The following is a 57,671-nucleotide window of genomic DNA, read 5'->3' on the forward strand; positions in this document are numbered from 1 at the left end:
GCAGCCGAACCGCCATAAATCAGGTTATCGCCGCCTCCAGCATCAATTATATTTTCCCCTTCATTGGCATAAATCGTATCATTGCCATCTCCAGCCGTAATCCAATCAGCAGCCGAACCGCCGTAAATTTGATTATTGCCACCTCCAGCATCAATTATATTTTCCCCTTCATTGGCATAAATCGTGTCATTGCCATCTCCAGCCGTAATCCAATCAGCAGCCGAACCGCCATAAATCAGGTTATCGCCATCTCTCGCTATAATCCTATTGGTTCCTTCACCTCCATAAATGACATCATCACTGGATGTGCCTTCTAGCCAATCATCACCAACTGTGCCAAAAATGTAATTCATCGACTTGCTCCAAATATGATTGTTTGATATTGGGTTACCTCTTGGATATCTTGGCTAATAAGGCAACATCCCACTGACCTATTAATTCTTGCGGAAATTAAATCGCGTTAACCCTCTTTCTAAAAACAATATGAATAAGATATTTTTTAGACAGAGTAAAATTTAATTCAACTTTATTTTATAAACTTTTGTCTTGCTTTTTGTAAAGTTTTCATAAAGAAATTATCAGAACTTTATGAAGTTTTGGTCAAGACACCACCTAACTTATGGGCATCCCAATGCCAGCAATGTCTTGACGCCTAAATGCTGCTGTACTATCCAGTTCATCTTAAGTCGGGCTGGCTGAATCAGTGTGGTGGTGAGGGTAGGGAACGGGGAACAGTTAGATAGATAACGTATCCCAGAATACAAAGAATGAGTGAATACTCAACTTACGCATCAGCCCAATACTGTTTGGTTAAGGGAAATAGGGGGAGCTTGTAGAGAGGTTTGAACCTCCAGAAAACATTCAACTAGAGCTTATCTGAGCAGTATGGCGAATCAGCTAAGCTTCTATCTGCCAAAATCTCAAGGGATCATCCGATAGATGTATTCCTCTATACATAAACTATAAGGTTAGGTTAAGAGATTCTCGAAAATTCATAATCTTTTTTTCAGATAAAAAATTATAGATAGGGTGTATGCTTAGATATGGAGGTTAACCTGTTCTTAACCAGAGAAACTCCACACTACTGTTACGAGGGTCAATGCCAATGGTTGGTGTGGTTTCACCTCGCCCAGAGCGGGAGGTCGAAATTTTACATGTTGTTCCGGGTCGTCTAAGACTCCGAGTCTTAGGAGAGGAGCCGGGAACCGTATTGAGATCCGTTACACCCCACCTGCGAAAGCGGGACGGCGTGCGAGAGATACGAACCAATGAGCAAATCGGAAGTTTACTCATTACCTTTGATACGAATCAGTTATCTCTAGCTCAACTCTTTGAGATCCTGCGGGATTTAGGAATTGCCGAAATTAAACAGCCACCGAGTCAGGAACCCTTAGACTCAGAGGCTTGGAAAAAAGCGGGAACTCAGCTTCAATCGTTCATTCCCTTATTAATTGGACTATTGACCACAAGGCAACTGGGACTTCAAGGATGGCGGTCAATTGCAGTTTATCTACTGACAGCCAATGTCGTCCGTCAGATAATGCAGAACTTGAATTTGGCAGAAGGGAAGACAGAAGAAAAAGAGACAAAAGAAAAAGTAGAGGACACAAGGCAGAAGGCAGAAGGAAATAATGCCGATTTAGATGGGCATGATATTACCAATGCAACACCTTATGAACTCAATGACAAGCATCCAATAGTCGCACTCAATACCAATTCAACGGTTGTCTATAGCCTGGTTCACGCGGTTCCTGGACGGATGCGTTTTCGTGTCCCTAAAGTTGCCGAAGATCCAGCTTATCTGCGGCGATTGGAATTGTTAGTTAAAAAAGATGACTGGATTACCCAGATGCGCTGCAACAGCACCGTCGCATCTGTGGTGATGACATACAACCCAATCGAGGTTTCCGAAGCTGAAGCTGGGTTACATTTCATTAGTCTGATTCAAATCGCCGCTAATCCTGATTCCAGGGATGTAGAGACGTGCCATGGTACGCCTCCAGGCACGTCTGGGAACCCGGTGGTAGGGGCGGGTTTTACCGATAACATTCAGGAGACAAAAGATAACTTGACTAAACCCGCCCTTCCAGATGAACCAGAGGAAGGATCTGAGGAAATTGCAGCAGAGCCGGATTTGCCGCCACCGGAGACAAGTTTAGCTCCTCCTGTGCAGGTAGAGGAAGAGGATCACAGGAGCGAGGGATGTAGAGAGAGTTCTGTTGATCAGGATTTACTACCACCGAGCACTGATGATTCTGTTGCTGATAAGCCAGAACTAACGCCAGATTCTCAGCCCGCGATCGCAACTTCCGTGAGTCCTTGGTTGGAACTTAAGTCAGCCGCGCTTTTAACCCTGCTCAAATTGATGGCAAAAACGCCAATCGTAGGCGTTTGATCCGGGTTTTGAGCCAAAAAGGGTAGGTTTCACAAGACATATTGCTCAACCGAAAGTTTGAGTTGCAATTTTCATCCTAGGGAGAGTGTTAACTCCCTTTATTGCTCGCCAAAATAAATTGTATCGACAAAAAAAAGAGGGTGGTGATAATGAAGCAAGTGGTTTTGAAATCTGGCAATGTTTCCCAGAAACAGATAGCCCCTGTGGAACCTAAACCTCCAACTGTTGTAGAGCGGACGAAGCCAAAAACACGGCAGTTTCAGGTAACCTATCGAGTGGTTCACTCAACACCCGGACGAGTGCGGTTTCGGATTCCCCGCATTGCTCATGATTCTAACTATGCTCAACGGCTGCAAAGGCTTTTAGCCGCAGAACCCCAGGTAACGTCTGTGCGGTTAAAACCAGCCGCTGCATCGGTGGTGATTCGGTATCTTCCCGGTGAACCTGATAGCCAGATGCGCTCCCGTTTAGGGAAAGTGATTCAGCTTGCTACCAATGCGGCGCTAACGATTCCAGGAAATATTACATCGACTCAGCCAGAAAACTCTGCAAAACCCGGAGATTGGTCTAGATTAAAATTACCGACGTTAGCCACACTAATTTCTCTAGTTAGTGGTCCATTGGGGTTATCCTTCCATCCTTTAATTTTGGGTGGTACAATCGCACTAGCCACAATCCCAGTCGCTCGACGGGCGCTGGAAAGTATTACTCAGGAACGCCGCCTCAATGTGGATTTTCTTGATCTAGCCGCGATTACAATTATTACCGCTCAGCGTCACTTCCTCACCTCCTGTAGTATGTTAGGGCTAATTGAACTGGGTGAGGCAATTCGAGAACGTACAGCGCGTTCGTCTCACAATCAAACCTTAGACTTACTCAGTTCCTTGGCGCAGTTTGTTTGGGTGGAACGCAATGGCGAAAAACAACAAATTCCGATTGAACAGGTACAGCCAGAGGATACGGTAATTGTTTATCCGGGGAATCAGATTCCCGTCGATGGGCAGATTCTTCAAGGCAAAGCCCTGATTGATGAGCAAAGACTCACGGGTGAAGCTATGCCGGTGGTGCGAAGTGAGGGCGATAGCGTTTATGCGTCTACGTTGGTACGGGAAGGACAACTTTATATTTTAGCTGAACGCATCGGTGCGGATACTTTGGCAGGGCGGACATTAAAGTTACTACAAGATGCACCTGTTCATGATACTCGTGTAGAAAACTATGCGGCGAAAATTGCCGATCGCATGGTAGTACCCACATTATTATTAGGTGGGGTTATTTTTGCTCTGACTCGGAATGCAGCGAGGGCGGCGTCGATTTTAACCATTGATTTTGCTACGGGGATTCGGGTATCAGTACCCACAACGGTGATGGCGGCGATGTTAAGTGCAGCACGTCAGGGGATTCTATTGCGGAGTGGGCGGGCGTTAGAACAATTGGCGCGAGTTGACGCGATCGTTTTTGATAAGACGGGGACATTGACACAAGGCGATGTGGCAATAATTGGGATTACAACCGCTGATCCTGCTATTTCTGAATTGGAGGTGCTGCGACTTGCAGCAGCAGCAGAACAACGGATTACCCACCCCGTTGCGGAAGCGGTGATGCGTTACGCCAATTATCAGGAGGTGATTGTACCCCAGCGTGGTGAGTGGGATTACCAAGTCGGTTTAGGGATTCAGGCGCAAATTGAAGGACAGACGGTTTTAGTCGGGAGCGAACGCTTCTTGGTGAAAGAGGGAATTGACTTAGAGTCATTCTATACCGCCCATCCTGAGGTGAAGACAACTGGATATCCGACAATTTATGTGGCAAGTAATGGCAGATTGCTGGGTATATTGCAATATACCGATCCCTTGCGCCCAGAAAGTGCCGAAGTGATTGCCATGTTGCGAGATGAGATTGGGGCAGAAATTCATATACTAACCGGGGATAATTGTCAACGGGCGGCGGTGGTAGCGGCTCAATTGAATATTCCTCCCAGTCATACCCACGCTGAAGCCTTCCCCCAACGCAAAGCGGAAGTGGTACAACAGTTACATGAAGCTGGGAAAACAGTGGCGTTTGTTGGCGATGGACTGAATGATTCAGCGGCGTTAGCCTATGCTGATGTATCGGTATCCTTCCGGGATGGTTCAGATATTGCCCGTGAAACCGCTGATGTGGTGCTGATGCAGAATAATTTGCGGGGTTTAGTGGAAGCTATTGCGATCGCACGCAATGCTAAACAGATTATCCGCCAGAATACCAATATTGTCGCTGTACCTAATTTATCCGGTTTAGCGATCGCGGCTACGGTGGGATTAAACCCAATGACGGCAACATTAATTAACAATGGCTCTAGTGTCATTGCTGGGGTCAACGGATTACGCCCTGCACTCAAAGGAGATAAAGCCACGATTGATGTTGAAGTTACTAGGGACTAATTAGAGTTTTTCCGACTGTAGGGGCGGGTTTCACTATTATCTGATATTGTCACCCGGATGTGACTAAACCCGCCCCCATCTCCCCTGATTCCGTAGAAGGGCGGGTTTAGTTAAGTTAGAGACACGACAGAACGTTATCGGTAAAACCCGCCCCTACAACCAGATTCCCCTGCTCCCCCAGCTCCCCCAGCTCCTGATAACTGCTCACTGATAACTGATAACTGCTCACTGATAACTGATAACTGCTCACTGATAACTGATAACTGATAACTGATAACTGCTCACTGATAACTGATAACTGCTCACTGATAACTGATGACTCCCCAGCTCCCTCAACCTAAAAGTTTTCAATCTACGTTTGGAGGTGTTTTATGAGTTTATTCGATCTCGAAGATTTAGTCGAAGACATTGGTATTCCCGGTGTCCTCATCGGTATTGGTGCCGTGGTTCTTGCACCGATTTTTGGTCCGGCGTTGGCGAAAGCAGGCAAACCCGTTGCCAAAGCCGCGATTAAAGGTGGCATTGTGTTCTATGAAAAGAGCAAAATTGTCATGGCAGAAGCTGGCGAAGCTTTGGGCGATTTAGTGGCACAGAGTAAGGCAGAACTGGCGACAGAACAAAACGGGAATAGCATTGTTCAAGTGTCCAATCATCCGGAAACAAACTAACCTTGTATCCCTAGCATCATACGTTTCCCTGGAGCGGTTGCTAGAATAACAGTTCCGGAAAAGTTTTTTGAATTAAGGAGGTAGAGTATGGCTTTTAAAATAACTGATCTGTTTGAAGATCTGGGTGTTCCCGGTGTTGTGGCTGGTATTGGTGCCGTTGTTGCTGCGCCGTTGCTGATTCCGGCTGTTGCCAAGGTGGGTAAACCCGTTGCCAAGGCGATGGTCAAAGGTGGAATTGTCCTTTACGAAAAAAGTAAAGGGATGATGTCAGAAACGGGTGAGGTTTTTGAAGACATTGTGGCGGAAGCTAAGGCAGAATTGGCAGAACAAAAAAGCCAAGCTGAATTGGAACCCGCGCCGAATAGTGAAATCGGTTAATTTCTATTAACCCTGTAGAGACGTTGCATGCAACGTCTCTACAATTCGCGAGGCACAATTTATAATTGAGAATTAATTATGCTGATAACCAATAATTCCAAAATGCCAAAATTAAGGGAAACGACGCCAGAAATAGGTAGTTCACCTATTTATGTAGAACTTATCAGTCAAACCCCAGGGCGAGTGCGATTGCGGGTGGCTCCAGAGTATCGCCAATCTCAGGACATTGAACCGCTGATTAAGTTGTTGAATGAACGTCTAGAGATTTATCGGGTACGAGCTAATATCCACAGTGGCAGTATTACTATTTTTTACGCCCAAGATCACATTAATTTTGAGGGAGTTTGGGCGATTTTGCAGGATTTAGGGGTCACGTTTAGCCCGATTCCTGAACAACCGCGAAATTCAGCTAAGGGTCAATCTGATGCGGCGGCTAGCGTAACTTACGCTGTCACTCATCTCAACCGTCGCGTGAGACGGGCAACCGATGGGATAATTGATATAAGGTTTTTGATTCCGCTGGGACTTAGTGTTTTAGCGATAAGACAATTAATCGTTAAGGGATTGATGATAGAAGCGATTCCTTGGTATGTTTTAGCCTGGTATTCCTTTGATAGTTTTATTAAGCTGCATTATACCAGCGAACCACAGGAATAGTTGCTCTTTAGTTTGTAGTTTGTAGTAAGGGCTTTAGCCCTATGTAGCCATATAGTCGCTGGCATCAGTTAGGATACATCAGAATGTAGTAGAGACGTTCCGGTGGAACGTCTCTTTTTCTTACGAACGTGGTTGAAACGGTGCATTCAGGTTATCGTGTAAGGGAGAGTTTAATGCCTGATAAACGGTGAACAAAATTAAGCAGGTTTGGCAGCTTCTCAACACCGATATCCGGGAATTAGGGAAACCGGGAGAAATTGCCGAGGCTGGCGCAGAGGTTTCCAAAGCTGGGTTAGAATTAGCGATCGCGCTAGGTTTATTTGCAACGCCAGCCGCACCTGTGGCGGCGGTAGCGGCTGGGTTATCATTTGTGGGACTCACTCGCAAAGGGGTGAACCTGTATCGTGATAAGGGAAAGACAAGCTTAGAAGAGTGGGCTGCGATCGCGTTTCCTTTAGCCTATCTGGAAAGCTTCGATAAGTTGGTGCGTGAGAATGATTGGCTACAGCAAAAAATCGGTTCTGGGATATCGGATCAGGCGGCTAAGTCGCAACTTGAACAGCTTGGAGAACTTCAACTCGACCAAAAACTAATTGAAGATGCTTTAACTTATTTTCCTGAATCCCGGTTAGGACAGGCGTTAAATCAACAATTATCCGATTACTTAAAACAAGCGGGATTAAATCAGTACAGTATTCCCATTGTAACCGGATGGGTAGCCTGGGGAATCTATCCGATAATTGATCAGCTACTCTCCTACGAATCAGAGACGATCACCCAACCTCTACAATTAACCCGCACCGCCGCACGGGAAACCCAAGCTACCCAGAAATATGGCAGCATTGAATCCTATTTAACGGAACAAATATCTCCTCATACCAGTAATCCTTTGTTACAAACTCAGTGGAAGGTATTGGGTGAAACGTTCACGCTTCCGGATATCTATGTGCCACTGGAAGCCCATTTAGTCGATAAAAATGGCAAAGTTGATAAAAAAGCAGACCCAGTTAATTTAGAACAGTGGGCAAAAGAACAGCTTACGAAGCCGGATAAAAACGGTCAAGTCTTGTTCATTCAAGCTGGACCCGGACGAGGAAAAAGTGTCTTTTGTCGGATGTTTGCCAATTGGGTGCGAGAACATCTTCATCCCATCTGGACACCGATTCTGATTCGACTCTGGGATATTGACGCCTTTGAAAACAATATCGAAAATACCCTCCGCGCTGCGGTTAAGGCAGATTTTGTTAAGAGTGATGACGGCTGGTTAACTGACCGCAATACCCGATTTTTATTCGTGCTGGATGGGTTTGATGAATTGCGAATGGAGGGGAGAACCACAGGCGGGATTGAAAAGTTTCTCAAACAGGTGGGAAATTTTCAAAGCAATTGTCAGCAAACTTCACAACTGGGACATCGGTTTTTAGTCACGGGTAGAGAATTAGCATTACATGGAATTGAACGATTTCTACCTCGCAATTTAGAACGGGTAGAAATTGCCCTAATGAATGACAAACTCCAGCAGAAGTGGTTGGGGAAATGGTCAAATTTAGTGGGTGAGGATAAAGCTAACGCATTTGGGGAGTTTTTACAGGCTCAAAACTGCCCGGAACAGGTAAAGGAATTGGCGCGAGAACCGCTATTACTTTACCTTTTAGCTGCGATGCATCGGGATGGTGAAATATCCTTGGAACTGTTTGAGGGAACCAGCCGCGCTGATGCCAAAGTGTTGATTTATCAAAAAGCTTTAGATTGGGTACTGACTCAGCAGCGTTCTCAAGAACTGAATCTGGAACTTACTGAACAGGAAACAGAAGGCTTGCGGCGCATTCTCACAGAAGCGGGGTTATGCGTCACTCAATCGGGTGGAGAGTGGACTTCAATTGGTATGATTGAGGAACGTCTCAAGGGAGATGATCAAGCCAGAAAATTGTTAGAAAAGGCACGAGAACGCATTGGTGATAATCCGTTGAGAAATGCCCTAGCAGCGTTTTATTTACGACCCGCTTCTGCTTCTGAAGCCACAGAAGGAGCGGTGGAATTTGTCCATAAAAGTTTTGCTGAATTTTTATGCGCCCAGCGGTTAGTTGAAAGCTTGAAAGAGTGGGTTGAACCGCGCCGCAAACGTGGGGGTTTTCTAGTTAGCCAGGATCAGTTAGCTGAGGAAGTGTACGACTTACTGGGTTACGGGGGGCTGACATGGGAAATAGTCGAGTATGTGATGGCGTTGTTTAATGTCAGTAACGAAGAATTTGTACAATTATTCCAGCGTTTGGAAGAGTTTTACCTCGATTGGTGTAATGGGGAGTTTATTAATGCAGAACCCACGAGTAATCTGCCTCAGAAAACGATGCTGCAATTGCGAAAGCATGGTAGTTTGATGGGATTGCGAGAGGTGGATATCTATGCTGGGCTAAATATGATGATTCTGCTTTTAGAATTGAAGGATTATTCTGTGATCAGGGATGAACTGAAGGGTAAGATTAGCTTTAATCCTTGTGGTCAGCCAGATAGTGACAGTTTTGAGCCAACTCGATTGCTTCGCATTATTAGTTATAGCAATAGCGTTAAAGTTGACACCTTTTCAAATACAGTTAACCCATTTCTTAGCAACGTCAATCTCAGTGGCGCTTACCTGAGTGGAGCAAACCTCAGTAGCCTAAATCTTAGCCTTGCAAACCTCACCGACGCCTATCTGAGTGGGGCAAACCTCAGTGGCGCAAATCTCTGCCTTGCAAACCTCACCGATGCCTATCTGGGCGGGGCAAATCTCAGTGACATATACTTAAACAGTGCAAATCTAAATCGTATTTTCTGGGATGAATATACTCAATGGAAAAATGTGCGAGGATTAGAAACAGCAATCACTGTGCCAGAAGGGTTAAAGCAACAGCTATCGCTTTCCCCACCCAATCCACCACCAGACGCGCCCAATTCATGAGCCGCTCAAATGCTGAGCCATCCTAATGTTAAGACAACAGACAGGGAAGACGCGATCGCAGGCTGTGAAAGGGCGAGTTTTGCAACCCCGTTATCGGTTATGTTTTGATATGTTAGTCCCTAAACCCGCCCCTACAGATTAGGTTTACGATAGTGCGATTAATTTAGTCCGCGTAGGCGGACTTTGTTTGTGTAGCTGCGATTTCCAATCGCCAAGGCTTTGGGAGCTCGCGCCCGCCCCTACAGATTAGGTTTACGATAGTGCGATTAATTTAGTCCGCGCAGGCGGACTTTGTTTGTGTAGCTGCGATTTCCAATCGCCAGCTAAGATATAACCTGATTAAGTTGTTTAACCACCCACTTCCGCACGACTTGATGCACCTCGGCGGCTACTTCGTCTAAAAATCCCTCTTGCATGAGAAACTCTTTAGCCACCTCAGCCGGTTCGCGCTTCTTACCACTCACCTCATAATTCAATCGTTGCATCGTTTCATTCGTTAACTTTGGCGCTAACTTATTCAGCGCCTCTCGGATTCCGGGATACTTCTCCAGTGTTTCTTGACGCACCACTGGCGCAACTTGATAGGGAGGGAAAAAGTTTTGATCATCCTCTAATACAACTAAATTCAATGCACTAATTTCACCATCGGTACTAAACCCCACCACTACATCAGCTTGTCCTTCGGTTAAGGCTTGATATCTTAACCCCGGATCAGTCGGAATAAATTTTTTAAGTTGAAAATCCCCATACACTTGTTTTAACCCCGGTAATCCATCCTCACGTAACTCAAATTCCGGTGGACCAATCAACGTTAATTGACTTGCCTGATCAACCAGATCAGAAATTGTTTTAATATTATAGTCTTTAGCCGCCTCCGGCATCATCACCAAGGCTTGCGTATTATTCATCGGTGCAGGTTCTAGCCAAACCAGATTATATTTCTCTTGATAACTATCCGCCACCGTTTGATAAACCTGCTGCGAATCACTACTGACAGGACGCTTTAACACCGTTAATAAAGCCGTCCCCGTATACTCTGGATATAAATCAATTTGACCACTTTCCAAACCCGCTTGCGCCACGGGTGTTCCGCCCAAGTTTAACTTGCGTTCAACTTCAAACCCTTGATTTTCAAGTACCAGCGCATACATTTCCCCTAATATAAATTGCTCAGTAAAATCTTTCGATCCTACCTTAATCGCACTCCCACCCCCCTGACAAGCGATCGCGAATACCATCGTCAACAGGGCAAGTCCAATCAGAGTAACAGTTTGACGCACTCGGGGCATAAATCTACCAAGTCTCAACATTCTTGTATGGTATCAAGAAATGGAGATAACTTCCTCAACTTATTACCTACAACTATCTATTTCAACACATTGACACAATGGTAGAACAGATCAGTTCCCGACTAAGCGGCTACTGATCCAAAACTGAGAGTGACAATCTCTCCTGAGCATCTTGTTTATGTACAGTCCTGATGATAAATGAGAAATGAGAAAGAATTGAAAAAGCTATACTGAATTTATAGTCATGCTGAACGCGATCGCGAATACTATGATTTGTCCTAAAAATTGGATGGCAGCTTCTTTAATCTCCTGGATAAGCCTAGTCTGCTTAAGTATTTCACAGCCAGCTCAAGCCGAGTCTTCACTTGTCACAAATTTTAATAGAGAAACTAAAAATGAAGATTTGGTAAAGTGTGGCTATACCAAAGAAGAAATTACGTTAAAGATTCCGGATAAGGGAGTTTTGAATCAACTCGACATTACGCCAGGAAATCGGATGGAAAACTATGCTGCAACTCGTTGTCAAGGATATCGCCCGCCGATTCCGTTAATGGCGTTAATCCCTCAATCCACATTTGGCACAACTATCGCTGAATATCCCACCTTGTATTTTTATATTCCAGATGTAAGTGTAAAGAATGTTAAAGCCGAGTTTAGTTTCTATGATCAAACCTTAAAAACTATTATTTATGAAAAGGAAATTTCGCTACAAGCCAGTGATAGCATTATTGCCGTTGATCTAGCCAATGATCCAGATTTACCTCCCTTAGAGGTGGGCAAACCCTATTTCTGGTATTTCAGTATTATTTTTGATCAGTATGACCGCAGTGACAGCACCTATGTCGCCGGGTGGATACAACGAGTCACGCCAAATTCCCCCATTAATCAGGAATTAGACAGGGCTGCACCTAAGGCGAAGCCTGCTATATATGCCAATCATGGGATTTGGTATGAAACCCTCGAAAGTCTAGTCCAGTTGCGTTGTGCGGAGCCGGAAAATTCTACTGTAGCATCAAATTGGCAATACTTATTGCAGCAAGTTGGATTATCCGACATTGCTAGAAAACCTTTAGCGCAATGTCATTCAGCCTTAATAGCGGATCAGTTTTCGGAATCTACAGAGTAACCTGAGTATAGGGGATCACAGGGAATGAATCCAATGAAGCGCTAAGCTAATCTGGAATCATTCTTGCCAGATTTATTAAAATTAATACTATGGCTTGGGTATTTTCAGGACGATTAAAGGTTGAGCGGATAACGGTTGCGATCGCGAATTTGCCGCCGTCATTACAAGGAACTAAACTGGTACAGCTTAGTGATTTACATTATGATGGTTTTCGCCTGTCGGAAGCGATGCTGGCTGAGGCGATTGAGGTGAGTAATCAGGCTGAACCGGATTTAGTTGTGTTAACTGGAGACTACATCACCTATCAGCCAGAACCGATTCATCAACTGGTACGGCGATTAAAATACTTGGAAAGTCGTGCGGGAATCTATGCGGTACTAGGAAACCACGACATTTATCACCACCAAGCCAAAACCACAGTTACCGAGGCGCTAACCCAGATTGGCGTGCGCGTTTTATGGAATGAAATTGTCTATCCTTTAGGCAAAGGATTAGCCTTGGTAGGATTAGCGGATTTTTGGTCGCGTGAATTCAATCCCGCCCCGGTGATGAACCAAATCGATCCTCAAATACCCCGTATTGTCTTATCTCATAACCCGGACACGGCTGAACCCTTGCAGAAATGGCGCATCGATTTACAGTTATCAGGTCATACCCACGGAGGTCAAGTGGTGATTCCTGGATTTGGACCTGCGGCGTTATTGCTACCCATCCTGCGACTACTTATTCCTCGACCCCTGCACAAGTGGATTCCCTTTCTGAGAGAATGTTATCGAGTGGTCGATCATTGGGAATGGGGACAAGGAATCCATCAGGTTGGTGCAAATCGCCTGTATGTGAATCGTGGGTTAGGAACTTATGCACCCGGACGTCTATTTTGTCCGCCAGAAGTTACCATTATTACTTTAGAGAGGGAATAGGCAAGAGGGAACAGGGAAACCAGTATCAATAGAAACAGGTAACTAATATGTTGGGGTTCATCCGGTCAGATTTGGCTCAATTTACGGCTTACACTCCTAATCCAGGGGGAGATTCGGGTAAGCCAATCCTATCGTGCGATCGCGTGGATGCGAATGAAAGTCCTGATGATTTGCCCGTTGAGTTAAAAGAAAAGCTAGCATGGACGTATCAACACGAGATTGAGGCGAACCGCTATCCCGATGGTTCTCATCAAGCCCTAAAAGATGCGATCGCGCATTATGTGACTGAATCGGCTGATCTAGAAACACCCGTAACCTCTAGCCAAATCTCAGTGGGTAATGGTTCGGATGAACTGATTCGTTCTCTATTAATTACCACTTGTTTACGGGGAGAAGGTTCAATTCTCGTCGCCAATCCCACATTCTCCATGTACGGGATTCTGGCGCAAACCTTGGGTATTCCTGTGGTTACAGTTGGGCGTTGTTCGGATAACTTTGAGATTAACCTAGCCGAAGCCCAACGCGCGATCGCCCAATCAGAACATCCCCCTATCCGTGTAGTTTTCGTTGTTCACCCCAACTCCCCCACAGGCAATTCTCTCACACTGGCTGAACTCAAATGGTTGCGAAGTTTACCTGATCATATTTTGGTGGTGATTGATGAGGCATACTTTGAATTTAGCCAAACCTCTGTCGTTAAGGAATTAGCGCAGCATCCCAACTGGGCAATTATGCGAACCTTTTCCAAAGCCTTTCGCTTAGCCGCCCATCGGGTAGGATACTGCATCGCCCACCCAGAATTAATTGCCGCATTAGAAAAAATGCGCTTACCTTATAATTTACCCAGCTTTTCCCAAGCCGCCGCCCTTATCGCCCTGACTCACCGCGATCAACTCTTAGCCGCGATTCCCCAAATTATTGCCGAACGCGATAAATTATTAGCAGCATTATCAGAGTATCCCGCGTTACAGGTTTGGTCAAGTTCTGCCAATTTTATTTATATTCGCCCTCGCCAACTGGAACAAAATAGCTTAAGTCAGATAGTTCAACAGATGAAAGCCCAAGGTACAGTAATCCGGAATACAGGTGGCGGATTACGAATTACTGTGGGTTCTCAACAAGAGAATCAGCGTACCTTAAAGCGATTGCAAACAGTTCTGCTCCATTGACTTAGTTTTTTATTCTTTAGGCGATTGGATAAGTATTAATACTGCTCGAAAAGATTTGGGTATTAATACTTGATTGACATTCCTTTGAATAATGAACTATACTGACTCCATCAAGACAAAGGGAATACAGCTCAGCTAAATCATCTTACAAAATTTATATTCTGCACAATGATCAGCCAAGCTTTTTAATAATCTAAGAGTCTTGGGTTGACTCAAGATTATTAACTTGCTTTAAATCAGCCATATATGCCTGTGCAAAGTATCACTTGATGCAAATGATCGATGCAGCTAAGGCTATTCTCACCCATCCTATCCTGAGGTTGAAAAGCTTTGGGAGCTTGACTGCAAGTGTGATTTTTTCAGACTAACAGCAGAGTGAGAGTGAGGATACACAAATGATTGACAAAGTAGCCAACAGTTTTGGGGCTAAGATTAACCTACAGATTCCCCAGTCGAATCAAAACCAAACATTTTTGGTCAAATCGGCTTATCCCCAAGTCAATCTTCCCGCTCTCATCTCCTCCCAGGGAGGGCAAATTTTAATTGATGGCAGAGTATGGGTAATTGCCCAACTTATGTTCCATCAGGCTATGGAATTACGCAAGCTTCGTGAAATTGCTTTCGTTGGAGGTATCACCTTAGATCCTCAGCGTTTTACCGCCTTTTCACAGCCTTTAGAAAACTCGCAGGGTTCATCTTCTAACTAAGGTCAAACTAACATTCTAGTTTTAGAAGAGGAATAAATCATGCCCAGCGTTGGACAAGAACTTCTCGATGTGCCACTTCCCGAAATGGTAGCCAAGCTAGCAATGGGTATTGCCACCGCCCAAGCTGCCTTAGACGAGAATTCGGTTAACACGGCACAGTTACTGGCAGAAACAGAAGTTCCGGTTGTGCTCGGTGTTAGTCAGATTATTGCTGAGGATGGCACAGTCAGCTTTACCCAATCACCTCCTATCGATGTCTCACTTTTACAAATTGGTCTATTGCCGACATTTTACCAGTTTTCTGAAGCCACTATTGAGGTTTCAATGGACATTAAAACGACAACCAGTCGGCAGACTAATGTTAACGTATCCGCCAAGGCAAAAGTTGGCTTTGCCTTATGGAGTTCATCGGTAAGAGTTGATGTCTCTCATAACCGCAAATTTGGCAAGGAAGTGCAGGGGACAAGTCGCTTGTTTACTCGCCTCGCTCCCGTCCCCCCACCCGAACGGATTGCACCTATATTGACAGTGGTAGATAATCGTCCTGATGGAGGTGCATAATGGCATTCGATCTCACACCCAAAGATCCAAATGAGCCAATTCAGGAACTGGCGGGTGCGTCATTAGCGGAAGTCCTTACTCAACTTGCAGAAGCAATTGCCGAAGGACAGGCGAGGCTTGATCTATCATCCGCCCAAGTTGTTCAGGAGTTAGCACAAACTCAAGTTGATATTGTCCCCAGTATTCGGCAGATTATCCGAGAAGATGGGACGGTAGAATTTCAACAAGCTGAACCTGTCAGGGTGAGCTTACTCGATTTGGGCATATTGCCGACGTTCCTTGCCTTTTCTGAAGCAACAGCAGAGATAGCCATGGATCTGAAAGTGGTGGAGAATGTCACTCAATCTGGCAATACCAACAAACGCAAGTCTCTGTTTGCGGCGACTCAATCCCTAAGAACAGAACGACGTTTGAATCGGGACGTTAGCGTACACACAAAATTGACGGCTAAATTAGTGCCAGTACCCGTACCCGCTCGTTTACAACCGATAATCACCGTGGAAGATCAACGCGAGGGAGGGGGTGTCTGATGGCGAACGATAAGATGCGTATTGATGCCTTTCTTAGTGAGTTTGGCAAGTCGATGATCCAAGCTCAAGCTCAGATCAATGCTGAGGTACTGGAGCATCCTGTTGGTTTTGAAGGGTTACAAACAGGTATCGCCATCAGCGAGACGGAGATTGACTTAAAAATGGTCTTCGACGAAGACAGTTCTGGAGTTAATATTCGACCTGTGAGTGCGGGAGAGGCAAGACTAGCGGATCTTAATCCTGGTGTTCTATCTGGGTTACGCGCTCGCTTGGTGGCAGTCCCTAATGAGGAAATCCGTCCACCCGTGCGGAAACCGTCAGACATTCGCGAGCAGGTTCTTTCTCGTCCCGATATAACTCGCTTGCAGGACGTCTTTGGCGAACTGCAAGTCGAACCCACCTACGTCGGTGCGGCACGACGGTGGATTGTAGATGTGAAGGAACCCAGAGGTCAAACCCTTCGCAGTATCCAGATTTCCGATAGTGAATAGTCATTAGCTCAGTTGAGCAATGTACAAATCCCCAGAATGGGGGTACAATTATAAGCTTTGGTGTTTTGTTCCTACTTAGAGTTTGTACCCCCATTCTTCCATTGAACAGTATATTAACATAAATTGAGAGTAGTACAAAAGTATGGTTGAAGCACTAACGATCAAGGAGGCTCAACAGCAAATCGAAGGGTTAATCAAAGAGAATCGGCTATCCAGTGAAACCATCGAAGCTCTTGAGAAAGAGATTAATCTACTCAAACAGAAAACCCAAGAGGCGGTTCAAGCTCAGCAAAAAGCCGAGACAGAAATAAAGGTAGCTCAGGAACAAATACAGGAGCTACAGCCTCAAGTTGCTCAGTTAAAAGAACTTAATACTCAGCTTCAATCTCAAGTTCAACGTTTGTCTGCACAGGTAAAAGAAACTCCACTACAACCCCTGACTCCAGAGGAAGGTTCCGCTCTGCTTGACCGAACGTTCCAAGCCTTCCGTGGCATAAAAAATTTGAGAGTGGTAGACGCTGACATCACCCTCAAGCTAGCGACTGGCAAACTCGGAGATCAGTCTGTTTTAATGTTTCCACAACCGGGTTCTGTTGATTCTTCAACTCTCCATGAAATAAAATTTAAGCTCCGTAGTGACGATTCACTAAGTCAACCCTGAGCTTGATATATAGCAAAAGGCTCCAGGGCATAAGGTTTATTACTGGTAGGTTGTTGTTTGGGTCATTAAACCTGTCCTAACCTTATATGCCGACAGCTATAGCAGTAAACACATAGCTGAGGACAAACCAACTGTGATAGAGACGTTCCGGCGGAACGTCTCTACGAAATTCTTATCTCAAAGGACAGGCGATTTGCTCAGATTCTTTCTCAAGCTGGCGCACTAAGTCTTGATCTCCTTTTGCCCTCGCGACGTCTAAGCGATGTTCTAAAGACTGACAAATATTTTCCAGGTGAGTAATGCTGGTTTGCGGGAAGGCTTTTTGGCGCGAATTATTAAGAAACCAAGAACGAGTTCCGACCATCGTCATGGATGACTTGACCGGGGTAGACTTAACGACACTGGGTTTATCGGTCTGATATCCAACGCCTCGCCACTTCAAATCATGGGTGGGTAGGGGTTCGGGGATATGTCTAAGATAGTGAAGCTGCCACTTTTGACCCCGATAGGTTCCACCAATCTCACCTTCGCTTACCTCTAATGTGGATGGTGTGTCATTGTAATGAACACCCCGATAACAACGTTTCATTTGCCTTGTCTCCCTTAAGTCTTTTAAAAAAATGATTTCAATTGATTGAGTGATGTCTAGACTCTAAGCGTTTTAGCCGCGCCGATAGGTGACACCCCGATAGGTTAATTCCATTGACCCTTGGCGTCCCACTGACCCTGGGCGTCTCTGATGCAGCTTCGGCTTGTGAATTTTCCAACTGTGACCTCGGTATGTGCCACCAGTCTCACCTTCGCTTACGTCTACCATTGATGGCTCTGAATCGTAGTTAACACCTCGATAATGAAGTTTCATTAGGACTCCTCCGATTGATTTCCACCACTAGCGAATGTTGGCTTGGGGGAAATGGGTTTCCTGTTCTAACTTGGCTGAAACGGCATCTAACTTGGGATAGATCCCTGAGATTGAGATGGGTTTATCAAATTATTTCTGTATATATTATTACAGTTTTTGGTTTAAACTGTCAATTGTCAGGAAAGTATCACACAACGACGGCAGTTTCCTAGGAGTTCCAGCACTGATGACGGGGAAATGGGGAAGATTGTCCCCATCACCCATTGCCTCTTCCTCAATCACCAATGAGGGAGACGGGTAAATTATTATAAGTATTAATACGCGTAAAATACCGCCAGTCTCCACAAAACTGGCGGTGTCAATGCTCAGATAAATTTTCAGTTCAATGAGGACAGCAGTCAATGCTACATCCCAGAACCAACGCCTGCGTAGGCGCCATAGAAGAAAAGACCAACAACAACCAGAACACCTGTTCCAGCAATTGTGGCGACAACCCACAACGGAATTCTTCCACTTCCAGACACGGCTAATACCTCCTAGTTCAAGCTAACGAATGAATGAGTTGAGTTAATTGAAGAAATAACTGGAAAAGAGAATACCCAAGACAAAAACCAACAACAGACCCAGAAACAGAGAGGTCCGGTTTAGTTCAACTGGCTGGTTATTCGGATTGGGAGAACGCTCTGGCATGGATTTTATCTCCTATCGTTGAACAAATTGCATGGCAGCGATCGCGCCGAGGAAAAAGACGGTGGGAACCGCTAGCGTATGAACAGCTAACCATCTAACGGTAAAAATTGGATAGGAAATGGGTTGATTGGGAGTATTAGTCATGATTTTTTACAGAAATCTCCAAACGTTACGTTACTTTTTGGTAAATTGATCAATTTGCTTTTTCGCATCGTAGCGATCGCTCACAATCGGAATTTCCTGCTGTGGTTGCGTAAAATATTCGTTCGGACGGGGTGTGCCAAACACATCATAAGCTAGACCTGTGCTAACAAATAGCCAACCGGCAACAAACAGAGCCGGAATCGTGATGCTGTGAATGACCCAGTAACGAATGCTGGTAACAATATCGCCGAATGGACGCTCACCAGTAGTTCCTGACATGAATGATTCCTCCTTCCCAGTAACAGTTATAGATTCACTCGACCCTACTATTTTAAAGCATCGAGCGGGCTTTACAGCCATGATCAAGCCGAGATACAGCCAACTGATTATGAACGATCAAGCCGTTGTTTTGGCTGGGGGTTCATACTTGAGCAAAACACCCGCTTGACCAATAACAAATCCCTGTTCTGGCGTGATAAAGACAACTTTGTACAAGTTGGATGGTACATTTTCAACTTCGCGATCTTTGAGCCAGGTTTTGCCCCCGTCAAAACTACAAAGCAAATTCCCACTACCCCCCGCTAGCCACACTTCATCGGGAGTTCGGTAAGCTAAATCCAGTAATCCCCAACTGGTGGAAAATTCGGGATAAATTGGCTCTTCCCAAGCCTCTAAATCTTCGCTACCACTAAACTGTAGCATTCCTCCTCGTGCTAGTCCCCACAGACGCCCATCTTGAGTGAATCCCATATTTTGCAGACGCTTAGAACTGCTGCGTTCATGCTGTTCCCAGGCACTTTGACCGGGTTCCCAGGTTGAGTAAAAGTTCCCTCTAGCAGAAACCGCGACATATTTGCCATCGTTGGAACGGGCAATATTACGAAGTACACCCACCGCTTCTTCTACCTGGGCTTTCCAGGTTTTACCCCCATCTTGGGTTTGGTAAATTGCCCCAATTGTGGTTGTCATCTCCGCTGATTTGGGACCGACTGCCAAAATTGTGTTGGGGTCTCCGGGTAACTTTTCACTTAAGGGTATGCGTGACCAGGAAACACCACCATCAGTAGTATGCAGCATAATGGAGGGTTCACCCACAATCCAGCCTTCGTCACCTGCAAAGCTTACGGATGTGAAACGATATTTATTCTCATCCCCAACATCAAGGACTTTCTCCTGCCAGGTTTCGCCACCATCGGTGGTTTCCAGGAGTGTGGAATTGCTGCCAACGAGCCATCCATGACTGGGGTTATCGGTAAACCCGATATCCCGTAGCGTTTCCTGAGTGGGTAAGGAAACCACTTCCCAAGGGTTATAGCTCAAGGGTTCGGCATACTTACAACTAATACACAAGCAGGCGATCGCGAAGACTATTACAATTCGTTTCAAAGTTTTCATTAAATCGCTCATTGGCAACATGCTGTCTTTTGGCGTAACTGAGACATTGGTGTGTAAGGGATTGCCTCCTCGGTTCAGCGCAGTCCGTATAAACTTATAAAGAAGATAAAGCCTAGCATTAAGGCACCAAAAATCAAGATATTCTTTTGACCTGGGGTCAAAAGGTTCACCCCAAAGCCATAGGTGAGGTTCTCCTTAAACCCAGATGGGGTACCACTGGCACCAATATCCTGAAATTGGGGCTTTTTGGCGCCACAAACCGGACAGCGCCAGTCGCTGGGTAGCTCCTCAAAGGTTGTCCCGGCGACAATATTTTGGTTACTATCTCCCTTATTTGGCTCGTAAACGTAGCCGCAAGAGCGGCACTCGTAACTACTTGGCGCTTGTTCTGCCAAGGTTTGCTCGTTAGCTGGTTCGATCATCGCTGGCTTTCATAAAAATCCTTCGTTGTGGGAAACCCTGTGTCTTTAGACCAGGGAGGAACACGCGGTAGCGGTTTAAGAAGCATACCCCTTTCGGGGTGGAGGGGTATGGTTGCCCCTCCGGTTTTCACCCATTTCTGGGGTAAAGTTAGCCTCGCCAAGGTTATCGGTCGGTAACTGTCCAAAAAGCACTGTTTCAGTGACCTTAAAACTGTTTAACTTTTCGGTTCTAGAGCAGCAAACTGGCTATCGCATCCGCTGGTAGGTCTTTAACACTTGCCGATAACGTAGTGCGCTTAGCACTTAGGCTGGTAAACACAGCTTTAACTTATTTGGCTAAAGCTCCGTGTATGCGAGACCGGGGTTGCTTACTCAGGGGTCTATATGATTTCCTGAGAACGTATGTTAAAAAATTTATCATAATAACCGACATTCCGCATCAGGGAAGAGGGGAGATGGGGGAGCAGAGGGAGCAGAGGAATCTGGGGGAGCAGAGGGAGCAGAGGGAGCAGAGGGAGCTGGGGAAGCAGAGGGAGCTGGGGGAGCAGAGGGAGCAGAGGAAGCTGGGGGAGATGATTACCAATGAACCATCAACAATGAACCATGAACAATCAACAAAGGACGAATGAGAAATGACGAATCCCCTTTATCTAGATCGCGCAATTCGCCAACTTAATAAGATAACTGGAATTATGCCAACAACGACGATCGCTAATGCAGGCGCCGCCGCCTCCACTAACCGCTCATCCGATGCCAGATTGTAGACGCGCACGGCAAGGGTGTCAAAATTAAAGGGTCGAATAATTAAGGTAGCTGATAATTCCTTCATCACATCCACGAACAGCAGCATCCCCGCCGTCAGTAATCCACCCCACATCATCGGTGTATGGACTTTGACTAAGGTACTCGTTGGAGTGTAACCCAAGGAACGGGCAGCATCATCTAAACTGGGCTTAATTTTACTTAAACTGGCTTCCACACTATTGAAAGATACGGCAAGGAAGCGCACCAAATAGGCATAAACTAAAGCCGTAATCGTGCCACTGAATAGTAAGCCTGTGGATATGCCAACTATCGCCCGCATTCCCGCATCAATGGCATTATCCAGTCTGCCAAGGGGAATCAGAATCCCTACGGCAATCACTGAACCGGGTACAGCATAGCCCATCGCCGCAATCCGAGTCGCTAAGTGCATCACTAAGGTGGATTGCAACCGTAATCCATAAGCCATAATGACTGCGATCGCAACCCCTAAAACGGCGGTAACGACTGCCAGAATAAAACTATGACGGGCATAGACCCAAAACTCACCATCTAGCGTCGTCGTGGTATTTTTCAGCGTCATCTCCAGCAAGAGTCCAGCCGGAAGCAAAAACCCCAGACTCAATGGCACAAAACACGCCAACGCCGCACCAATTCCGCGTATACCTCCTAACCGATAACTGGGCAGTTGGCGATAACTGGTCGTGTTTTGATAATATCGTGCCTGACGCCGTGACCATCGCTCGACGCAAATTAATGCCAAAATAAATAACAGCAGAAATGCGGCTAATTGGGCGGCGGCGACTCGTTCCCCCAAACCAAACCACGTCCGATAAATACCTGTGGTGAATGTCTCCACACCAAAATACTTCACCGTGCCAAAATCATTCAGCGTTTCCATTAAAGCTAACGCCACACCCGCTGCGATCGCGGGACGGGCTAAGGGCAATGCTACAGTAAAAAAACTGCGCCACGGACCACACCCCAGACTGCGGCTGGCTTCTAATGTACAAACCGATTGCTCTAAAAACGCCACCCGTGCCAATAAATAGACATAAGGATACAACACTAGCGTCAGCATGAGAATTGCCCCACCCAGGGAACGAATATTGGGAAACCAGTAGTCGCCATAACTCCAGCCAAACCCATCCCGTAACGCGGTTTGAATCGGTCCTGAGAAGTCCAAAAAGTCGGTGTAGGTATAGGCTAAGACATAAGCAGGTGCAGCCAGGGGTAATAATAGCGCCCATTCAAACAGGCGAGATCCGGGGAAACGGCACATTGTCACCAACCACGCTGTTCCCACACCAATTAAACCAACGCCACACCCTACGCCAATCATCAGCCAGAACGAATTAGCCATGTAGCGCCATAAAACCGTTTGCGCCAGATGCTGCCAAATCTCGCCCGCATCTGTAAAAATATTGCTCAATATAAATAAGACAGGGGTAGCCACCAAAAGCGCGATCGCAAAAACCATCAGCGCCCAGAGATTGACGCGCCTACGTCGTTTTTTTCCTTGAACGAGATCCGGTTTGGGCACAGTAGAGGTAGATTGAGTGGATTGGTTCATCTTAAATACGGCACAAGCGAGAGAGCGATTGCCAACGTGCTAAATTATGCTGAGACTACTTTACAAGAACATTCACCAACCTTGCCCTAAAAGGAACAAGGATTGACCAAGCCAGTTTGGACAACGTTTTTGAGTTTAATGACAAATGACAAATGACAAATGACGAATCAACCCATGAGCCGAAAAATTATCCGCACAACCAACGCCCCTGCACCCGTCGGTCCTTATAATCAAGCGATCGCGGCGAGAGGAGAACTGATTTTTGTCGCCGGTCAAATTCCCCTTGACCCCAAAACCGGTGAAATTATTGGAGCAAACGATATTGCCAAGCAGACGGAACAGGCGATGGCAAATTTAGCCGCGATTCTGGAAGCGGCTGGTGTTCAGATGCAAGATATCGCCAAAACCACAGTATTTCTTTCTGATATGAATAATTTTGCGGCAATGAATCAAGTTTATGCTCGCTATTTTGACGAAGCATCCGCCCCCGCCCGCGCTTGTGTCGAAGTTTCCCGACTTCCCAAAGACGTTTTAGTTGAAATTGAATGTATTGCCGTTGCGCCTTAGATATTGCCAAAATGAGGCATTCCATAACCTTCCCGGAATAGTATCAGTAATTAAAAGTAAACACCGTAGGGGCGAACCGCCGCACAGAATTAATACCACCCAGCCCTTAATTTTATCGGGTCGTTCTGCATCAGGTATCGGGAATTATCTAACACCGCATTTAGACAGGGGCGAGTCGATATAGGTTAATTCTCACACCGAACATTTGTGCAGCGACTCGCCCCTACAACCGTGATAATCCTAATAATCCCAATAATCCCAACAGTCACCACCTTTGCCCGAAACCGTTGGTGAACCCTTGACACTCGCGCAAGCCGTGCGCCCAATTTAACTGTAAAATCTGCAGAATTTACGCACAAATGCCACATATAGTAAGGACACTAGAGTCTCTTACCCCTACAGGTAGCGCCTTTTTAGCTGTGCCGAGCCACTACAAAGGTGATAGGCTGCCCAATACTGTGCAAAGAAAGCGACAGATGCAAGATCTGAGTCTAAGCTAGATCTAAGGTGGATTAGTTCAACTCAGATAATGATCTGTCGGTGATCATTCTGCCACGTCTAGCTCCAGAAAACCAGCCAACGCTCTCTCATCTATGAAATTCCCTTTTCATTTTATCAAAGGATTTTTCTCCCTGTTTAAGCGCGTTAACCTCTTACTCATCGTACTGATTGGAGCTGGATATTTAGGCAACTATTTCAGTCTATCCCTATTTTTTGGGGTGGACTTTTTATTTGGCAGTATCGCTGTCTTAATGGTGGTGTATTTTTATGGCGTATTTTGGGGAACTTTAGCCGCCCTGATTGCCAGCAGTTACACCTACACTCTTTGGGGACATCCCTACGCCATTATTATTTTAACCGGGGAAGCCCTGTTTATTAGCTTGCTGTTGCACCGCAAGACAGAAAACATGCTGCTCCTAGCTGGCATCTATTGGGTGCTAATGGGTATGCCTCTAGTCGGGCTATTTTATGGTGGGGTTTTAAATGTTCCGGCGACCCAAACCTGGCTGATTATATTTAAGCAATCGGTAAATGGTATCTTTAATGCTTTAATTACAACGCTAATTGTCACAAACTTGCCATTACAAAAGTGGTTAAATATTCGACACAGATCCAAGCGACTTTCGCTTCAGCAAACAATTTTCAATCTCTTCGTTTCTTTTGTATTATTCCCGGTCTTAATTTTAACCATTTTAAACGGACGGGAAATTCTCAACAATATTGAATCAGAAATTCGTACCGAACTCAACGCCACATCTGCATCCCTTGTAGCTAACCTAAATTTCTGGTATCAGCAACATTTACATGGAGTCGAGGAACTAGCTGAGATTGCGGCTCAATCTCCAGAACAACCTTCGGAATATTTACAGCAAAGTACTGAATTGCTCAAGCGGAGTTTCTCTGATTTTATTAAAAGTTATGTCACCGATGCTAAGGGAACAATAATTGCCGCTCAGCCCCGATTGAATGAAGCGGGAGAATCAATTATCGGGTTAAATATTGCTCCATACTCCTTACTAGAGGAAACCGCCACTCGTTTACAGCCTGTTCTCTCTGATGTACATATTGATGATACTGATCCGATACCTCATGTGGGTTTAAGTGTGCCAGTCATTGTTAATAATCGATTTCGTGGTATTGCCTATGCTTCCCTAGATTTAAGCCAAATTCAGGAATTCTTGACGCTGAATATCCAAGAACGAGGATTACAGATAGCGCTGGTTGATCGTCAAAATCGCCTGATTGCCAGTACCCAGTTTAATACCCGTATCATGGAATCGTTTAATCCGCGTCAAGGCGGTGAAATTCGTCCCCTTGATGCTGATATTTTTCAGTGGTTACCTAAAGCACCCGGTACACCAATCATGGTGCGTTGGCGAAATTCCTTTCATGTTCAAGAAATCTCACTTGAACCCTATCTTCCTTGGACGTTAATTCTTAAAATTCCGACTGCCCCTTACATTGATAATTTAGAAGTACTCTACCTGCAAAACCTGGCAACAATGCTACTGATTACTGTCTTAGCATTGCTGGTTGCCGTATTATTAAGCCATCGCTTAGTTAAACCTCTATACAAGTTGGCACAGGTAACAACTAATTTACCGCAAAAACTGCTGGATAGCACTGTCTCTATTGATTGGTCTCAAAGCCGAGTCCGGGAAATTCATTCCCTGGTTAGCAACTTTAAATTAATGGCATCGGTACTGACTCAAAAATTCCAGGAAATTAAACAGGCAAAAGAAACCTTAGAACAACGGGTACAAGAACGAACCCAAAAACTCTCAGCGATTAACAGTGAACTGGCAGTTGAAATTAAAGAACGTAAACGGATAGAATCCTTATTGCGGGAACGAGAAGAACGCTATGAACTGGCAGTTTCGGGTACAAATGACGGGATTTGGGACTGGGATGTCTTGAGCAATGAGGTGTATTATTCCCCTGTTTGGATGCGAATTCTTGGCTATGAGGAGAAGCCCTTGCCAAACCGCCTATCAAGCTGGTCTGATCAGGTTCATCCTGACGATTTCCAGCAGGTAGTAGAAGATATCAATTATCATTTAGCTGGAGAAACCCAGATTTATGAAAATATCCATCGGCTCAAACATCGAGATGGGCATTATCTGTGGATTGCGGCGAAGGGCAGATGTATTCGCGATCGCGACGGCAATCCCTACCGTATAGTCGGCACTATTACTGATATTACCGATAAAAAAATTGCCCAAGAACAACTCAAAGTTGCGAAAGAAGAAGCAGAAACAGCAAACCGCACTAAGAGTGATTTTCTGGCAATGATGAGTCACGAAATCCGCACACCAATGAATGCGGTAATTGGCATGACTAGCTTACTACTGGATACGCAATTAACCGCCCAGCAGGGAGAATTTGTGGATATTATCCGCAATAGTAGTGATGCCTTACTGACGATTATTAATGATATTTTGGATTTCTCTAAAATTGAGTCAGGCAATCTAGACTTAGAGGAACATCCGTTTAATTTACGTTCTTGTATTGAGGAGTCTTTAGATCTGCTATCGTCTAAGGCAAGAGAGAAAGGGATTGAGTTAGCCTATTTAATGGACGCTCAAACGCCTGAGATGATTAGGGGAGATGTGACGCGATTGCGCCAAATTTTAGTGAATTTAGTCAGTAATGCGGTTAAGTTTACTGAAACTGGAGAGGTGGTGATTTCAGTAACCCCTACTGTCGAAATGTCGGATGATCAAATCGGTTTACAATTTGCGGTGCGTGACACAGGAATTGGCATTTCCAAAACACATATTGATCGGCTATTTAAACCCTTTAGCCAACTTGATGCGTCAACCACTCGTCAATATGGCGGTACAGGATTAGGACTAGCGATTAGCAAGCGACTGAGTGAACTGATGGGAGGCAGAATGTGGGTAGAAAGTCAAGAGTGTGTAGGTTCGACCTTTTATTTCACCGCGATCGCGACTCCAGTTTCCTCAGATTCAGAAACCGATAATTCTCAGCAAGTATTGAGTGATAAACGTCTGTTGATTGTAGAAGATAATGCGGCGACTCGGCAAATGTTGACCGAACAAGCCAAATCCTTTGGAATACAAGTAGAAGCTACCGCCTCGACAACAGAAGCCTTAGCCTGGTTACAACAGAGAAAACGCTTTGATATAGCGATTTTGGCATCCCAGATTCTCCAGATGGAAAATTGGAGTTTAATCACCCAAATTCGTCAGCATCCCCATTGCCAAAACTTACCCATAGTCATGCTGGGATTGATCGGGCAAGTCGAGACACAGCCTGACACCCAGTTAACAAATTCAAGCCCTGCGATCGCGGGATATTTGCATAAACCGATTAAACAGTCTCAGTTGTACAATATCTTAGTCAATATTCTGACGCAGGAGGAACATTCACCCCGGAAAATTCGTTCCCATTCATCCAAATATGACCCCACTTTTGCCCAAAAATTTCCCCTGAAAATTCTCTTAGCGGAAGACAATGTGGTGAACCAAAAAGTGGCGGTTAATATGCTGAAGCGATTAGGATATCGAGCAGATATTGTTGCCAATGGGTTAGAAGTCTTACAAGCGTTGCGCCGTCAACCCTACAATGTGGTACTCATGGATGTACAGATGCCAGAAATGGATGGATTAACCGCAACCCAGCAGATTTGTCAAGAATTTTCCGTATTTTTGCGTCCCCGGATTATTGCCATGACAGCTAATGCGATGCAAGGCGATCGCGAAGCCTGTTTAGCGGCGGGTATGGATGACTATATGAGTAAACCGATTCATGTTGATGTTTTAAAACAGGCATTGAGTCAATGTCAACCGCCGACAACAGAACAGCCGACGGAACAGCCTGTTATTGATCCAGACGTGATGGAAAACTTGCAAGAAATGGCAGGGGATGAACTTAGCGAAGTGATTAATTGTTACTTACAAGAAGCGCCGGAATTATTAGACTCCATTCACGATGCCCTTAAGCAAGGAGATGCTGATTTACTGTATCATACAGCTCACAGTCTCAAGTCCAGCAGTCAGGCATTAGGAGTGCAGAATCTTGCCCAGCTTTGTCAACAATTAGAAGCATTGGGACGGGCGGGTACAATAGGTGAAGCAGAACAGTTGGTTTCTTTGGCAATTACAGAATATCAACGGGTGAAGCAGGCGCTGGAGTGAGTGCATGTCAACGAGAGTAGGTTGGGTTTCGTTCCTCAACCCAACGTATCGGGAAAAGCTTGGCGGTTAGAAACCGCAGCTACACAAACTTGCACCCGCCTGCGCGGGTTCTTTGATTAAGTTGATTTTATGTAGGGTGGGCAAGATTTATAAACCTTGATATCCTGATATTATCCTTTGTTGCTCTTGCCCACTTCAAGGTAAGTTAGGATTTATTGGAATAATGCATTTCGCGATGCGGCAAAATTCAGTCATTTTGAGCGCAGCTTAGTTAGTGAATTACTACAAGTCCGTAATGAAGTCAAGCATAACGAGATAGAAAAATTTGATGATGACTATACGTTTCGCGCCTTAGACAGTATGGCGCGGCTACTGGTTGCTACTGACGATAAAAGTGCTAAGAAAGCAGCACAGACAATCGAACAGCAGAAGGAAAACGTGCGGCGAGGACAGGCGACTGTTGAGGTTGAAGATAAGCCAGAATCAAGAGTCACGAATCAATCTACACCCGTCACCCAGACACCAGAAGTGCGTCACTCCTTTCAATCATTAATTGAGGAGAAGACAGCCGGGTTTGTTGGGCGTGAATTTGTGTTTCAGGCGATAGAGGAATTTCTGACCAGTCAGCCTAGCGGTTATTTTATTATTGAAGGCGAACCCGGTATCGGTAAAAGTGCGATTCTGGCTAAATACGTGCGTGATATCTAGTTCATCTGACCACATTCTCACTATCTGGGATTTGGAAAGTCGAGAGGTAATTGCTAATTTCATTGGGGAGAGTGAGTTAACCTGCTGTGCTATTGCGCCCGATGGAGTAACAATTGTTGCAGGGGAAGCATCGGGACGAGTGCATTTCCTGCGCTTGGAAGGAATAATAGATGAGGTACTTATGTGCGGGCGCAAGCCTTCATCCGTGTCAACTTAAGCCCTGTTGAAAAGGAAATCGTGGAACCAAACGAAACTTTTGTCCGCTTGACAAGGAAAGAGAGAAAAACTAGGGGTGTGGAAACCCGCGCAGGCGGGTTTTGTTTGTGTAGCTGTGGTTTCAACCGCCCAGTTAACTTAATTCATTTAGATTCATCATGTCTCAAACCCCAATCATCACCCTATTAAGCGACTTTGGCATTAACGATGTCTACGTGGGAGTCATGAAAGGCGTCATCGCCCAAATTAACCCAGCCCTGACGATCATCGATCTCACCCACGAGATACCTCGGCAAAACATCGCCGCCGCCCGATTTAATCTGATGAACGCTTATCCCTATTTTCCCGATCGCACCATTCATGTGGCGGTGGTTGATCCCGGTGTAGGCAGCCAGCGCCGTGCGATCGCGCTACAAGTGGATAATGCTTTCCTAGTCGGACCTGATAATGGATTATTTAGCGGTATCTTAACCAAAAGTACGATTGTTTTTGCTGTTGAACTCACTAACCCAGACTTCTGGCGCACCCCCACCCCTAGTAAAACATTCCATGGTCGAGATATATTTGCCCCCGTTGGCGCACATCTTGCCAGTGGTGTTCCCTTAGACGAGTTGGGATCAGTGATCGAACCTAGCACTCTGGTACAATTGCCGATCCCGGAACTGACCAAAACCGCGACGGGGATCACGGGTTCTATCCAATATATTGACCATTTCGGGAACCTGATCACCAATATTCCCGCCGCTGACGTGAAGGGAAAAATGGGGTCAGTCACCGTCAACCAACGCCAGATCCCCAGGGGTCAAACCTATAGCGATCGCCCCCTCGGAGAACTCATCGCCCTCATTGGGAGTCACGGTTGGGTAGAAATTGCTGTGAATGGCGGTAGCGCTCAATCTGAGTTGCAGTTAGATTTAGGGAAGAGGGTAGACGTGGCTGTCACCACTGAAATCAAAGGTTAAATTGTATAAAGACAGAGGGTATTGGCTGGGAGATGAGGGAGGTGTGGTGTAGAGACGTTGCCTGCAACGTCTCTACAGTCAGGGCTTTCCCAGCCCCCTCGTGGTATAGAGAGGAGATAAAATGGTACTACAGCAACAATGGGACTCTGAGGTTTACCAGGGTCAATTTGGCGAATTTACGATTACTGACAGCGATCGCGTAGGGGTTATTGTATACCGCAGTAGCCTGATAATCGCGGCATTGAGCTTTGCGATCGCTAGTGGGTTAGTCTTATGGGAACCGGATAATCCCACCGTTTTAACCGCCCTCACTCCCCTGTATGGCTTATTCTGTGTGGCGCTAGGCGTGAGTCTGGCAACGATTCATATCTATTTAGCCCCCCTACACCGACTCCTACAATTATTTTGGGGGATTGGCACGATTGCGGCTGTCGTATTCGCCATCCAGAGTAGCGAACCCCTTGCCCTTTTCGTGTATAACCAACCCGTTACCCTCTTCGGGATTGGTTTTGTGTTTGTGGCGTTAACTGGGATTTATTTCAAAGAAGCATTTTGTTTTAACCGCTTTGAAACTAAGTTGCTGACTCCCTTAGTACCCGTCTTATTACTGGGACATTTAGTTAATATGTTACCCGCTACCGGGGAACAGGTGCTGTTAGGACTTTGGACGGTGCTATTTTTGGTCTTTGCGGTGCGTAAGGCAATCCAGCCGATTCCTCCTGACATTGGCGATAAGTCAGTGTTTGCCTATCTTAAAGAACAACGTGCGGCTCACTCATAACGATTAGATTAGGGGGATAATAACCGATGAGCTTGCACCGGAAAGTCGCTATTGTTACAGGAGGCGGACAAGGGATTGGCAAGGCGATCGCGAAAGCCTTCTTAGAACAGGGAATGAACGTCGCGATCGCAGAAATTGATCAAGAAGCGGGAACAGCTACAGCCGCCGAGTTTCAACCCCTTGGTTCAATTCAATTTATTCAGACGGATATTTCCAATGAAGATTCCGTCAAACAGGCGATTCAAGCCATCCACAACCAATGGGGCAGAATCGATGTCTTGGTCAATAATGCGGCAATTGCCAATCCCGAAAATCCCCCAATCACAGAACTCAGTTTAGACGATTGGAATCACAAGCTGGCGACTAATCTAACCGGCGCATTTCTTTGTGCCAAACATACTGTTCCCTATCTCAGGCAAAACCAAGGCATAATTATTAATATAGCTTCGACCCGTGCATTCATGTCTGAACCGAATACAGAAGCTTATGCGGCGGCTAAAGGCGGAATTGTCGCCTTAACTCATGCCCTCGCAATTAGCCTCGGTCCTGATATTCGAGTCAATTCCATTAGTCCGGGATGGATAGACGTCAGCGAATGGCAAAAACCCTCAACCAGACATCAACTCCAATTAACCCCCCAGGATCATCAACAACATCCAGCGGGTAGAGTGGGCAAACCAGAAGATATTGCCGCATTCGCCGTTTATTTAGCGTCTTCCCCAGCCACATTTATGACGGGTGCGAATTTTGTCATTGATGGTGGGATGACAAGAAAAATGATTTACTCCTAAAAAACGAGCGACTGTTTTCTAACCGAATTATTTAAGGCGTAATGTTTGGATAGTCCTAAAAAATGCGCCATTTTTGAGTATAAATCCAATCCTATTATAACCTTTTAATTGCCAAAAATGAGGTAGCAAAAACCGATTATCTGCGGTGCTATACATGCCCTCCAAATTTTAATAAAATAGTCATGGGAATAGTCATCATTACAAATTTCCTGATAGCCGGGATTTTTACCATCGTGCTATCCAATCAATTTTTTTCACCACTGACGCGGTTACAACTAAGTTCCCGACTTGCCTCAAAGCCTTCTACCTTTCCCTTAGAATCCATCAATGTCTTTCCACCTCCTCTAGGAGACATGATTGAAACTCGGTGTCGAGAAGCCCCAACAGGCGTTGGCATTCCCGCCTTTCAGCCAGGAATTACCAAAGAAGATGTAATGCGTCTATTAGGCGCTCCCACCGGAACCGCACGGGGTTATTGGCCCAATACTCGTGCTGTATTCTATGAATTAATACCTGATCAGATCAGTTTAGGTTTTCTGTTTGACCGAAATTCTCGACGAATTCGACAAACCGAAGCCTCCTTTACGGCTGAAGTTGATTCTCAGACGGTAATATTGACATTGAATGGAATGTTAGGGTGCAAGCTTAACCAGCAAATCCAACAGGGATTAGAACAAGTGTGGCAACGTCAATCTCAGCAGTTTTCCTTTCGGCTAGATTATCTTGAAGGCGTGATTGAACGCCAACAAGAGGGACGAATCTATATCGGGATTTGGGAAGAAGATTTACATTGAAGCGAGGGAACAGGCGTGTAGGGGCGGGTTTTACAGCATTGGTGTCTACTTAAGCGCTAAAAGCAGGGGAAGCAGAGGGAGCAGGGGAAGCAGAGGGAGCGGGGGAAGCAGTGCTAGCTGAGAAATTGTCCACTCCCCAAAGCTAACCGTTCCCCAATCTTGGTTAAGTGAAACCCTTATGCCCTAGTCAATTCAGCAACTTGCCCTGTGTATTTTCTCCGGATGGAGTCAGCCGTCTATTGTTGAAGGTATCAGCAATGAAGGCATACTACCATGGAAAAAAATGATATTGGCGTCATCCTCATCGGACTTGCGATGATTACCGCGACTCTCGTCTATTTCGACAGAGCGTCAAATTTAGAGGTCAGAATTGGCAGCCACTCTTATCTAGGGATTCAGACTAAATTAATTGTTGATCCTTAATCGCTGATTGTTACTTGATATTTACTAAACTGATGTGCATTTAAATTGGATATTACCTGTTCCCTATTCCCTTTGGGGAATTTAGGTATCCTAATCTAAATGCTGAAAGCTTAGAACACTTTGCCCTAGCCGAGAACCTGATAAATTTCTTCTAACAATTGACTCATAGAATAGGAACGTCCAGGCAAAATTTTAGTCGCAACGCTTTGTAATTGCGACTCGAATTCCGTCGTTATCTGATCCGACTCAGAGACTCCAACATTGACAGAAGAATCGGGCAATCGATGATCCAGCAAAAGAATCGGGGGTCGATTCGGTAGCTGACTCAGAGCCCTTAATCCTTGAACCACGCCCGAATCATTCTCGATATCTTTGATCCGAATCAGCAATACATCAACCATTTGTTGTTGAAGTTGATGGCAGACATCTGACCAACAGTGGGAGAATAGGCTTCTAAATCCAGCAGCTTGGAGATATTGAATCAATGCCCGTAGCCAAGGTGTGTAAGGTGTGACGGGATTCGTGTTGAAGGCGTGATATTTGGGACTAACTCCTTGAGTGTCGCACAGATCAAAGATAAGAATGCTAGACTTGCGACTCACTCCAGCCGCAATTTGAATCACTTGCAGGAGTGTGGTAATTTTCTGTGGGTTATCTGGTGCTAAACAGGGATAGACAGAAAGTCCCATCGCTTGATTGGCAGCTTCTGTGGTTTGATGATCCAGAGTAATCATGGGTAGATCCGCTAATGTGGGATATAACAAATAGGTTTTAAAGTAACCTGGGGGATCGTTAATCCCAGCCCCATCAAGCAAAACGATATCCGGATGCCAAACCCGCGCCAATAATTCTGCCTGTTCTAAATCATCGGCTTCCAATATGCGGTATTTCAAGTCTGAATGTTGGCAACTTAGTGCATCAGTTAACTGAGAAATTAGTTTTGACGATTCCAGGGGAACCTCGACTAACCCAGCACTCAGATAAAGCAACGTTAGTACCTGATTGGGGGAACGCTGGTGTTTACCCAAGCGAGTCAGGCTTTTCGCCAATGCTTCCCCTTGAACCGGTAAACTTAAGAAGCCATCCGCCTTATTTTTATAAGCCTGTTCTTTTTCAGCTTGGGTCGCTGTGACTAAGATAGGAATATGACAAGTTTGCGGATCAGACTTGAGCAATGTCAGTACATCCCAACCCGAAACTTGCGGGAGGAGGGGATTGAGTAAGATGATGCTTGGTTGTAAGCTACGAGCTTTTGAGAGTGCTTCTGGACCTGAGCGAGCATTGACCACCCAATAGCCTAGCTGTTTGAGCTGCACCGTCACGCTTTCTAGATAGCGGGGTACAGTTTCTACAATTAACACTAAACGATTACGATTGGAAAATGGGAAGTTTGCGTTCGCCTGTCCCCAGTCCTCAGTCTCTGCCAAATCCCTGCCAGAAGGTGGACAGGGGGGAAGGAGCAGGGTAAACTCGCTACCGTTACCGCTTTTAGAGATAAACGAGATATCTCCCCCATGTAAACGAGCCAAGCGTTGGGTTAAGACTAATCCTAAACCTGTCCCCTCAAATCGACGAGTGAGCGGTTCTTCTAATTGCTGGAATTTCTGGAAAATCAAGTGCTGCTTGTCTTCGGGAATGCCAATTCCTGTGTCCCAGATGGTGAAGGCTATCCAACCATCTTGATTGTTAACCTTTAAACCCACGGTGTTTTGGCTGTCGGTAAATTTGAGCGCATTGGATAGCAGGTGCGTCAGCATTTGCCGCAGCCGCAGTTCATCGGCAATGATGGTTTCTAGTCCGGGTTCAATCTCTAAAACAAAGGAGATGTCGGGTGTTGTGCCTTCTTGGGTTTGATCCTTGTCTGAGTAGACTTGGAGCGCTTGTTTATAGGCGCGATCGCACACGTTTTGAATCTGCACTGGCTCTAAGGTCAGTTCGAGCTGACCTGTTTCCATGCGCGTTAGATCCAGAATATCATTGACCACCGCCATCAGTTGACGCCCATTCTGATAAATTAACCGAGCATAACGAGCTTGACGTTGATTGAGTTCTCCCAAGGATTGATCTTTGAGCAGAGTTGATAATCCTAAAACGGCAGTGAGTGGTGTCTTGAGTTCGTGGCTAATACAGGCTAAAAACTCATCTTTCAGGCGGTTGAGTTGGACTAAATCTGCATTTTTGGCAGTCAGTTCTTGAGCGACTTGCTGCTGCTCTGTCGTGTCTTGCGCCATGACTAACCAAAGCTGTGAATTAGGGGGATTGAGAGTATTTTCTGGGATCGGGGAGTTGGCTGTGTCTGATTGTGTAGAAACCTGCCATGGTGAGTCTTTCCATGGTGCATTTTTCCAGTTCTCCGTTGCCAATTCTGGAAACAACGATGGGGATAGAGGCATTTTTGTCAACGAAAACTGGCGATCCTGGATTGTTGTGGTTTCTCGCATTTCCCTATCCATTCGTGAGTCTTGAGGATATGGGGATGTCGCTGTAGACTCAAGTTCTGGATGTTGAGCATGGGTTGCCATGGGACGGGTGCCTTCGCCTCCACAGTCAAAACCTATCGCTCTAGGGGAGGTGAATATTGGCTGAGGTTCATAACCAACGCCCCAAGCCACTGGTTTCTCCCGATTGTTGAGTTCCATTGGGGTGGGCTTGGGATCGGCTACAGTTAATGGTTCTGTCACCTGAGGATTTGTCTGCCAATTGGCACAGTAGCGGGTTGACTCGGACTGAGGGTTATGACTGAGGACGCCTACATTAGATGGTGATTCAACTGACGTTGACTCTATCCCAGTTGGATGTTTCCAGGATAGTCCTATCTGCTGACGCCAAGCCAGATTTTCTGACAAGACTTGCCCGGTTGCAGTTTGTAAACTCAGGGGTAGTGGTAGTTGTTCGAGTAGTTGGATTAGGGGGGATTGGGGATTGGGGAACCCTTCGCGACTATCGAGGGAATGGTTTGTAGGGGCGGGTGAATGAACTTTCTTTTGGCTATTGATGGCAATGTTTGTGCTAAACCCGCCCTGACGTAGAGACGTTGCCTGCAACGTCTCTACATCCTCAGTCTGGGATTTAGGCGCTAAGAATTGCAATAATTGCCAGCTATTGAGCAGTCCCAAAAATCTGCCATTGGGTTCGACTAATGCCCATTGTCTAGAACCTTTAGGGTCGGGAATGTTGGATGTATCGAGTGGTGTGTCTAGTGTTCCCCCGTCTAAGTCAGGTAGAATAGTCCAGAATTGGCTGATTGTCAACGATGCTGGTAGAATCGCTAGGGGTTCAATTACAGAGGGTTCCAGTTCCGAGAGCGGTTGAGAGACATCTTCAGTTGCTCTTTCTCCTAGAGTTGCTGCTGACCTCCCTCCGGTTAGGAGATGGGGAATAATCTGTCGCAGATTCACGACTCCCAGGGGATATTGCTGCTCACTGACTACAACAATCGAGTCACTCCCTGATGCGTGAAAAATTTCCAGTAAGGCAGTCAGATCAGTGGTTTGTGAACAAATCGGAACCGGAGCAGCACATTCTTTTAAACTGGGAGTTGACATGGATATGACCAATCTAGCTCAAATCAAGGGAAGCGGCTGGGTCGCAGGTTATCAATGTATATTAAGTTACCCATAAGCCGAGTAGCGTCAGAAACTCTGACGCTGACCAACACAACCACAGCTCTAGTTCAATTATTGCTCTGGATGGGGGGGGGAAAGGGCAAAGTGCTTACAATTACTTACAATTCTTAGAGTATTTAACGCAATGTTAATTAAGTTTATAAAAATTTTGTTAAAATACTTTACAGTCGAGTGATTTAACTCGGCAATGGGTAAGGTTGTTTTTCAACTGTATTGTCTATTAAAGTTCTATCGTTTTGCATCCTCAACTGTCGATTGGTATTTTTGTTCGTTCCCCAGCCCTGGCGCAGTCACTGAGCCAGGTTTTAAGTGGCGATCGTTATCTGTTATCGATCGCGAACTCAGAGGCTGAGTTCCTGGAGTTCGTTGAACAAAAACAGCAGCACATCGATTGTTTAGTGCTGCAAGAAGATGAATCCTTACCACCCGTTATTAATCAGTTGTACGAACAAGGAACCCTCCTTCCTCTGGTGATTTTACCCAAAGAATCAAAAGATAACAATCCTGTTGTTGTCACAAATGGTCAGCCCAACCCGATTCAGACAACCGTTCATTTTACACCAGGGGAGGTGCATTATCTGTTTCACGCCGCTGAAGTCCGACTCGATACTATCCAACTCTCTGAGATAGAACATTTAATAGAACAGGCAATTACCCAGTTTCTTTCTCTGTCTCCGAACTGCAACTTGCCCGATCTTCTGGCTAATGCGGATCACAAAGCCGAGGAAAATCATCGGGGTTCTTTAATGAAACAGCAGTATCGGTTATCTGAGAAACTCAAAGAGCGACTGGGCTATCTCGGTGTGTACTATAAACGAAATCCTCAGTTTTTCTTTCGCTATTTACCGCAAAATGAAAGAATCAAGCTGATCGAACAACTTAAGAGGGATTATCGTCAGATTGTTTTAATGTACTTCAGTCAAGATACCACGATTAACCAGTTAATTGATAATTTTGTCAATGAAGCATTTTTTGCCGACATATCCGTTTCTAGAATTGTAGAAATTCACATGGATTTAATGGATGATTTTTCTCAACAACTCAAGCTAGAGGGTCGCAGTGAAGATATTCTCACAGACTATCGCCTAACGCTGATCGATGTGATTGCCCATTTAGGTGAAATGTATCGTCGCTCGATTCCGAGAGAGTTATAATTGAGAGAGGTAGAAATTATTGGTTTCATGGAATACAGTCTCAGGCTCCTCGTTCATGGCAACTTCACCAGGCAATGAACCATGACGCATGGAGCGTGCTTGGAGTAAAGGAGTAGCACGAACAAAAAAACAGATGCTTGTATTTCATCAAGAGTGAGAACCGCTATAATCTTGGCATTGGCAATTAGCTTCTGATCCATCCAGGTGAACGGTGAACGAATTTATTTCGGGTTACTTTTAAAGTTGCAACTATCCTTCGCTGATTCCTAATGGCTAACCCTATGAGTCCCTTAAAAAAAACTTATGTCCTCAAGCTTTACGTGGCTGGGAATACTCCCCACTCAGTTACAGCATTGAAAACACTTAAAAATATCCTAGAACAGGAATTTCAAGGGGTTTACGCCCTGAAAGTAATTGATGTTCTCAAAAGTCCTCAACTTGCTGAGGAAGATAAAATTTTGGCAACTCCAACCCTAGCGAAAGTCTTACCCCCTCCAGTGCGAAAAATTATTGGGGATCTGTCCGATCGCGAAAAAGTTTTAATCGGATTGGATCTGCTTTATGAAGAAATTCGCGATGGAGAGATTGATTTTTAGGTAACGTTCAGATTTTATGGCATAATAGCGACTCCGAGATCTATTCTCAGATTACGGTGATTTTAGTTATATCTTTAAATTTGACGAAAAAATATGAGTCCATTTAATCTAGATGAGCAAAGACCCGAGGAATTTACCACAGCAGGAATCCATAAAATCCGGACGATGATTGAAGGGTTCGATGATATCAGCCATGGGGGGTTACCCGTGGGTCGAACCACACTGGTTAGTGGTACCTCTGGTACTGGCAAAACATTGTTCGCGGTTCAGTTCCTCTATAACGGGATCACTCAATTCGATGATCCGGGTGTCTTTGTTACCTTTGAAGAATCTCCCAACGATATTATTAAAAATTCCCATAGCTTAGGCTGGAATCTGCAAAAGCTAATTGATGACGGCAAACTTTTTATTCTGGACGCCTCTCCTGATCCAGAAGGACAAGAAGTTGTGGGTAACTTTGATTTATCTGCTTTAATCGAGCGGATTCAATACGCAATTCGCAAGTACAAAGCCAAGCGCGTTTCCGTTGATTCCATCACCGCCATATTTCAACAATACGATGCCGCTTCAGTTGTGCGGCGAGAAATTTTTCGCTTAGTCGCTCGCCTCAAGCAAATTGGAGTGACGACAGTCATGACTACAGAGCGCATTGAAGAATATGGACCGGTTGCGCGGTTTGGCGTGGAAGAGTTTGTCTCCGATAATGTGGTAATTATTCGCAATGTTTTGGAAGGAGAACGCCGACGCCGCACCATTGAAATTCTCAAGCTACGGGGTACAACCCACATGAAAGGGGAATATCCCTTTACCCTAACTAATCAAGGATTTAACATCTTCCCCTTAGGCGCTATGCAATTGACGCAGCGTTCGTCCAATGTGCGGGTATCATCCGGAATTAAAACCCTGGATGAAATGTGTGGCGGTGGCTTCTTTAAAGATTCCATTATCTTGGCAACGGGAGCCACAGGAACTGGAAAAACCTTATTAGTCAGTAAGTTTATTCAGGACGCTTGTTTAAATGAGGAACGGGCGATACTTTTCGCCTACGAAGAATCCAGAGCGCAGCTCACGCGAAACGGTTTATCCTGGGGAATCGATTTTGAGGAAATGGAGGAAAAAGGATTATTGAAAATTCTTTGTTCTTACCCCGAATCAGCCGGATTAGAAGATCACTTGCAAATTATTCAATCCCAAATCCAGGAGTTCAAACCGTCTCGCATTGCCATTGATTCGCTTTCGGCGTTAGCGCGGGGAGTAAGCAATAATGCGTTCCGTCAGTTCGTGATTGGGGTGACTGGTTACGCCAAGCAAGAAGAAATTACGGGCTTTTTTACAAATACGACTGACCAATTTATGGGTTCTAATTCGATTACAGATTCCCATATTTCTACGATTACCGATACAATTTTAATGCTGCAATACGTAGAAATTAGGGGTCAAATGTCCCGGGCAATTAATGTGTTTAAAATGCGTGGATCTTGGCACGATACCGGAATCCGGGAGTACACAATTAGCAAAGGTGGGGCAGAAATTAAGGATTCATTCCGCAATTACGAGCGAATCATCAGTGGTTCTCCGAGTCGGATTACTGTTGACGAAAAGAGTGAACTCTCGCGGATTGTGCAAGGTGTGCGACAAAAGTCAACAGAATAGTTTTGTCATTTGTCATTGGTCATTTACCGTTGCGGGAATGGTGTTCTATTGATCACTTAAATTAACTAGCGATCGCGTCCACTAACTGGTCAATTTCCTCATAGTCTGTAAAGTAATGAACACAGGCGCGAATGCAGTCGGGATCACGAAGCGTGCGAAGCAGGAAACCCTTTTGGTCCAATTGTTGGACGAGTTGGGAAGAAGGTGTGCTATTAGTTAAGACAAAGGAAACTAGACCGGCTTGGGGGGGAGAGGTCAATAAGCAACGAACCGAGTTTAACTCAGATAAACGTTGCCAAAGATACTGACTGCGCTGACAAATTTCTTCGTAGCGGCTTTGATCCGTTCCCCATTGCTGATGAGTCGCGATCGCCTCTCGAAGTCCGACGTAGAGAGGATAGGCGGAGGTAGCGACTTCAAAGCGCTCTCCATCAGGTTTCCAACCGATGGGTTTACCCGTTTTGTCCTGGACAATACCACGCCAACCAATAAACGTGGGATGCAGGTGTTCTAAAACATCAGGGCGCACGTACAAACCCCCAACCCCAGCTGGTCCACACCACCATTTGTGACCCGTAAATGCATAAAAGTCTACGCCAAGTTCGCTTAAGTTTAAAGGTAAGGAACCGACGGATTGAGCCGCATCGACTAAAATTCTGATCGGGGCGTTTTCTGTCACTGCATCACGACAGGTTTCCACAATGTCCTTTAATGGCAAAACTTGACCCGTATTCCAGAGGATATGACTGAGAACGACTAACCGGGTACGGGGTGTCAGGTGTTGTTGAATCACGGCGGTGGGATCACCTTGATTCAGCGTCGCCATAATTGGACAGGTGGACACCTCTACACCAAATCGCCGTCCAATCTCTTGGGCTGTCGCCACAATACCGGGATGTTCACAATCCGTGAGCAGGATGCGATCGCCAACTTGCCAGTCTATTCCCCAGAAAGCAATATTACAGCCTGCGGTCACGTTTTCGGTGAGGGTAATAGTTTCTGGAGGCGTTCTCAACTCAGACGCGATCGCGTCTCGGGTTTGCTGCGTTTGTTCCACCCGCCACTCATTGACCTTACCGGAGAACGGTCCATGATGCTGAGTATACTCATAAGCCTGTTGAATCGCGGTTAACGACCTTGAGGGGAGAGTCCCTTGACCGCCAAAGTTGAAATAAGCTTTGTTGGCTAAAGCCGGAAACTGCTGTCGATGGTGTTGCAGATGAGTTGATGCACCAGAGATGTCTGTCATCTTAATTTGCTGCTGGATACCTCGTCCATACTGTGTATGGGTTCCGGAGGAAAACCAGACCTCCTAACTAAATTTACGGAAAAGTCGGTGATGGACATAGTCTTACTACTATCCTCCCTTCTGGGAACTCCATTGGCAAGTTTTTCCTGTCCTCCTGAATGCATCATTCTAACCCCAATTTTGTCAAAACGATAAGCATATATACCGATTCATTTTTCTTTAAATCAGCCATTCTGCGTAGGAGCATTCAGTGAATTAACGGATTTTCTTTACAAAAAGTAAAGATATCCTAGTAGTTGATATATCTCTAAGAAAACTTCCTATTTTTATTGATTTTTCGCCCATTTAGTTTTTTGGCTAATCTCCCCATGAGTAAGATTTTATTGATTGAGGATAGTCTCTCTCAGTTAGCATTGATGAATCTTTACCTGCGCGATAGCGATCATAGGATTATCAATCTAACCAACCCGAAAGAAGCGCTGAACAAGGCAGTATTTTATCAACCCCATGTCATTGTCACTGATTTAATAATGCCAGAAATGAATGGATTTGAGGTGTGTCGTCAGTTAAAAAAGCATCCGGATACTCAGGACATTCCTATTGTTATTTGTTCGGCTAAAAATCATGAAATTGACAGAATTTGGGGAATGAAGCAAGGGGCTACTGCTCACCTCAGTAAACCTTTTTCCCGTGATCAACTTATTCAGACCATTAATAAAGCCCGCTTAAGTTCACCGAAAAATTATCAACAGTATCGACTGCGTGAACTGATTGAGATCTATCCCCTTGAATGGGGAAACATGGCAAATGTTTGCTAACACCTCTTGGATTATGTCTTATCTGATTGCCGTATTGCCCAATCGAACGCAAGCAGAAGCGGCTTCCTCCGATAACTCTCCCCTAGGACAGAAGCGCTTCTCCGGCTCTTTGTTTAAAGTTAAGTTTAGTAAAGATTTGGGTCACTCAATTAGATCCGAGAGCCAACAAAAAGTCGTTGGTGAATTGGGGAGTACCCCTTGATAATGAGAAGGATGAACACCTATGACAGCCACACAAACAAACAATAAACTTTATGATATCGATCAGATTCGCCAGCAGGCGCGTCAATCTATTGAAGAGGGAGCCGTTACTGAAGATTATCCCCTAGACCGCGAACAAGCTTGTCAGTTCCTCAACGAAGCGCTAGCCACAGAAATTTTATGTGTAATGCGCTACCGTCACCATCAGGTTATTGCTAAGGGAATTAATTATCCTCAAGTTGCTGCGGAGTTTGCTGAACACGCCGAGCAAGAACAAGAACATACGATGATGCTCGCCGAGCGTATTGATCAGCTTGGGGGTGATCCCGATTTTAATCCAGCGACAATCATGGAGCGCTCATCGACTGAGTACGGTAGCACGGGTGCAAATATTGAGTTGACTCAATTGATTAAAGAAGATTTAGTCGCAGAGCGGATTGCGATTGAAGTTTACCGCAAGTTAGTCGGCTTTTTTGGTCATGCTGATCCCACAACTCGTCATATACTCGAAGAAATTCTACAAGACGAAGAAGATCACGCCAGTGAACTTGCCGATTTGCTAGCGGCTATCGATCCCAGAACTAAACCTAGCTAATCGATTAGTTTTGTCGGGCGTGCGATCGCGTAACTTCAGGTAAAATGTATCCCGTGCTACCAAAACACAAATTGGGTGCGGGATTTTTGCCTGTCTAAAATAATATTTGTATTCAGCGTTACAGGATAACTTAAGTCAATACTCATTCTTTAGATAGAAGACATTGCGTTATAGACATTGATAATGTTAAAGTTTGAAAACTCCAAACCTCTAGGGTACCTATAGCAACATTGAGGAATGTCATCCATGACGAGCAGGGTGTCAACAGATCCAGTAACGGACTTACCAAAAAAGATGACTGGTTTTTGGAAAAAACAGCAAAATACATTTCTTGCTTCCTTAGAACGCTTGGGTTTGGCGTGGTGGCTGAAAATTGTCACAGATAACCCCCACTGCACCTACTACTTTGGACCTTTTGGCAGTGGCAAACAAGCCAAACTTTACCAATCAGGGTATATCGAGGATTTAAAAGAAGAAGGCTGTGAAATTAGAACAATTGAACTGAAGCAAGGTCAACCCAAATTACTGACCATTACTGGCAATGAACCCGCCGATAATTTTAAATCCGGTATTTTTGATTTTGTGTATAATTCAAAACGATTTTCTTAGTCCGATTTCTGAAAAATTAGTTAGGGCTTGCTGCACAACTGCAAAACCCTTATCTATCAAGGCTTTGAGTAGCATAGACATTGGATCATCTTCAAGGAAATAGGGTAAAACCCTTTCATACCCTTGCACCGCTATCAGGGAAAATGTATCATTGCTCCCCCTGCTCCCCCTGCTTCCCCCGCTCCCTTCACCCACAACTTATTCAGCAAGCCCTAGTTAAAGAGTTCTCCCACTATACAGCTAAACCCAGGCAGAAGCGGAGTTGTAAGTACATCTTGAGCAAACAATGTTACTACTAGCTTCAGCATCGCCTGTTCGCGCCGATAAACTTTAATCTCTTGCTTCTGGCGATCTAGAATCCAATATTCTTGCACTCCCTGTGTGGAATAAAGTTTGAGCTTTAACTCTAAATCCCGTTGTCTATCTTTACTCCCTTTAGATAGCACCTCAACAACCAACTCAGGCGCAGCGGTTAAGTGTCCAGACTCATCTAAGCATTCCTCTAATTGCTGATTACTTGCCCAAACTACATCAGGGATGACGCTATCGGTTGTTGAGAAGATAATACCAGGAGCGATCGCGGCTCTACCTAAACCTGTCTGACGCGACCAAGTCTGTAACTGAGCATACACATTGCCGGTAACCTCCTGATGCTTCCAATGAGGCGCTCTCGTCACAGTCAGTTCTCCATCAATGATTTCATAACGTTTTCCGTCTTCTGGAAAGAGTTCTAAATCACCAACAGTCCAGCGAACTTGTTCTGTAGTTATCATAGGCGATCGCGATGACCTAAAAACAGGTGCTGTCTCCATCTTAACTTGAATGTCACTGACTTAAGCAAAGTGTCGCCAACTCAGTACGCCAGGAAATAAATTTCCGCGTCAAAGCTCAAGTAAGAATGGAGCTGATATCACTCATGAATTCTACCATCAGGCATTGTCGCCCCCTGCAAATTTGCCCCCATTAAATTAGTAGTACTCAATTCTGCCCGTGTCAGATTAGCATTGCTCAAATTAGCCCCCATTAGGTTTGTTCTTGCCAAATATGCCTCAATCAAATCCGACTCACTCAAATTCGCTTCCCGTAAATTTGTCCGACTCAAATCCGCCCGATTCAATCGCGCAAAACTCAGATTTCCCCGACTCACTTGGGCTTTACTCAACTTTACATCTGGCATCACAGCGCCCTGTAAATTCACTCCGGTTAAATCTGCTTCAGTCAATATCGCCCGTTCTAATCTGACATTCTTCAGAATAGTGCCGCGCAAATTCGCCCCCATCAAATTCACTTCTGTCAAAAATGCCGAACTCAAATTGGCGCCACTCAAATCTGCCCCCCGCAAATCAGCTTCCCGCAAATTTGTTTCCCTTAAATTGGCACCACTTAAGTTAACTTTCAACAAATCTGCTCCCCGTAAATCTGCCCCTTGTAAATCGACGTTCTGCAAGATTGCCCCCCGCAGCTTAGCGGTATACATACGCTTCTCTTCTCGCAAATTAGCCCCGCGCAAACACGCCCCGGTTAAATCCGCCCCACTTAAATTTGCCCCCCGCAAATCAGCATCCATTAAATTTGCATCGAGCAAACTGGCTAATGTCAGATTGGCGCTTCTTAAGTCAGCACTTTGTAAACTTGCCCCATGTAAATCGGCATTACTTAAATTAACACCACTCAGCCAAGCCTGATTTAAATTCGCGCCACTTAACCGCGTACCCACTAAATTTGCTTTCCTTAAATTAGCGCGACTCAGGTAGGCAAAAATTAGCGTAGCGCCATGTAAATCAGCACCACTGAGAACAATACCAATTAAGTCCGCCCCAAACAAATTGACCCCACTGAGACTGACACCACTAAACTTCGTTTCTCCCGCTTCATAGCGCTGTAGGAGTTCCTTAACGTTCATAGAATAGTTTCATTGATTGCACGATCGCGCCAGCGGCTTGAGTGTTTTCATCGGAGTCCTCAAGGGCTTGTACTGTATGATAAAGCTTGGTTTCGAGTTCCTCAAGTGTGGGACAATTAGAAAACAATTCATACAACAAATCATCTAAGGGCTTGGCTTTCATTAATAACCAATCATGTTGCGTTTTCTGAACGGGGCGATAGAGTGCCGAAAAAATTAATAATTTTGCCCGCAATGGAGTCGTATATTTCATTACATTCAGACGTAAATCAAAGGGATCATAAGGGTATGTTTGTGAACTTAAATCCTGAGTGGCGTTTTCTGGGATTTCCTGACCTTTAACAAGTGGAAATTGAGGATTGGGAATTGGGGATTGGAGATTAGAAAATTCTCTCTGGTTGTCTTTATCTTCCCGTTTTCGCGTCCCTGTATTGACTTGTGGGGACAATTTTGTCGGTGGTGGCGCTGGCGGCTGCGATCGCACCGCTTTAGCTGATTTGACAGTGGTGATTTCTGAATCATCAGTATAGAGTTTTTGCAGCGCCTTTAAAATCGTTTTTGCCACGACAATATATTCCGCCTGTCGGTTGAGCGTTTGCACTTGCTGCTTGAGTGCTGCACTCAGTTTTTCGATGCTAGGGTAAGATTCTCTTAGGTCTTGAATTAAATCTGCCAAGTTCAATTGATCTAGAATCTGGGACTCTGTTTCCCACCGATTTTTGCAGACATAAACCATGAGTTTTTTGAGCCTCAGGGTATTATTATCTTCTTCTAGTTCCCTGGCGATTTCTGAGACAATCCATGGCGGCTGACTTGAAGCTTTAGGCTGGGATTTTGCGGCGACGACTTGAGTTAACTCGTCGGGTTCACTATAGAGAGGTTCTAATTGATGAATAATCGTATCAGCCACTAGTAAATATTCCGCTTGGCGGTTCAACGTTTCAGCAAAGCTATAAAGCGTTGAACGAAGCTGATCTAGACTGAAATGCGAGGCGCGAAGTTGTTGGATTAAATCGGAGAATTCATACTGGTTCAGAATTGCTAGCTCGTTTTCCCACTGATTTTGGCAGGTATAAACCATTAACTTTTTAATCCGTGTTGAATTGTCGTGGGTTTCCAAATTTTTAACAATTCTATCTAAACTTAATAACCCTGGCATTAATCTGAATGATGAATTGTGAAATTATCGCTTTTATAGAGAAATAATCCGCCGCGTTTTGTTCGTGAGCCGGACGCTTTGAACATTGGTACATTTTTAAAATGTTTAGCACACGTTATTTTATTTGTCAATGATTTTGTCCAAAGGGGTTTCCAACTCTACTAACTCTATGATATCAAGACTGTCATTTGTCATACTCGCTTTCATCGAGAAGCAAGCTATGTAAGTTCTCTCCCCTGCTCCCCCAGAAGGGCGGGTTTATGTAAGTTATCAGTTGTTGCCATAAGTTATCTGTAAAACCCGCCCCTATATCCCCTGCTTCCTCTGCTCCCAGACGTGCCATGGCACGTCTGGAACAGACTCCCCCATCTCCCCTAGAAATCATCCTGATCAACTGGCACACTCTAAGAAAATTATAAATACTGACCCCTTTTAGGGACAGTTTGACCCCTTATCGACGAGTCGTAATCGACTCACTCTAAATCACTATGTTATTTACTCGTCAACAACTCAAAGCCAAAAAACGCAATGCCAAACGCCTCAGTCAATTACTCCAAGAGGCTAGAAGAGAACTTGAACACAATATTATCATGTTGGAGGATACGGTTTTCGACCAAGGTAGTTGGCAACTGTCTGATATTTTACCCTCTCAAAATGCTCATTCCGTGATTGGCGAAATTCTCGCGATCGCGGATGCTTGGGAACAACTCAACCATTTTGAAATTGAGGAAAAGTTAGATCATATCGAGGGTAAATTCTATCAAAACTAAAGCATTCTGTTTAATTGACTCTATAATCAATTTATCCCACAACCCAAAGTTGTGGGATTTTGGATTAACTATCAAGAAACACTAGGCTTACAATTACTCCCTTCCCGGTAGAAGATTACCTATTTTTCTCTTCCCCTGCTCTCCTAGAAGGGCGGGTTTAATGTAGGGGCGGGTTTTACTACTATCATTCAGGGTTGCACCCAGATATGACTAAACCCGCCCCGACTGTCTTTGTCTGCCTATAGAAGAAACATTATAGAGAATCCATCGTTACTTGCACAGACGAAGTCATCCGCATCAGCGTTTCTTGCTCACTCTCAGGTGCCGTAAGCAAAAATTCCATGTTAGAAAGTGTAGACATCATTCCATTAAGAGGCATGATCCGATCAAACCCGATAGTCATTGTTCCAGCGCTTTGCGTGGCAAAAGACTGAACCTTAAAATTCACACCGGGAGGCGCTCCAGGAAGATCCATCTGGCTCGATTCTTGAGATTGCTGTTGCATACTCATCTTTAGCGTGACCTGATCATCCTCAATATCTTCCACCTCATATAAGACTTGGATCTGATCCAATGGCAACTCGGAAACGGGTACAGCGCTAGATACTTGCCACGTTGCTCCCACTCCTACGGCTTCTTCGGGAAAAGGTACCGCCGATAATTGCTCTAAAGAACCCAACATTTGCTGTAGAAGTTGTTCGAGGTTGGGATCAAGATCCTCCGGTAAAGATACGTTCACATCTTTAGTGATTCCCTGCTCATCAATCACATAAGAAATCGTCACATCCTTGAGTTGTTGCAGTTGTGCTCGCAGAGTCCGAATCAGTTCCGGCGGAGCGGTTTTATCCGAAACCACATCCACATCAGTGTAAGTCACTTTAATCTGAGCATCCCCATTCGCCTCAACCTGAGTCACCTCTGACTCAATGGTCATCTGTATAGCAGGCATATTGATATTAGGCATCACCTGACCATCTACCGTCCCCGTCATGTCCATATTCATCGTCAGGACTGTGGTTTGCTTGGTATTGGCGGCGGGTTTAAACCGCAAAATTTGCCGGGGTTGAGCGCCTGGATCAAGTAAGACTATCGTTGATTTCGCTTCAGCCGCACTTTCGGTTGCATCGGGAAGGGTTTGGGGAGCAACTAATGGTGTTTGAGCATTGACAGAGGGAGAGGGTGGCGTTATCCCCCATCCGGCAATCAATAACACAATAGCACTCAGGACGACTGGTTTTTTCATCAGGTTATTTTAAAATTCAGATTCTCCTTTCAATCTAGCTCACAAATGATAGCCATCTTCCGGTAAAGGGACATAACCAACAGAACGAACCACCTCATTTGAACACAGGGTACTGTTTAATCATGTCAGTATGATTAAAAGCTTATGGTGGATTCCAGAATCCTTTACCTGGGAATCGACTTCGGTACCTCTGGCGCACGAGCCATTGTGATTGACGCCACAGGTGCGGTGCAATCCGAAGCGCAATGTGGGTTTGAGGCGACTCCCCTGGCTGAATTAACCGCAATTTGGCAAAACACTCTATATCGGCTGATTGAGCAAATTCCGGCATCGATTCGACAGGACATTACTCGTATCGCCATTGATGGTACATCGGCAACTGTACTGCTGTGCGATCGCGAAGGTACTCCAATCACCGAGCCACTTCTTTATAATGATGGGCGAGGGATATTTGGGTTCTACGTTAGTTGTGAAGCTGTTGAGTCATACCCGCGTTGAGGATGCTGATTACGGAATTTATTCTCACCGACTGGGGAACTTATGGTTAACCGGAGGTGCGTCTAATACAGGAGGTGCTGTACTGCGACAATTCTTCAGCGACAGAGAACTTGAAGAACTTAGCCGCCAAATCCACCCTCAGCGCGAAAGTCCCCTAGATTATTATCCATTACTCAAAAAAGGGGATCGCTTTCCCATCAATGACCCTCATCTATCTCCAAAACTAGAGCCTCAACCTGCCAACCCTGTAGAATTTCTCCACGGTTTACTCGAAAGCATTGCCCGTATTGAAGCACGAGGCTATCAATTATTACAACAACTCGGTGCTACTCCCCTCACCTGCATCTATACGGCGGGAGGAGGTGCTAAAAATACAACATGGACAACCATTCGCGAACGTCAGCTACAGGTTGCCATTCGACCCCCCAAACAAACAGAAGCAGCTTATGGTACGGCATTATTGAGTATGTAGGGGTTCACTTTCATGACTATCCTTTCTTCGCTAACTCAGATGCAACGAAACCCGCCCCAGTTAAGTGTTAACTATAAATGTGAACTCCCTGTTCTACGACAGATGACGAATAACCAATGACAAATGACGAATGAACCTATGCTGCTGACGGATGAATTGCTCCTATATTACAAACGCTGTCGGCGTCGGGCGTTTCTCGATTATTGTGGTGATCCGACTCAAAAAGATCCGCCCCAAGATTTTCTGCTGAAACTGCGCCAAGATAGCTCGGCACATCGGAAAGCTATCCTCAAAAGCGTGGAATACAATGGGAGCTATCTTTGTGCGGGAGAAAGTCCACTCCTATCCCTATTGCCTACTGGGGCAAACCTGACGCCGATACAAACCCCTCGCTATGGGCGAGATGATTTGCAGGCGGGAGCGAATGCGACTTGGGAGTTGATGCAGCAAGGAGTCGATTGTATTGCTAGGGGACTTTTGATCAGGCAAACAGTTGAGGGCGTCACGCTGCTGGGTTCTCCTGATTTATTGGTCAAACAACCGGGAAACTCGATTTTCGGGGATTGGATGTATGTTCCAGTATCCATTAAATTCGGCAGGCGTGCTAAGGCGGATTATCAAATCATCGCCGCGTTTTATGCCTATCTTTTGGGTGAAATACAGGGAATTTTGCCCAGTCATGCTTGGTTAATTTTACGTCGTCAAAATGCCTACTCGGTTACTCTGGACAAATGGCTACCCTTGATGCAGGCGGATTTGGCAGAATGTATCCAAACTTTGCAACAACCTCAAGCGCCAGAAGTCTTTATCTCACGGCAAAAATGTGGTCTTTGTCATTGGTATAGTAGCTGTTATGCGATCGCGCAGTCTCAAAAGCATATTTCTTTGATACCCGGTGTTACGCCAAATCGCTACCAGAGTTTGCAGGAGTTAAGGATAACCACGGTAGAATCCCTTGCCCAAGCTGAGATTAGCACCTTGGCACTTCTGTTTGGCAGCGAAGTGGCATCGAATTTGCTGCAACAGGCTCAATCTATTCAGCAAAATCGCGTGATTCTACGTCAGAGGTTTGATCCAGCTAGGGAGATTCCCCCATTCGACAAGTTGACGGAACCTGAGAACAACTTGAATGGTGATCGAGTCAATTCTCTCTCAGAGTCTCAGCCTTCCAGGGGATATACGGATATATTACCCAAAGCCTCTGTCGAACTCTTCTTTGATATCGAGGCTCAACCCGACTTAAATCTAGACTATTTACTGGGTATCTTGGTGATTGATCGATCGAGTAATACCGAGACATTTCACCCATTATTGGCAGAACATCCCGACGATGAAGCCGTCATCTGGCAGCAATTTTTAGAGTTGGTTTGGCTCTACCCCGATGCTCCCATCTTCCATTTTTCTGATTATGAAGTCGAAACCGTCAAACGCTTAGCTAAACTTTACAAAACCCCATTCACCCACCTACAGCCCTTACTGTCGCGCTTTGTCGATGTTCATAAGCAGGTGATGAGTCGGGTAACCCTACCCGTAGAAAGCTACTCGCTCAAACATTTAGCGCGGTGGTTAGGTTTTGAGTGGCGCGATGCAGCAGTAACGGGTTCTCAATGTGTCTGTCTCTATGAGCAGTGGCTGACAACAGGCGATCGCTCCGTACTGGAGATTATCCAACGCTACAATGAAGATGATTGCCGCGCTACATATCACCTGAAGAACTGGTTATGGGGATTTTTGCAAGCAAATACTCTTACCTCTGTCTAAAGAATGCAAAGTTATGCAAAGATTTCTGAAAAAATCAGAACTCGTTATTAATATTACAATTTTCTCTAAGGAATCAATGTTAGCGTAGATAACATAGAGGGTTTCGCAATCGTTGAATCGGATGGAAGCCCTCTAGGAACTTTTAAGAGGTGATCGCTATGCTTCCAATATTCCTGATTCTTTTGATCAGCGCTATCGCAAGTCTCTGGCTGTCTTTACGCGCATCTCACGAAGTTTCCCGGGTTTTAGCTATAGGTAGCGCCATATTTTGCTTAATCTTTGGGTTTGCTATGGCACCGTGGGCTATTCAGGTTGTGATTGTTCTATCGCTCCTAGGCATCGAACGGTTATATCCCTTCCGGAAAACAGCCGCTGAATTGGTTACTCTCTCTCCTACCAAAAGACGATGATTTTTTCCTTGAAATCTACTTCAGACTATCATTCATTCAGCCAGAGAGTCTACTCCCTCAATCTATAACAGAAAAAATTTAATAAATGAATACCCCAGCTTTTAGTCTGGGGTATTTTGATCTAAAGTTCCCTCAGTGCAAATGTATTATATCAAGACTAAAGCCTTATCCCGTAATAGTTTGAGCGCTTACCCCCCTCAAAATTTGATTGTTCACCCGCTTCTTCTGCGTACTCCTGTGCTTCCATTGGACGTGCTAGGGTACAGCGCTAGTCATCAGATAGCTGGTAATCGTCATCTAGCATGAGGACATAATCAGCCATCTGTTTAGCGTAATGAAGGACTCTAGGCACTTCTAAGAAGTCTTCGTATTGCAAAACTCCATGGCGGGATTCGTGAGCGATCGCAGCTAAGTCGAGTAAGTTGTCCTTGTCATCGTCTTGATAGTAACCTATGGCAATCTCAACCAGAGAAGGGTGCCTCCAAGATTTTTTTGGTTGCTCTATCCTCGATAAATTGTTGGCAATGTCACTCATCGTCAAAGACTTATTACCAAGACTAAAAAATACACGGTCATTGTCTAGATTCCTGAATAGACCAGTAATAAATCCAGATATTTTTTCCCCATCCATCCCAAACCACTCTGATGTTTCATCCCCAGAGCGTAATCGGATAACCCGCAGTCCAGGGAATTCCTCAAAAACAGGTTGGTCTCGCTCGGCAAACGATAATCCCTCGACGGAAATTTGTCCATCCTGTAGCCACGTCCATTGCTGACGGATATTCTGAGCTAAACAGTAAAGTAACGTCGGCTTGTCCCTTAACTCTTTTTTGTTGAGAGTCTGCTGAATAAATGTTCGGATTTTAGCCTTACCTTTATCGTCATTGGTAAAACCTTTTCCCTCCTTGTTTATGCGGGTCAAGGCTTCATCATAGGGTATCCACGATTCTAGACCGGAAAAAATAGCAGTGATTTCAGCCGTCCGAGAAGACATTTTAACAATGACGGGAATTGTTTGGGGTTTCCCATCAGCGCTAGTTTCGGACGTTCGATTGACCAACCATAGCCCTACTTCATTGATAGGAGTATCTGGGTCTACATGGGGAAGTGTTATGTCAGATGGAGCCATCCGCACTCCTAGAGAGCGTAATAGGTCGATAAAGCTACAGATAGCTTTTTGACAATAACTTTTTTGTTTGGGAGTAATAAACTGGCTGACAAGTCCCTCATCCGCAAAACCGAGACGAATCGCACGTTTTGGGTCTCCCCAAGGTGCTAACTTATATTTAGTTTCATTTTCTTCACCTTCGTTATTTCTTTCGACAAACTTCCAATGTTTTTTATCATAAAGTTCAAACCAAACTCCCACTTTACCACGTAGTTTTAATTGAACAGGCTGCACAAGAGCAGCGACTTCACGCCTTCGCTTATTTATCGCTTTTTCTCGCTCTGCACTCTTCGGTTTAAATTCAGGAGATAAATCTAAGCGTTGTGCTAAACCAGCCACTTCATCCACACAGATAGTCACTGTTAAACCTTCCGGGAACGAGTAGGGACACGATAATATCGTGCCCCTACTTCCGGGTTCTGCATCTGGCAACCCTAAGCAATACTGTATGGCTTTGAGACGTTCGACCAGATTTTCTTCGTTGATGTACCAAATCCAAATGGTTAAATGTTCACCAACGGATGAACGAATTGCACGCCGCAATCTTGCTTGTTCAGCACGACGTTCTTTATAAAATTTCTCCAGCCTCACCTGAAAATCCTCTTCCGTCTCTTCTGGTTCGGGTTTCCAGCTAAGACGCTCTGACTCCTGTTTTTTTAAGAGTTCTTGGCGGCGCAATTGGTAATCTGATTCAGATTCTCTTTTTTTCTTGATACATTTCTTCAATTCAGTTTCCTGCTTACGTAACAATCTTTTTTCTCGGACGGCAAATTGCTTGTCGGTTTCGGCTTTTTTTCTAAGAAGAGGCTCATCAAAACTTTCTTTGGGCTTTTTCAAGTCAAAGAACTGACTTGACTGCTTGTCTGTACCATATTTTTCCCGTTGACAATCTATCGGTTGCCAACAGTCCTTTAAGACATCAGCTATTTGGCTTAAGAGTTCGTGAGTATTGACTGTAGGTAATCCTTTAGCTACTTTATGCTTGGGTTTCATCCCTTCTTTATAGGCAATGCCAATATTAGGATTACCGATTAAAGCGTCTGAGGGATTAGCTAATATTTTTTGCGGTGTCACTGAAAGAATGTCTAAATTTTTCAGCAATATAGCTAGGTTTTCATCCCACTCAGCTACACCTTTCTTTAATACCATCCGGCAAGAGAGGAAATAATCTGTCCACTGAGCAGGATTTAGTGCTTGTCCCCAATTCAGTTGGGCGCGGATGTAGGCGTTACTACCGTGATTTTTTGACAATTTAGAATCGTTTACACTGAGCCAGCGCCTAATGCTTGGCTTAATATCTAATCGGGGATAATGCAAATCAGGTTCCTGCACCATCCTCACGGTTAAAACTATTGAATAATAGTAAGTTTGTCCGTCTTCTGTGTAATTTAACGGCTGCCAAGATATTAACTCTGCTCCTTGCCCACTTGATGGTATCGTTCGGTAAAACTGAAGTTTTTCGCCATCCACTTCAAACTTTAGTCCGGGTTGGGTTAGTTCTTTCGCTAGTATGTGAGGCAACAAAATAAAATCACTGCCAGAGAGTTTAGCTGTTCCATTTGGATAAGTTGTAAACTGCTTTGTATAAGATACCTCTCTCCTTTCCCAAACCAATTTTTCGGCAGACAGATAACTCATCACCAATTGTCGTTCCTGAGCAGTGATGCCAACTTTCCTTTTATTACTTGGTTCTTCGGGAAATTCTGTATCTATCCAATAAGACAAAATAGCTGACAAAGGTTTTTGGGGGAGTTGGTGAGGGCTGTATAACCAAAACTCTCCTGGCTTTGGCGACAGTTTTCCAATGTAAATTAAACCAGGAGCTAGTCTTAATGCTCTATCGAGAGACTTCACGGGAAGGCTGGTTTGTTCAATCGCTTTATTATCCCGCTTGGCAGTAAGTCGTCTTATTTCTTGCTTGGCATCATCGGGAAACTTTAATCCAAAAAACTCTTGAGGTGGCAAGTCAGATTTTAAGCGGAAAGCACATAAACGGATTGTTGGGTAGACCATGAGTAATAACCTATAAGTAATTAGAGCTTGACATGGGGTAAACCAGAAAGATTTTTAGTTTTAGCGATCGCACAATAAAAAGGGCGATAGAGAGATTGCACGACCAAGCGATCGCGTAGAGGAATTTGTGGTTCATTTTCAAAATAAGGACGCAGTATATTTACAATCCCGACTAGGACACTGGTAGCAGCAATATCTTCTTTTCCATCTTGGTTTCTAGCAGTATTTATCCCAAATTTAGCGTCGCACCAAAAAACTTGTGCATTGGCATTACCACGAATTAGACGCCCTATTACTTGCCAAAGAGAAACAAGAATATCCCAATGCACAGCCTCGCGATCGCCTACAGGTAGCGTCCTTAATTTTACTGAGAGGTGCAGCAGGTGAAGCCATTGACGATACGCCGTGTCACGAAAATCCTCACCTAATCTCCTCAAGGTTTCCCCTGTAGCCGTTTTATGATTGTCAATTGCCCAACGGTTAATGGAGTGAATTGCATAAGATAAATCGTCAGGAACAGGGTGAGGTAAAACTAGAAAGTAAGCCGCTCCAATTACCGCCATTCCATTCTCATCAACAATATTATGCCCTCGCTCAAATGCTTTAATTGGACTGATCAAAATTGTTTCCGATCTTGTAGCAAAATCCGGCGATCGTCCCCGCTGCAATACATTACGATTATCCCGCTCATCATGCCACTCCTTATGAATTTCATCATCAGGAGATAGAGGGATAACTTTATCCTTCCATCCTAACCCCCCCAGACACTGATCAACCCAATTAACTTGTTCATAGCTGTTAACCATTAATGATATTTTTCTACCCTTCAACTCTTTGAGTTTGTCATCTAGATAGTCTTCTTCTACTAACTTTGTAACAATTTGTTCGAGGTTGCGACGCTTATTATCTCCTGCTCCCGAAACAGAGATAGGGTTTTGATGCTTATCGGAGAAGGGTAAAAACGTTGAAGTTATGACCATTTCCTTTGATGTATCTGGTACAAGCACTCCATAAACAGGTACATCAACATGATAGGCAGGTGATTTTCCCGCCCAGCTTGTTCCCGACATCAGCAATAAGTGGGGACTGGCAATATTATCTGCTTTGAATAATTCATCAAAATGCAGTAACAACCAACGTCCAACGCCCGTGCAACGAAAAAACTGTAAGCTACCTAATGACTCTTTGTAGGATTTGTGGTACTGAAATGCCAGTTGATTTCCCATTGGCATTGCTGGAATAACTGCATTAAAGTCTGGTGGGGGAGCATCAAACCACATTGAATCTGATGTATCCAGATTTAGGATTCCTTGCACCTGTCGCCATTTGATCATCATCAAGGAGAGCTTACTTTGCAGAACACAGACTAGCAAGGCAAACTCTAGTTTGACGGAAATTTCATTGATTTTTTCCGAAGACAAGGGAACAGTTGCAGTTTGCTCAACCCATGTCCGAATAGCTGCACGTTTTTTGTCTTTTTTAGCCAACGGAAATAAGGGATTATGCTCGTTGTCTAAGTTTCTGATATAGGGTTCAAACGTACCCTTCATTAAGGCATCGCATTGTTGAGATTGTTCTACATTATCCGGATTTGTCCTTGTTAGTAACGTAGCCACCTCTCGCAACAATAGCCAGTCCGTAAAATAATGCTTAGAGTCTCGCCATTTAGCTAAGTCATTTTCATTGCTCAATAGGTGGTATATTTTATCGGCTGTGCCGTTAGCTATACGGCAAGCGTCCCACCAATCTGAGACAATATCATTCTCAAGCAGTCTTGACTTTTGCTGCTTTAATTTGTCTTCAACATAATCGTGGAGCTTGTTCAACCAAGCATCTCTAGCAGGTCTGCACAATGTCTTATCAGGGCTAAATGCTTTATCCAGATAGGCTTGGTGTTGGTCAACTTCATCCACAATGACCAAATCACTGCGCCTACAAACCAATTCAAAATACAGGATACTCTCTCGGTTTATTGCTCGTGGAACCCTGCTATAAATTAAGCTTCCTGGTGTGGCAATCCAGATAGAAGCGTTAACTAGATCGCAGTCTTTTTTATGAGAGGGACATACACCGTAAGCTGGACAAGCTTTGTTCTTAGATGATAGTTCTGATTCGTCTTCGTTGCTTGTCTCTATAGGTTCCAAGTTCAAACATGGCTGCATACCAATTTCAAACGGTATTTCCATCTCCGGCTTAACTGAAGGGGTCAATAGGCAAGTATTACTCAGCCATTGGAACGCCGGATGGTCTTGGTTAAACGCTTCATTTGGATTAGAGTTGTAAACGGCTTTGTGTAATCTATTTAAGTGGCTGGCTTTGTTGGAATTCCCCAAGATAGGAGCCACGTCAGTAATTCCAACTTCGGTAAACATTTTAGTCAACTCAAAGATTTGTAGCACATCCGCTACAACTAGCGTAACGTGCAATTTCTTACGCCACGAACAGACTGCCAACACTTTCATCAAGTTGGACTTGCCGGATGACACCATCCCGACTAAATGCCGGATTCTATTGATGGTTAAAGTCTCAGCATCAACTAATTCTTGGGTATCGTTAAATACTTGTAGTTTGATTTTACTAAAAAGACTTACCCACTTTGGCTTTAGTCCCCTATTACCCCTTTGCTCATCCATCCATGCGGCTGTTTCCTTAAGTTCAGCCCAAGATAATTGCAGCGGATTCCTCAACGACACACCAGCTATATTGTGATTTTGTGGATGTTGGAAATTAGCAATCAGAGGCGATATCGCAACGGTTTCCTTTTTCCCTTTTACCTCGCACTTATAATTTTCAGCTTTAGCCCAAGCAAGCGCCTTTCTTTGCGATAACTCTACTGACTTATTTAATGTATCGTTATAAATCTGGAATCGGTGATTGGCAACTGTAATATTAGTTCGCCTTAGATATTGCCAAGATTCTCCTTCTTCATAAATTTCATACCCACGACTATCTGACGGAAAATCTCGATAACGCTGTAGAGCTTCTTTCCAGATAAATGGACTATCGAAGTGTGGCAATAGATGACGAGCGATCGCCAACATTCGATACTGATTTTCCGTCCAATTTTGACATTCTGGATGGGAGATGGGATAACCAGTCAGTAGCACCC

General features: G+C 44.9%; 51 protein-coding genes and 2 pseudogenes (1 of these 53 running past the window's edge). 34 read left to right on the plus strand and 19 right to left on the minus strand.

What is annotated here, in order from left to right:
* On the minus strand, window positions 1-353 hold a 353-nt coding region (locus ACLGGO_RS14875; protein ID WP_446419883.1), incomplete at its 3' end, for a calcium-binding protein.
* A gap of 746 nt (window positions 354-1,099) precedes the next feature.
* On the opposite strand from ACLGGO_RS14875, the gene ACLGGO_RS14880 reads away from it, so the two are divergent.
* The 6 genes from ACLGGO_RS14880 (at window position 1,100) to ACLGGO_RS14905 (ending at window position 9,459) form a co-directional block, all read left to right on the plus strand.
* Entirely contained in the window at window positions 1,100-2,395 is a 1,296-nt protein-coding gene (locus ACLGGO_RS14880; RefSeq protein ID WP_446419884.1) for a hypothetical protein, read from the plus strand.
* Window positions 2,396-2,544: 149 nt separating this feature from the next.
* Window positions 2,545-4,818 carry a heavy metal translocating P-type ATPase gene (locus ACLGGO_RS14885; RefSeq protein WP_446419885.1) on the plus strand — a complete coding sequence of 758 codons (2,274 nt, stop codon included), beginning with the start codon at window positions 2,545-2,547 and terminating at the stop codon, window positions 4,816-4,818.
* Between the two features lie 371 nt (window positions 4,819-5,189).
* Entirely contained in the window at window positions 5,190-5,486 is a 297-nt protein-coding gene (locus tag ACLGGO_RS14890) for a DUF5132 domain-containing protein (protein WP_446335006.1), read from the plus strand.
* 87 nt (window positions 5,487-5,573) lie between these two features.
* Window positions 5,574-5,864: a DUF5132 domain-containing protein gene (locus ACLGGO_RS14895; protein ID WP_446335005.1), complete on the plus strand. Its 291-nt coding sequence runs from the start codon at window positions 5,574-5,576 to the stop codon at window positions 5,862-5,864.
* A 78-nt stretch (window positions 5,865-5,942) separates the two neighbouring features.
* Window positions 5,943-6,521, plus strand: a complete 579-nt coding sequence (locus ACLGGO_RS14900) for an HMA2 domain-containing protein (RefSeq protein WP_446419886.1) — start codon at window positions 5,943-5,945, stop codon at window positions 6,519-6,521.
* 187 nt (window positions 6,522-6,708) lie between these two features.
* Window positions 6,709-9,459: an NACHT domain-containing protein gene (locus ACLGGO_RS14905; protein ID WP_446419887.1), complete on the plus strand. Its 2,751-nt coding sequence runs from the start codon at window positions 6,709-6,711 to the stop codon at window positions 9,457-9,459.
* A gap of 323 nt (window positions 9,460-9,782) precedes the next feature.
* On the opposite strand, the gene ACLGGO_RS14910 is transcribed toward ACLGGO_RS14905, so the two are convergent.
* On the minus strand, window positions 9,783-10,748 hold the full coding sequence (locus ACLGGO_RS14910; RefSeq protein ID WP_446335002.1) for a glycine betaine ABC transporter substrate-binding protein: 966 nt from the start codon (window positions 10,746-10,748) through the stop codon (window positions 9,783-9,785).
* Between the two features lie 244 nt (window positions 10,749-10,992).
* On the opposite strand from ACLGGO_RS14910, the gene ACLGGO_RS14915 reads away from it, so the two are divergent.
* The 8 genes from ACLGGO_RS14915 to ACLGGO_RS14950 all read left to right on the plus strand — a co-directional run bounded on the left by ACLGGO_RS14915 (window position 10,993) and on the right by ACLGGO_RS14950 (window position 16,913).
* Window positions 10,993-11,874 (plus strand): DUF928 domain-containing protein, encoded by an 882-nt coding sequence (locus ACLGGO_RS14915; protein ID WP_446419888.1) that lies wholly within the window; start codon window positions 10,993-10,995, stop codon window positions 11,872-11,874.
* Window positions 11,875-11,963: 89 nt separating this feature from the next.
* A complete protein-coding gene (locus tag ACLGGO_RS14920) occupies window positions 11,964-12,794 on the plus strand; it encodes a metallophosphoesterase (protein WP_446419889.1) in 831 nt (276 codons plus the stop codon).
* A gap of 47 nt (window positions 12,795-12,841) precedes the next feature.
* Window positions 12,842-13,963, plus strand: coding sequence for a histidinol-phosphate transaminase (locus ACLGGO_RS14925; RefSeq protein ID WP_446419890.1), 1,122 nt, complete (start codon window positions 12,842-12,844; stop codon window positions 13,961-13,963).
* Between the two features lie 395 nt (window positions 13,964-14,358).
* Entirely contained in the window at window positions 14,359-14,670 is a 312-nt protein-coding gene (locus ACLGGO_RS14930; protein WP_446334998.1) for a hypothetical protein, read from the plus strand.
* Between the two features lie 39 nt (window positions 14,671-14,709).
* Window positions 14,710-15,231 carry a hypothetical protein gene (locus tag ACLGGO_RS14935; protein WP_446419891.1) on the plus strand — a complete coding sequence of 174 codons (522 nt, stop codon included), beginning with the start codon at window positions 14,710-14,712 and terminating at the stop codon, window positions 15,229-15,231.
* On the plus strand, window positions 15,231-15,761 hold the full coding sequence (locus ACLGGO_RS14940; RefSeq protein WP_446334996.1) for a hypothetical protein: 531 nt from the start codon (window positions 15,231-15,233) through the stop codon (window positions 15,759-15,761). The genes ACLGGO_RS14935 and ACLGGO_RS14940 overlap by 1 nt, the downstream gene beginning before the upstream one ends.
* A complete protein-coding gene (locus ACLGGO_RS14945; protein ID WP_446334995.1) occupies window positions 15,761-16,252 on the plus strand; it encodes a hypothetical protein in 492 nt (163 codons plus the stop codon). The genes ACLGGO_RS14940 and ACLGGO_RS14945 overlap by 1 nt, the downstream gene beginning before the upstream one ends.
* Window positions 16,253-16,394: 142 nt before the next feature.
* On the plus strand, window positions 16,395-16,913 hold the full coding sequence (locus tag ACLGGO_RS14950; protein ID WP_446334994.1) for a hypothetical protein: 519 nt from the start codon (window positions 16,395-16,397) through the stop codon (window positions 16,911-16,913).
* 172 nt (window positions 16,914-17,085) lie between these two features.
* Here ACLGGO_RS14950 and pirA read toward each other — a convergent pair whose 3' ends face one another.
* The 8 genes from pirA to ACLGGO_RS14990 all read right to left on the minus strand — a co-directional run bounded on the left by pirA (window position 17,086) and on the right by ACLGGO_RS14990 (window position 20,426).
* A complete protein-coding gene (gene pirA, locus ACLGGO_RS14955) occupies window positions 17,086-17,502 on the minus strand; it encodes an arginine synthesis PII-interacting regulator PirA (protein ID WP_446334993.1) in 417 nt (138 codons plus the stop codon).
* A gap of 72 nt (window positions 17,503-17,574) precedes the next feature.
* Window positions 17,575-17,775 (minus strand): DUF4278 domain-containing protein, encoded by a 201-nt coding sequence (locus tag ACLGGO_RS14960; RefSeq protein WP_446334992.1) that lies wholly within the window; start codon window positions 17,773-17,775, stop codon window positions 17,575-17,577.
* A gap of 404 nt (window positions 17,776-18,179) precedes the next feature.
* Window positions 18,180-18,299: a photosystem II reaction center protein J gene (locus ACLGGO_RS14965; protein ID WP_446419892.1), complete on the minus strand. Its 120-nt coding sequence runs from the start codon at window positions 18,297-18,299 to the stop codon at window positions 18,180-18,182.
* 43 nt (window positions 18,300-18,342) lie between these two features.
* Entirely contained in the window at window positions 18,343-18,465 is a 123-nt protein-coding gene (locus tag ACLGGO_RS14970) for a photosystem II reaction center protein L (protein WP_006106150.1), read from the minus strand.
* Between the two features lie 12 nt (window positions 18,466-18,477).
* A complete protein-coding gene (psbF, locus tag ACLGGO_RS14975; RefSeq protein WP_446334989.1) occupies window positions 18,478-18,609 on the minus strand; it encodes a cytochrome b559 subunit beta in 132 nt (43 codons plus the stop codon).
* A gap of 30 nt (window positions 18,610-18,639) precedes the next feature.
* Entirely contained in the window at window positions 18,640-18,888 is a 249-nt protein-coding gene (gene psbE / locus ACLGGO_RS14980) for a cytochrome b559 subunit alpha (protein ID WP_446334988.1), read from the minus strand.
* Window positions 18,889-19,005: 117 nt separating this feature from the next.
* Window positions 19,006-20,016, minus strand: coding sequence for a photosynthesis system II assembly factor Ycf48 (locus ACLGGO_RS14985; protein ID WP_446334987.1), 1,011 nt, complete (start codon window positions 20,014-20,016; stop codon window positions 19,006-19,008).
* 62 nt (window positions 20,017-20,078) lie between these two features.
* Complete coding sequence (locus ACLGGO_RS14990) at window positions 20,079-20,426, minus strand: rubredoxin (RefSeq protein ID WP_446334986.1); 348 nt, start codon at window positions 20,424-20,426, stop codon at window positions 20,079-20,081.
* A 350-nt stretch (window positions 20,427-20,776) separates the two neighbouring features.
* Between ACLGGO_RS14990 and ACLGGO_RS14995 the strand changes: the two genes are divergently transcribed.
* Window positions 20,777-21,055, plus strand: coding sequence for a hypothetical protein (locus tag ACLGGO_RS14995; RefSeq protein ID WP_446419893.1), 279 nt, complete (start codon window positions 20,777-20,779; stop codon window positions 21,053-21,055).
* 17 nt (window positions 21,056-21,072) lie between these two features.
* On the opposite strand, the gene ACLGGO_RS15000 is transcribed toward ACLGGO_RS14995, so the two are convergent.
* Complete coding sequence (locus ACLGGO_RS15000) at window positions 21,073-22,761, minus strand: ABC transporter permease (protein WP_446419894.1); 1,689 nt, start codon at window positions 22,759-22,761, stop codon at window positions 21,073-21,075.
* A 174-nt stretch (window positions 22,762-22,935) separates the two neighbouring features.
* Here ACLGGO_RS15000 and ACLGGO_RS15005 point away from each other — a divergent pair, with 174 nt between their 5' ends.
* From ACLGGO_RS15005 to ACLGGO_RS15045, 9 genes and pseudogenes are all read left to right on the plus strand, one after another.
* Window positions 22,936-23,328, plus strand: a complete 393-nt coding sequence (locus ACLGGO_RS15005) for a RidA family protein (RefSeq protein WP_446335138.1) — start codon at window positions 22,936-22,938, stop codon at window positions 23,326-23,328.
* A gap of 593 nt (window positions 23,329-23,921) precedes the next feature.
* The gene (locus ACLGGO_RS15010; RefSeq protein WP_446419895.1) at window positions 23,922-27,989 is read left to right on the plus strand and encodes a response regulator; all 4,068 of its coding nucleotides are present in this window, start codon (window positions 23,922-23,924) and stop codon (window positions 27,987-27,989) included.
* A 210-nt stretch (window positions 27,990-28,199) separates the two neighbouring features.
* Window positions 28,200-28,697, plus strand: coding sequence for a Swt1 family HEPN domain-containing protein (locus ACLGGO_RS15015; RefSeq protein WP_446419914.1), 498 nt, complete (start codon window positions 28,200-28,202; stop codon window positions 28,695-28,697).
* Window positions 28,687-28,914: pseudogene (locus tag ACLGGO_RS15020) on the plus strand (hypothetical protein); the annotation flags it as partial. The gene ACLGGO_RS15015 and the pseudogene ACLGGO_RS15020, both read left to right, overlap by 11 nt.
* A 157-nt stretch (window positions 28,915-29,071) precedes the next feature.
* Window positions 29,072-29,875: an SAM hydrolase/SAM-dependent halogenase family protein gene (locus ACLGGO_RS15025; protein ID WP_446419896.1), complete on the plus strand. Its 804-nt coding sequence runs from the start codon at window positions 29,072-29,074 to the stop codon at window positions 29,873-29,875.
* A gap of 121 nt (window positions 29,876-29,996) precedes the next feature.
* Entirely contained in the window at window positions 29,997-30,656 is a 660-nt protein-coding gene (locus ACLGGO_RS15030; protein ID WP_446334979.1) for a DUF2301 domain-containing membrane protein, read from the plus strand.
* A gap of 26 nt (window positions 30,657-30,682) precedes the next feature.
* Window positions 30,683-31,447 (plus strand): SDR family oxidoreductase, encoded by a 765-nt coding sequence (locus tag ACLGGO_RS15035; RefSeq protein WP_446419897.1) that lies wholly within the window; start codon window positions 30,683-30,685, stop codon window positions 31,445-31,447.
* Between the two features lie 182 nt (window positions 31,448-31,629).
* A complete protein-coding gene (locus ACLGGO_RS15040) occupies window positions 31,630-32,241 on the plus strand; it encodes a hypothetical protein (protein ID WP_446419898.1) in 612 nt (203 codons plus the stop codon).
* A 273-nt stretch (window positions 32,242-32,514) separates the two neighbouring features.
* Window positions 32,515-32,664: a hypothetical protein gene (locus tag ACLGGO_RS15045; RefSeq protein ID WP_446419899.1), complete on the plus strand. Its 150-nt coding sequence runs from the start codon at window positions 32,515-32,517 to the stop codon at window positions 32,662-32,664.
* Between the two features lie 125 nt (window positions 32,665-32,789).
* On the opposite strand, the gene ACLGGO_RS15050 is transcribed toward ACLGGO_RS15045, so the two are convergent.
* Window positions 32,790-36,209 (minus strand): ATP-binding protein, encoded by a 3,420-nt coding sequence (locus ACLGGO_RS15050; RefSeq protein ID WP_446419900.1) that lies wholly within the window; start codon window positions 36,207-36,209, stop codon window positions 32,790-32,792.
* A 317-nt stretch (window positions 36,210-36,526) separates the two neighbouring features.
* Here ACLGGO_RS15050 and ACLGGO_RS15055 point away from each other — a divergent pair, with 317 nt between their 5' ends.
* The 3 genes from ACLGGO_RS15055 (at window position 36,527) to kaiC (ending at window position 39,693) form a co-directional block, all read left to right on the plus strand.
* Entirely contained in the window at window positions 36,527-37,444 is a 918-nt protein-coding gene (locus ACLGGO_RS15055) for a circadian clock protein KaiA (RefSeq protein ID WP_446334975.1), read from the plus strand.
* Window positions 37,445-37,725: 281 nt separating this feature from the next.
* The gene (gene kaiB / locus ACLGGO_RS15060; RefSeq protein WP_446334974.1) at window positions 37,726-38,040 is read left to right on the plus strand and encodes a circadian clock protein KaiB; all 315 of its coding nucleotides are present in this window, start codon (window positions 37,726-37,728) and stop codon (window positions 38,038-38,040) included.
* A gap of 93 nt (window positions 38,041-38,133) precedes the next feature.
* The gene (kaiC, locus tag ACLGGO_RS15065) at window positions 38,134-39,693 is read left to right on the plus strand and encodes a circadian clock protein KaiC (RefSeq protein ID WP_446334973.1); all 1,560 of its coding nucleotides are present in this window, start codon (window positions 38,134-38,136) and stop codon (window positions 39,691-39,693) included.
* A gap of 61 nt (window positions 39,694-39,754) precedes the next feature.
* Here kaiC and ACLGGO_RS15070 read toward each other — a convergent pair whose 3' ends face one another.
* Window positions 39,755-40,942 (minus strand): aminotransferase class V-fold PLP-dependent enzyme, encoded by a 1,188-nt coding sequence (locus ACLGGO_RS15070; protein WP_446419901.1) that lies wholly within the window; start codon window positions 40,940-40,942, stop codon window positions 39,755-39,757.
* A gap of 368 nt (window positions 40,943-41,310) precedes the next feature.
* Between ACLGGO_RS15070 and ACLGGO_RS15075 the strand changes: the two genes are divergently transcribed.
* The 4 genes from ACLGGO_RS15075 to ACLGGO_RS15090 all read left to right on the plus strand — a co-directional run bounded on the left by ACLGGO_RS15075 (window position 41,311) and on the right by ACLGGO_RS15090 (window position 43,165).
* Complete coding sequence (locus tag ACLGGO_RS15075) at window positions 41,311-41,760, plus strand: response regulator (RefSeq protein ID WP_446419902.1); 450 nt, start codon at window positions 41,311-41,313, stop codon at window positions 41,758-41,760.
* A gap of 13 nt (window positions 41,761-41,773) precedes the next feature.
* Window positions 41,774-41,962: a hypothetical protein gene (locus tag ACLGGO_RS15080; protein ID WP_446419903.1), complete on the plus strand. Its 189-nt coding sequence runs from the start codon at window positions 41,774-41,776 to the stop codon at window positions 41,960-41,962.
* Between the two features lie 21 nt (window positions 41,963-41,983).
* A complete protein-coding gene (locus ACLGGO_RS15085) occupies window positions 41,984-42,556 on the plus strand; it encodes a ferritin-like domain-containing protein (RefSeq protein ID WP_446361170.1) in 573 nt (190 codons plus the stop codon).
* A 294-nt stretch (window positions 42,557-42,850) separates the two neighbouring features.
* Entirely contained in the window at window positions 42,851-43,165 is a 315-nt protein-coding gene (locus tag ACLGGO_RS15090) for a DUF1816 domain-containing protein (RefSeq protein ID WP_446334968.1), read from the plus strand.
* A 212-nt stretch (window positions 43,166-43,377) separates the two neighbouring features.
* Here the strand turns inward: ACLGGO_RS15090 and ACLGGO_RS15095 are convergent, their stop codons facing one another.
* The 3 genes from ACLGGO_RS15095 to ACLGGO_RS15105 form a co-directional block, all read right to left on the minus strand.
* Window positions 43,378-43,938, minus strand: a complete 561-nt coding sequence (locus tag ACLGGO_RS15095) for a Uma2 family endonuclease (RefSeq protein WP_446419904.1) — start codon at window positions 43,936-43,938, stop codon at window positions 43,378-43,380.
* Between the two features lie 137 nt (window positions 43,939-44,075).
* Complete coding sequence (locus tag ACLGGO_RS15100; RefSeq protein ID WP_446334966.1) at window positions 44,076-45,068, minus strand: pentapeptide repeat-containing protein; 993 nt, start codon at window positions 45,066-45,068, stop codon at window positions 44,076-44,078.
* A complete protein-coding gene (locus ACLGGO_RS15105) occupies window positions 45,058-46,227 on the minus strand; it encodes a hypothetical protein (RefSeq protein WP_446419905.1) in 1,170 nt (389 codons plus the stop codon). The genes ACLGGO_RS15100 and ACLGGO_RS15105 overlap by 11 nt, the downstream gene beginning before the upstream one ends.
* Before the next feature lie 488 nt (window positions 46,228-46,715).
* Between ACLGGO_RS15105 and ACLGGO_RS15110 the strand changes: the two genes are divergently transcribed.
* The gene (locus tag ACLGGO_RS15110) at window positions 46,716-46,997 is read left to right on the plus strand and encodes a hypothetical protein (protein ID WP_446334964.1); all 282 of its coding nucleotides are present in this window, start codon (window positions 46,716-46,718) and stop codon (window positions 46,995-46,997) included.
* 253 nt (window positions 46,998-47,250) lie between these two features.
* On the opposite strand, the gene ACLGGO_RS15115 is transcribed toward ACLGGO_RS15110, so the two are convergent.
* Window positions 47,251-48,240 carry a hypothetical protein gene (locus ACLGGO_RS15115; RefSeq protein WP_446419906.1) on the minus strand — a complete coding sequence of 330 codons (990 nt, stop codon included), beginning with the start codon at window positions 48,238-48,240 and terminating at the stop codon, window positions 47,251-47,253.
* Between the two features lie 144 nt (window positions 48,241-48,384).
* Here ACLGGO_RS15115 and ACLGGO_RS15120 point away from each other — a divergent pair.
* Both ACLGGO_RS15120 and ACLGGO_RS15125 read left to right on the plus strand, forming a co-directional pair.
* Window positions 48,385-49,210 (plus strand): annotated as a pseudogene (locus ACLGGO_RS15120) (FGGY family carbohydrate kinase).
* A gap of 123 nt (window positions 49,211-49,333) precedes the next feature.
* The gene (locus ACLGGO_RS15125; RefSeq protein WP_446419907.1) at window positions 49,334-50,971 is read left to right on the plus strand and encodes a TM0106 family RecB-like putative nuclease; all 1,638 of its coding nucleotides are present in this window, start codon (window positions 49,334-49,336) and stop codon (window positions 50,969-50,971) included.
* 678 nt (window positions 50,972-51,649) lie between these two features.
* Here the strand turns inward: ACLGGO_RS15125 and ACLGGO_RS15130 are convergent.
* Together ACLGGO_RS15130 and ACLGGO_RS15135 are read right to left on the minus strand one after the other, a co-directional pair.
* Entirely contained in the window at window positions 51,650-54,562 is a 2,913-nt protein-coding gene (locus tag ACLGGO_RS15130; protein WP_446419908.1) for a pPIWI_RE module domain-containing protein, read from the minus strand.
* A 20-nt stretch (window positions 54,563-54,582) separates the two neighbouring features.
* On the minus strand, window positions 54,583-57,671 hold the 3' portion of the coding sequence (locus ACLGGO_RS15135; protein WP_446419909.1) for a pPIWI_RE_Z domain-containing protein. 124 nt of this gene lie beyond the right edge of the window; only the last 3,089 of its 3,213 coding nucleotides appear in the window; its start codon lies beyond the right edge, outside the window — the gene reads right to left on this strand; its stop codon occupies window positions 54,583-54,585.

This window comes from Coleofasciculus sp. (assembly GCF_046565525.1).
Classification (GTDB): domain Bacteria; phylum Cyanobacteriota; class Cyanobacteriia; order Cyanobacteriales; family Coleofasciculaceae; genus Coleofasciculus.

What these genes read in the sequence shown, in the direction of transcription:
- ACLGGO_RS14880 (WP_446419884.1), top strand. Translation starts at nt 1,100, where the DNA reads ATGCCAATGGTTGGTGTGGTTTCACCTCGCCCAGAGCGGGAGGTCGAA.
- ACLGGO_RS14885 (WP_446419885.1), top strand. Translation starts at nt 2,545, where the DNA reads ATGAAGCAAGTGGTTTTGAAATCTGGCAATGTTTCCCAGAAACAGATA.
- ACLGGO_RS14890 (WP_446335006.1), top strand. Translation starts at nt 5,190, where the DNA reads ATGAGTTTATTCGATCTCGAAGATTTAGTCGAAGACATTGGTATTCCC.
- ACLGGO_RS14895 (WP_446335005.1), top strand. Translation starts at nt 5,574, where the DNA reads ATGGCTTTTAAAATAACTGATCTGTTTGAAGATCTGGGTGTTCCCGGT.
- ACLGGO_RS14900 (WP_446419886.1), top strand. Translation starts at nt 5,943, where the DNA reads ATGCTGATAACCAATAATTCCAAAATGCCAAAATTAAGGGAAACGACG.
- ACLGGO_RS14910 (WP_446335002.1), bottom strand. Translation starts at nt 10,748, where the DNA reads ATGCCCCGAGTGCGTCAAACTGTTACTCTGATTGGACTTGCCCTGTTG.
- ACLGGO_RS14915 (WP_446419888.1), top strand. Translation starts at nt 10,993, where the DNA reads ATGCTGAACGCGATCGCGAATACTATGATTTGTCCTAAAAATTGGATG.
- ACLGGO_RS14920 (WP_446419889.1), top strand. Translation starts at nt 11,964, where the DNA reads ATGGCTTGGGTATTTTCAGGACGATTAAAGGTTGAGCGGATAACGGTT.
- ACLGGO_RS14925 (WP_446419890.1), top strand. Translation starts at nt 12,842, where the DNA reads ATGTTGGGGTTCATCCGGTCAGATTTGGCTCAATTTACGGCTTACACT.
- ACLGGO_RS14930 (WP_446334998.1), top strand. Translation starts at nt 14,359, where the DNA reads ATGATTGACAAAGTAGCCAACAGTTTTGGGGCTAAGATTAACCTACAG.
- ACLGGO_RS14935 (WP_446419891.1), top strand. Translation starts at nt 14,710, where the DNA reads ATGCCCAGCGTTGGACAAGAACTTCTCGATGTGCCACTTCCCGAAATG.
- ACLGGO_RS14940 (WP_446334996.1), top strand. Translation starts at nt 15,231, where the DNA reads ATGGCATTCGATCTCACACCCAAAGATCCAAATGAGCCAATTCAGGAA.
- ACLGGO_RS14945 (WP_446334995.1), top strand. Translation starts at nt 15,761, where the DNA reads ATGGCGAACGATAAGATGCGTATTGATGCCTTTCTTAGTGAGTTTGGC.
- ACLGGO_RS14950 (WP_446334994.1), top strand. Translation starts at nt 16,395, where the DNA reads ATGGTTGAAGCACTAACGATCAAGGAGGCTCAACAGCAAATCGAAGGG.
- pirA (WP_446334993.1), bottom strand. Translation starts at nt 17,502, where the DNA reads ATGAAACGTTGTTATCGGGGTGTTCATTACAATGACACACCATCCACA.
- ACLGGO_RS14960 (WP_446334992.1), bottom strand. Translation starts at nt 17,775, where the DNA reads ATGAAACTTCATTATCGAGGTGTTAACTACGATTCAGAGCCATCAATG.
- ACLGGO_RS14970 (WP_006106150.1), bottom strand. Translation starts at nt 18,465, where the DNA reads ATGCCAGAGCGTTCTCCCAATCCGAATAACCAGCCAGTTGAACTAAAC.
- psbF (WP_446334989.1), bottom strand. Translation starts at nt 18,609, where the DNA reads ATGACTAATACTCCCAATCAACCCATTTCCTATCCAATTTTTACCGTT.
- psbE (WP_446334988.1), bottom strand. Translation starts at nt 18,888, where the DNA reads ATGTCAGGAACTACTGGTGAGCGTCCATTCGGCGATATTGTTACCAGC.
- ACLGGO_RS14985 (WP_446334987.1), bottom strand. Translation starts at nt 20,016, where the DNA reads ATGAGCGATTTAATGAAAACTTTGAAACGAATTGTAATAGTCTTCGCG.
- ACLGGO_RS14990 (WP_446334986.1), bottom strand. Translation starts at nt 20,426, where the DNA reads ATGATCGAACCAGCTAACGAGCAAACCTTGGCAGAACAAGCGCCAAGT.
- ACLGGO_RS14995 (WP_446419893.1), top strand. Translation starts at nt 20,777, where the DNA reads ATGCGAGACCGGGGTTGCTTACTCAGGGGTCTATATGATTTCCTGAGA.
- ACLGGO_RS15000 (WP_446419894.1), bottom strand. Translation starts at nt 22,761, where the DNA reads ATGAACCAATCCACTCAATCTACCTCTACTGTGCCCAAACCGGATCTC.
- ACLGGO_RS15005 (WP_446335138.1), top strand. Translation starts at nt 22,936, where the DNA reads ATGAGCCGAAAAATTATCCGCACAACCAACGCCCCTGCACCCGTCGGT.
- ACLGGO_RS15010 (WP_446419895.1), top strand. Translation starts at nt 23,922, where the DNA reads ATGAAATTCCCTTTTCATTTTATCAAAGGATTTTTCTCCCTGTTTAAG.
- ACLGGO_RS15025 (WP_446419896.1), top strand. Translation starts at nt 29,072, where the DNA reads ATGTCTCAAACCCCAATCATCACCCTATTAAGCGACTTTGGCATTAAC.
- ACLGGO_RS15030 (WP_446334979.1), top strand. Translation starts at nt 29,997, where the DNA reads ATGGTACTACAGCAACAATGGGACTCTGAGGTTTACCAGGGTCAATTT.
- ACLGGO_RS15035 (WP_446419897.1), top strand. Translation starts at nt 30,683, where the DNA reads ATGAGCTTGCACCGGAAAGTCGCTATTGTTACAGGAGGCGGACAAGGG.
- ACLGGO_RS15040 (WP_446419898.1), top strand. Translation starts at nt 31,630, where the DNA reads ATGGGAATAGTCATCATTACAAATTTCCTGATAGCCGGGATTTTTACC.
- ACLGGO_RS15045 (WP_446419899.1), top strand. Translation starts at nt 32,515, where the DNA reads ATGGAAAAAAATGATATTGGCGTCATCCTCATCGGACTTGCGATGATT.
- ACLGGO_RS15050 (WP_446419900.1), bottom strand. Translation starts at nt 36,209, where the DNA reads ATGTCAACTCCCAGTTTAAAAGAATGTGCTGCTCCGGTTCCGATTTGT.
- kaiB (WP_446334974.1), top strand. Translation starts at nt 37,726, where the DNA reads ATGAGTCCCTTAAAAAAAACTTATGTCCTCAAGCTTTACGTGGCTGGG.
- kaiC (WP_446334973.1), top strand. Translation starts at nt 38,134, where the DNA reads ATGAGTCCATTTAATCTAGATGAGCAAAGACCCGAGGAATTTACCACA.
- ACLGGO_RS15070 (WP_446419901.1), bottom strand. Translation starts at nt 40,942, where the DNA reads ATGACAGACATCTCTGGTGCATCAACTCATCTGCAACACCATCGACAG.
- ACLGGO_RS15075 (WP_446419902.1), top strand. Translation starts at nt 41,311, where the DNA reads ATGAGTAAGATTTTATTGATTGAGGATAGTCTCTCTCAGTTAGCATTG.
- ACLGGO_RS15080 (WP_446419903.1), top strand. Translation starts at nt 41,774, where the DNA reads ATGTCTTATCTGATTGCCGTATTGCCCAATCGAACGCAAGCAGAAGCG.
- ACLGGO_RS15085 (WP_446361170.1), top strand. Translation starts at nt 41,984, where the DNA reads ATGACAGCCACACAAACAAACAATAAACTTTATGATATCGATCAGATT.
- ACLGGO_RS15090 (WP_446334968.1), top strand. Translation starts at nt 42,851, where the DNA reads ATGACTGGTTTTTGGAAAAAACAGCAAAATACATTTCTTGCTTCCTTA.
- ACLGGO_RS15095 (WP_446419904.1), bottom strand. Translation starts at nt 43,938, where the DNA reads ATGATAACTACAGAACAAGTTCGCTGGACTGTTGGTGATTTAGAACTC.
- ACLGGO_RS15100 (WP_446334966.1), bottom strand. Translation starts at nt 45,068, where the DNA reads ATGAACGTTAAGGAACTCCTACAGCGCTATGAAGCGGGAGAAACGAAG.
- ACLGGO_RS15105 (WP_446419905.1), bottom strand. Translation starts at nt 46,227, where the DNA reads ATGCCAGGGTTATTAAGTTTAGATAGAATTGTTAAAAATTTGGAAACC.
- ACLGGO_RS15110 (WP_446334964.1), top strand. Translation starts at nt 46,716, where the DNA reads ATGTTATTTACTCGTCAACAACTCAAAGCCAAAAAACGCAATGCCAAA.
- ACLGGO_RS15115 (WP_446419906.1), bottom strand. Translation starts at nt 48,240, where the DNA reads ATGAAAAAACCAGTCGTCCTGAGTGCTATTGTGTTATTGATTGCCGGA.
- ACLGGO_RS15125 (WP_446419907.1), top strand. Translation starts at nt 49,334, where the DNA reads ATGACGAATGAACCTATGCTGCTGACGGATGAATTGCTCCTATATTAC.
- ACLGGO_RS15130 (WP_446419908.1), bottom strand. Translation starts at nt 54,562, where the DNA reads ATGGTCTACCCAACAATCCGTTTATGTGCTTTCCGCTTAAAATCTGAC.